We start from the raw sequence: 54,758 nt of genomic DNA on the forward strand, positions 1-54,758 counted from the left end.
TCGCCTGCGGGCGGTCGCACCCCGCCAGCACCAGCGGCACCAGCAGCATGGCGACGGCACGCGCCGTCGCAGGGATCATCGTATCTGTTCGACGATGACGGCGAGCGGCCCCTTCCGTCCGGGGGCAACCCGCGCGATAAGGGGCTGATCCGGCACGACCTCGGCAAAGCCGGCGCGGCGCAGGGTTTCCATATGCACGAAGATATCGGCGGAACCATCGTCGCGCATCAGAAAGCCATAGCCCTTCAGGCGATTGAACCATTTGACGCGCACCGCTTCCGGCGGCCCGGCCTGTTCGACCAGCGTCGACGGATCGATCCGGTCGCGCGGTGGCGCCAGATCCTGATCCGGCCCGGTGGCGGTACTAAGGTCGAACGACACGACTTCGCGCGCCTGCAGGCCGCGATCGCGGCGGACAGCCAGGCATTCCGCCCGCGCCCCTTCCGGCAGGCTGCGACGACCATGGTCGCGCAACACGGAAAAATGGATCAATATGTCGCCCGATCCATCGTCGGCGACCATGAAGCCGAAGCCCCGCGTGGCGTCGAACCATTTGACGACACCACTGTAATGGTCGAGCGGCTCTTCAGCCTCCGCTCCGACAACATCATCGCGGTCGACCGAAGCCCCCCCGTCGGGCTGGTCATTTTCCATAAACAATGACACGGCAGTCTGACTATCACCCACGCTGGTCCCCCCAACGCCTAGCGTTATGACCTTAGCACGGGTGGTTAGTAAATTCGAAATAATGATTTCGGAAGCGACTCAACCGTCCTCATCAGGGACAGTTCCGAACGGCCATTCAACAATTCGTATTACAAATTCAAACGGATGCCCCGCCCGCAGCATCGCGGCGATCGCACGCTGCCGCGCGGCACGATCGGGCGGCCTCGGCGCGAACGGGCCGAATCGCCGCCGCCGGGCAAACGCCAACGCCGCCGCCCAGCCCCCTGCTTTTGCCGAGTCTTCCACCGATACCCGGTCGGCATCCGCGATGCCGGCGACACGCAGCGCCACGCTGATCCGCCGCTCGCCATAACCCCGCCTTTGCAAGGCCATGGCCCGCGCATTGGCGTAAGCGAGGTCGTCGACATAGCCGAGATCGGCGAAACGCGCGACGAGCGCCGCAACCGGCGGATCCCCCTCTCCCGCCCAGCCGCGCTGCGTCAGCTTGCGCTCCAGATAGGCGGCAAGGCGCGCGCGCGTCGTCGCGTAACGTCCGACATATCCTAGCGCCAGGCGCGAGAGCGAGTCGTCGTCGAGCGGCGGCGCCGTGGAATGGCCGGGACGTGGACGCATGCGCCACGATTGTGCCACAGTCGCGTCCATATTTAAACGTCACCTTTGCGTTAGCGTATGGTCCGGAAACACATGTCGACGCGCGGTGCTCACTTGCTCAGGCGCCGCCCGACGATAAGGAGAAGGGACAGGCGGTGCTGGACGCGCTTGAGACCAGAACCATAGTGGGATCGCACCAGAACATCATGACCACCATGCTTCCAACGCCGTCGGACGATGGCCTGCCGCGGCGCTTCGCCGATTTCGCGACGCTGGGCGACGCCCTCGACTATGCGGCGCGTGGCGAGCGCGGCTTCAATTTCCACGACGCCCGCGGCGCCCTGATCCATCCCTATCCGTTCGCGATGCTGCGCCATGACGCGCGCGCGGCAGCGTTCCGCCTGATCGCCCACGGCATCGGGCCGGGCGACCGGATCGCGCTGATCGCCGAGACCGGGGCAGATTTCGCGGCACTGTTCTTCGGCGCCGTCTATGCCGGGGCATGGCCCGTGCCGTTGCCGCTGCCGACATCGTTCGGCGGGGCGGCTGCCTACGTCGACCAGCTCAGGACGCAGCTTGGCAGTTGTGATCCGGCGCTGCTGCTCTATCCGGCCGAGTTGGATCAGATGGCGAGCGACGCCGCGACGCAAGCCGGGGTGATGGGTATCACCTTCGAAGCCTTTGCCGCGCTTGAAAGCCCAGAGGCACTTTTGCCGCCGGCCCGCCCCGATGACATCGCCTATCTCCAGTATTCCAGCGGATCGACCCGGTTTCCGCACGGCGTTGCCGTTACCCATGCCGGTCTGCTCAGCAATTTGGCGGCGCACGCCCACGGCATGGCGGTCACCTCCGGCGACCGCTGCATATCCTGGCTGCCTTGGTATCACGACATGGGCCTGGTCGGCTGCATGCTGTCGCCGGTCGCCAACCAGGTGTCGACCGATTACCTGAAGACCGAGGATTTCGCGCGGCGTCCACTCGCCTGGCTTGACCTGATCAGCCGCAATCCGGGTACGACGCTCAGCTATTCGCCGACCTTCGGCTACGACATCTGCGCGCGGCGCATGTCGAGCCAGACCAAGGCGGCGGAACGGTTCGACCTGTCGCGCTGGCGGGTGGCGGGCAACGGCGCCGACATGATCCGCCCCGATGTGATGCAGGCCTTCGTCGACGCCTTTGCCGACGCCGGTTTCGATGCGAAGGCGTTCCTGCCCAGCTATGGCCTGGCGGAAGCGACGCTGGCGGTTTCGATCATGCCGCCGGGCGAAGGTATCGTCGTCGAGCTGGTCGAGGAAACCCAGCTGTCCGGCGCCAGCGGCGACGCAGGCCGGCCGCAGCGTTATCGTGCGATCGTCAATTGCGGCGTACCGGCACGCGACATGACAATCGAGATCCGCGAGGAGGACGGCACCCCCCTTCCGGACAAGGCGATTGGCAAGGTGTGGTGCAAGGGGCCGTCGGTGATGGCCGGCTATTTCCGCGATCCCGAAGCGACCGCCGCCTGCCTGGTCGACGGCTGGCTGGACACCGGCGACATGGGCTACATGTCGGGCGGTTACCTCTATATCGTCGGCCGCGCCAAGGACATGATCATCGTCAACGGGCGCAACCACTGGCCTCAGGATATCGAGTGGGCGGTGGAGCAATTGCCCGGTTTCAAGGCCGGCGACATCGCGGCTTTCTCTATTACCACGCCGGGCGGGGAAGAAACGCCGGCCGTGCTGGTCCAGTGCCGCACCTCCGATCAGAGCGAGCGTGCGCGGCTGCGCGACCAGATCCGCGAGAAGGTTCGCGCGATCACCGGCATGAACTGCGTCGTCGAGCTGGTGCCGCCGCGGACCCTGCCGAGGACCAGTTCCGGCAAGCTGAGCCGGGCCAAAGCGCGCAACCTGTATCTGTCCGGCGAAATCCAGCCCTACGACCTCGCCGCCTGAAAGATGCGTCCGAAACGGACCTCGCTTACCGATCGCTAACCTAACGCCGCTATACCGGCGGCGTGAAGATTCGACCCTCTGCCACCCAAACCGCCGCTGGTATCGGCTGGCGCCTGCTGTTCGGCTTTGCTGACAGCGGCACGGCCGATTTCAGTTCGGTGCGCGCGGCGCAAATCGCCGCCGTCAACCGGTTCACCCTGCTCCGCCTGACCGGAGAACTGACCGCAGCATTGCTGCTCGTCCTGCTTCTCGCCCACAGCGCGCCGATCGTCACGCTCGGCCTGTGGTTCGGCGTAGCGGCGCTGGTGTCGGTCGCAACCGTGTTCAATCGGCTCAAAATGCGGGATGCCGCGGCGGAAAACGCAACGCCTGGCGACCTGCACCGCGAAACGCTGCAGTCGATCGCGCTCGGGCTGGTCTGGGCGGTACCGCCCGTGCTGTTCAGCGGTATCGGCGGCATCGAACAGCAGATCAGCCTGTGGACGATCTACTTCGCGCTGATGGTCGGAACGACGCTGCTGCTTTCGCCGCTACCGCTCGGCGCGATCAGCTTCTTGCTGCTCGTCGGCGGTTCCAACGCGTTGGCGATGTGGAAGGCGGGCATGCCGATGGCCAGCTCCGTCGGCGCCAGTTTCACGCTGATGCTGGTCGGCGCCTGCCTGGCAAACGGCCGCGCGTTCATCTCCCACCGCACGACAACCCGGGCGCTGGTCGAGAAGGATGAGGTCGTCAGCCTGCTGCTGCGCGAGTTCGAGGACGGAGACGCCGACTGGCTGTGGCAGATCGATGCGTCGAAGAGCCTGACCCATGTCTCGCCCCGCCTCGCCTATGCGTTGGGCGAGGAAGCGATGGCACTGGAAGGACGACCATTCCTGCAGATGCTGGCCGGAGACAGCTGGGAAACCGGCAATTTTTCTGCCCCACTGCGGATTTTTGCCGAGAAGTTGAAAAAGCGGGAGGCGTTCAGCAACCTGCCGATGCCGGTCACGATCAAAGGCGAAACGCGCTGGTGGGAAATGTCCGCCAGCCCCCGCTACGACGATCGCGGCGCTTTTCTCGGCTTCCGCGGTGTCGGTTCCGACATCACCGCCGAACGGCAGTCAGCGGACAAGATCAACCGCATGGCCCGGTTCGACACGCTGACCGGCCTGCCGAATCGCCTGCAGATCACCGAGGCGCTGGGCAAGGCGATGGCCCATGCCGACCAGTGGCGGACGCGCTGCGCGTTCATGATGATCGACCTGGATCGGTTCAAAGCGGTCAATGACACGCTTGGCCACCCGGTCGGCGACCGGCTGCTCGGCCGCGTGTCGGAACGGCTGCGCGCGCTAATGAGCGAAAACGAGATGTGCGGGCGTCTTGGCGGCGACGAGTTTGCCGTTGTCGTCCGCGACGCGTCCGACAGTGCCCGGCTTGAACGGCTGGCACGCCGGATCATCGAGGAATTGTCCCGACCCTACGAAGTGGACAGTCACACATTGTATATCGGCGCCAGCGTCGGCACCGCGGTCGGCCCGCGCGACGGGCGCTCGGTGGAAATGCTGATCCGCTCCGCCGACCTCGCGCTCTATCGCTCCAAGGACGCCGGCGGCAGCACCTATCACGCCTACGAACCACAGTTGCACGTCCATGCCGAAGAGCGCCGCGTTCTGGAAATCGCGCTTCGCAAGGCGCTGGAACGCGGTGAGATGTTCCTCAATTACCAACCGGTCGTTTCGGCCGACAGCGGCACGATCGAGAGTTTCGAAGCGTTGCTGCGCTGGACCAACCCGGACCTCGGCAATGTCTCCCCCGCCCGCTTCGTGCCGGTCGCGGAAGAAGCGCGGCTGATCGCGCCGATCGGCGAGTGGGTGCTGCGCACGGCCTGCGCCGAGGCGATGAACTGGCCGGCAAGCGTCCGGATCGCGGTCAACGTCTCCGCCGACCAGCTTGGCGACCCCAGCTTCGTGTCAACGGTGGTCTCCGCCCTCGCCCAGAGCGGCCTGCCTGCCCACCGGCTGGAACTCGAAGTGACCGAAAGCGTGTTCATGCGCGAAGGCACCTGCGCCGTGCAGGTCCTCCAGCAATTGATCGAACTGGGCATCCGCCTGTCGCTCGACGATTTCGGCACCGGCTATTCGTCACTCGGCTATCTGAGCCGCACAAAATTCTCGACGATCAAGATCGACCGCAGCTTCGTTCAGGGCGCGTCGCGCAACGTGCAGGAGAATCTGGCGATCATCCGCGCCGTCGTCGCGCTGGCCGACAGCCTGGGCATGGCAACGACCGCCGAAGGCGTCGAAACCGAGGAAGAATACGCGATGATCCGCAAGCTCGGTTGCCGCAAGGTACAAGGCTATCTGTTCGGCCGGCCGATGTCGACGCAGGACGCGCGCGCGCTGTTCAACGACCCCGCGAAGGTGGTTGCCGCCTGATCCGGCACGCAGGGCCTTGCATGGCCCCGGCGTCGCGGCTAATCCGCCCCTCCGCACGGAGGAGTGTAGCTCAGTTGGTAGAGCATCGGTCTCCAAAACCGAGGGCCGGGGGTTCGAGTCCCTCCACTCCTGCCAGGCGATCCCGCAAAACCGCCACCCGTGCTTGCGTGGCCCTGCCGAAGGCCGTATAGGGCGCGGATTCGGAAATTCGGTCGCTGTCGACCCGATCCCAAGGGACGGGCTGGGGGGCTTTGACCCGGTTTCCTAAAGAATTTGGATCGACCAGGACGGGATTCAGGTGGCGAAAGCGACGGACTTCATCGCGAATATACCGCGCTTCGTGCAGCAGGTGCGCACGGAAACCTCGAAGGTCGTGTGGCCGACCGGCCGTGAAACGATGATGACCACCGTCATGGTGTTGATCATGACCAGCCTGCTTGGCCTGTTCTTCTTCGGCGTCGACCGGGTGTTCAGCATGATCGTCAGTTTCCTGCTGTCCCTCGCCGCCTGATCGCTCGAAAGGTAAACTCCGCTTCCATGTCTCGCTGGTACATCATTCACGCCTATTCGGGCTTCGAGAACAAGGTGCGCGATTCGATTCTCGCCGACGCGACCCGCATGGGCCTCGACGCGCTGGTCGAATCGGTCGAAGTGCCGACCGAAACCGTCACCGAGGTCCGGCGCGGCAAGAAAGTGCAGTCCGAACGCAAGTTCTTCCCCGGCTATGTTCTCGCCAAGCTGGAGATGAACGACGACGTCTATCACCTGGTGAAGAACACGCCGAAAGTGACCGGCTTCCTCGGCAGTTCCGGCAAGCCGCAGCCGATCAGCGAGGCGGAAGCCGCGCGCATTCTGAACACCAAGGAAGAGGCCGCCGCCGCCCCCAAGACCCGGGTCAAGGTGGACTACGAGATCGGCGATTCCGTCAAGGTGCTCGACGGCCCGTTCGCCAGCTTCAACGGCGTGGTCGAGGAATTGGATTTCGACCGCAGCCGGGTGAAGGTGTCGGTGTCGATTTTCGGGCGCGCCACTCCGGTCGAACTGGAGTTCGAGCAGGTCGAGCGCTCAAAGTAATTCCGGCCGCGGCCGGATACCCGGCGGGAGGCAGCAACGCTGCCGCATGGACCGCTAAACTTGAAAGAGAGTGAGTAGATGGCAAAAAAGATAACCGGCTATATCAAGCTGCAGGTGCCGGCCGGCGCCGCCAACCCGTCGCCGCCAATCGGCCCGGCGCTTGGTCAGCGCGGCGTCAACATCATGGAATTCTGCAAGGCGTTCAACGCGGCGACCGGCGACCTGGAAAAGGGCGCGCCGACCCCGACCGTCATCACCGTCTACGCCGACCGCAGCTTTTCGTTCGAGACCAAGACGCCGCCGGCAACCTATCTGCTAAAGAAAGCGGCCAATCTGAAGTCCGGGTCCAAGGAACCGGGCAAGGCGACGATCGGTAAGATCAAGCGTTCGCAGGTGGCTGAAATCGCCCAGGTCAAGATGAAGGACCTGAACGCCAACGATATCGAGGCGGCGACCCGCATCATCGAAGGCAGCGCCCGCGCAATGGGCCTCGACGTGGTGGAGGGCTGAACCGATGGCATTTCAGAGCAAGAAGGCAAAGCAGCTCGCCACGACCGTTGACCGGGAGAAGCTGCACGGTGTCGACGAGGCGATCGCCATCGTCCGCTCCAACGCCACCGCCAAGTTCGACGAGACGATCGAAGTCGCGCTGAACCTGGGCGTGGACCCGCGTCACGCCGACCAGATGGTTCGCGGCGTCGTCACCCTGCCCAAGGGCACCGGCAAGACGGTTCGCGTCGGCGTGTTCGCGCGCGGCGCGAAGGCCGACGAAGCGACGGCGGCGGGTGCCGACGTCGTCGGCGCCGAGGATCTGCTGGAGATCGTCCAGGGCGGCAAGATCGAGTTCGATCGCTGCATCGCGACGCCCGACATGATGGGTCTGGTCGGCCGCCTCGGCAAGGTGCTCGGCCCGAAGGGGCTGATGCCGAACCCGAAGCTGGGCACCGTGACAATGAACGTCGGCGAAGCGGTGAAGGCGGCCAAGGGCGGCCAGGTGGAATACCGGGTCGAAAAGGCCGGCATCATCCACAGCGGCATCGGCAAGGCGTCGTTCCCCGCCGATGACCTGCGCGCCAATTTCGACGCGCTGGTCGATGCGGTGATCAAGGCCAAGCCGACCGGTGCCAAGGGCAAGTATCTGCGCAAGATCGCGCTGAGCTCGTCGATGGGCCCGGGCGTCAAGATCGACACCGCCGAGGTCGCCGGCGCCTGACGCCAGCCACGGCTGAAATATGAAAGGGCCGGGAGCGATCCCGGCCCTTTTCGTTTGGTCCGGCCGGAAGCGGCTACAGCTTGACTTTACGGGCATCGACGCTAACAGCCCCTCTGCCGTGCGGGCTCGTCCGTACGGCGACCGTCCGAGACAGCGGGTGGAGGGAATATGCCCTCCTTAATCCCCCGCCTAGACGGGGAAAGTTTCCTGAGGCGGCGGCCACCACGTGCCCTGCGCCTCTGCCAGCCGGAAAGCCTTCGCGTTGCGCGGGGCCGCATCGGCCGACGCCTTCCCCACGGACAGTGAATGCCTCCGGCGGATGTCCCGCCGGGGAAATGTGGAGAATGGCATGGATCGAGCTCAAAAGTCCGAGCTGGTCGCCGAACTGAACCGCACCTTCTCCGAGGTCGGCGTGGTGGTCGTCACCCGCAACCTCGGCCTCACCGTCGCGCAATCGACGGTGCTGCGCGGGAAGATGCGCGAAGCCGGCGCCAGCTACAAAGTGGCCAAGAACCGACTCGCCAAGATCGCAGTCGAGGGAACGCCCTACGCCGGAATCAGCGACCTGCTGACCGGGCCGACCGGCATCGCCTCATCCTCCGACCCGGTGGCCGCCGCCAAGGTGGCCGTCGATTTCGCGAAGGCGAACGACAAGTTCGAAATCGTGGGCGGGGCGATGGGCGACACGCTCCTCGATGTCGATGGCGTGAAGGCGCTGGCGGCACTGCCGTCGCTCGACGAACTGCGCGCCAAGATCGTCGGTCTCGTCCAGGCGCCTGCGACCAAGGTGGTCCAGGTCGTCCAGGCACCGGCCGGCCAGCTTGCGCGTGTCTTCGGCGCTTATGCGGCCAAGGACGCGGCCTGATTTTTACGAAGCACTCAACCGAACATTCCGATTGGAGATATTGAAATGGCTGATCTGAACAAGCTGGTCGACGACCTGTCGGCGCTGACCGTCATCGAAGCTGCCGAGCTGTCGAAGCTCCTCGAAGAGAAGTGGGGCGTGTCCGCCGCTGCCGCCGTCGCCGTCGCCGGCCCGGCTGCTGCCGGTGGTGCCGCTCCGGCCGCCGAAGAGAAGACCGAGTTCGACGTGATCCTGACCGGCGACGGTGGCAAGAAGATCAACGTCATCAAGGAAGTCCGCGCGATCACCGGCCTGGGCCTGACCGAAGCCAAGACCCTGGTCGAGAGCGCCCCGAAGGCGGTCAAGGAAGGCGTCAACAAGGACGAGGCCGAGAAGATCAAGAAGCAGCTCGAGGAAGCCGGCGCGACCGTCGAACTCAAGTAACTTCGGGTCTTCCCGAAAACAGAAGGGGCGGCTCCACCCGGGGCCGCCCTTTTTGCGTTCCAGCCGGTCAGGCGACGACCCAGTTACCGTGGAAGCCGGGCGGCACGCGGTGCGGGATGTGGACGGTCGCGCGCGGCGGGCCGGTGAAGTCGGCAGCGTCCAAGATCTGAAGTTCGGTCGTCTGGGCGTTCATGTCGACGACCAGGCCGATCAGCCAGCCCTGCCCTTCGCCTTCGCCCGCCGGATCGGGAACGAACACGAATTCACCTGGGTGTCGGCCGGGGCCGAAATCGTGGGCCAGCGTACCGCCATCGATCAGGTCGTGCCGGAACAGCCGGGTATCGCCGATCGCCAGCTCCCCCGCTGCCGGCGGCAGGGCGACGGTATAGAGGTAGCGATAGGGCTGGCCGGTGCGACGTTCGTCGTAGCGGGGAAATTCCTGGCAATGGTCGTGGATCACCTGCCGCCGGACCGAGCAGCTGGCCGGATCGACCGTCCAGCGTTCCAGACGTGAGGCTGGGGAGTCCGGGCCGCGCCGGCTTTCAGCGAACATCGTGTCGTGGACGACGACGTCGACGATGACGCTGCCGTCGGGCGCGTCATAGGCATTGCCGGTGTGGAAGACGTAGCAAGGGTCGACCGCGCACCAGATGATGTCGGCCCCTGCCCCGTCCTTGGCGAGCAGGCCGACGCGGGCGGCGTGGGTCGGGTTCCAGCGATAGGGGAAACGCTGCCCCCGCAGCAGCGCCTTCATCGAGAAGGTGACCGGCAGGTCGAGGACAACGACGCGGCTGGCGGTGATCGCGCAGTCGTGGATGCTGGGGCCGTCGGTGACGGCGATCGGTTCGCGCCGGCTCACCCGCCCGGCGGCGTCGACGACGACATGCCAGACGGTGTCCTGGGTCATCGCGTCATAGGTGATCGCGTGGAGCGCGCCGGTTTCCGGGTCAAGGTGCGGATGGGCGGAGAAGGGACCGGCGAGCGTGCCGTCGAACGGGTTGTGGGCCAGCGTTTCAAGCCCTTCGTCGACCTCGACCGGATGGCCGCCGGCTTCGACGATCGCCCAGCTGCGGCCGGCATGGCCGATGATGTTGGTATTGGCGTTGTCGGAGAGGGCGGCGCGCTGGCCGGGGGCCGGCGGTTCGCCGAACGCGGCGCTGACCGCGTTCGAGCGCAGCCAGCGGTTGCGGTACCAGAGCGCGCGGCCGCCGGCGATGCGGACGCCGTGGGCCATGCCGTCGCCGGTGAACCAGTGATAGTCGGCCGGGTTGGGCGGGGTGACCGGGTTGGGGCCGATCCACAGGTAGCGGCCGTCGAGAGCCGGGGGGATGACGCCGGTGACGGCGAGGTCGAGGATCGTCTCCTCCGTCGTCATCGGCTGGTGGATGCCGGTGAGGTATGGATGGGGGCCGGGCGGCGGGGCGAGGCGGGCGCGGTTGAAGGCGGCGACGCGGTGGACGCCCTTGCCGACGACGGATCGGATCGCGGTTTCCACCAAGGTTGTCATGGCAACATCACCTTTCCTATTTTCGCCGGTATGTTTACAGCGACAACATGACTCGCAAAGGTAACAGCGTCAACATTGAATCGCGGCGCGGCTATCACCACGGCGACCTGCGCGGCGCGCTGATCGCGATCGGGCTGGACATGCTGGCGGCGATGCCGGCGGAGGCGATCAGCCTGCGCGAGATCGCCCGGCGCGCCGGGGTCAGCGCCACCGCCGTCTACCGCCATTTTCCCGACAAGCAGGCACTGTTCGCCGCGCTGGCCCGCGAAGGCATGGAACGGCTGGGCGGGTTGCAGCGCGCGGCGAGCGCGGCGGCCGGCGGCGGCGGTCCCGGCCTGGCGGCGAGCGGCTGCACCTATGTGCGTTTCGCGGTCGACAACCCGGCGCTGTTCCGGCTGGCCTTCGCCTCCGCCCCGGCGACGGCGCTGCTCGACCTGCCGCTGGACGAGGCGGGCAGCGCGATGCGCGGATTGCGCGAGGCGATCGCCGCGCTGATGCCGGGCGACCTGCCGCCGGCGGCGCGGCGCGACGCGGCGCTGCACGCCTGGTCGCTGGTCCACGGGCTGGCGATGCTGATCCTGGACGGACAGGTCGGTTACGACCCGGCCGAAGTCGAGCGGGTGATCCGCGCCACCCTGCCCGGCGGCGGCGCCGGCTGAGCGGGCGGCGGTTTGACAGCGCCCCGCCCCATCCCTATATCGCGCCACACACCACAGTTTGCCGGGAAATGACGCGCCCTCGCGCAGCGTGTCGGACGAATTGGCAGGCCGGGGTTCCGGACGCTGAAGCTGCGATCCCCGCCTTGGGGATATCGCGGCTTTTTGCGTCTTTCTGCGTGCCCGATACGTAAAGACGAGGCGAACCAGACTCATGGCGACCAAGGCAGTTTCCGCCCCCCAGGCCGGCGGCATCGCGAAGAAGCGCATCCGCAAGATGTTCGGCAACATCCACGAAGTCGTGCAGATGCCGAACCTGATCGAGGTGCAGCGCGAGAGCTACGAGCAGTTCCTGCGGTCCAACCCGTCGATCGGCTATGTGTCGGGCCTGGAAAAGACGCTGCGGTCGGTTTTCCCGATCCGCGATTTTGCCGGCACCGCCGAGCTCGACTTCGTGCATTACGAGCTTGAGCCGCCGAAATACGACACCGACGAATGCCGTCAGCGCGGCATCACCTATGCCGCGCCGATGCGCGTCACCCTGCGCCTGATCGTGTTCGAGGTGGACGCCGACACCGAAACCCGGTCCGTCCTCGATATCAAGGAGCAGGACGTGTACATGGGCGACATGCCGCTCATGACCGAGAACGGCACCTTCATCATCAACGGCACCGAGCGCGTGATCGTGTCGCAGATGCACCGGTCGCCGGGCGTGCTGTTCGACCATGACCGCGGCAAGACCCACGCCAGCGGCAAATATCTGTTTGCCGCCCGCGTCATCCCCTATCGCGGGTCGTGGCTGGACTTCGAATTCGACGCCAAGGACATCGTCAACGTCCGCATCGACCGCAAGCGCAAGCTGCCGGTCACCGCGCTGCTCTATGCGCTTGGCCTGACCAGCGAGGGCATCCTTGAGCAGTTCTACAACCGCGTCACCTTCGTCCGCGGCGAAGGCGGCTGGCAGGTGCCCTATATCGTCGAGAACTGGCGCGGCCAGAAGCCGACCTATGACGTGATCGACGCCAAGACCGGCGAAGTCGTGTTCGCCGCCGGCCAGAAGATTTCGCCCCGCGCCGCCAACAAGGCCGGCAAGGACGGGCTGGAGACGCTGCTGATCCCGACCGAGGAGATTTTCGGCCGTTATTCCGCGCTCGACCTGATCAACGAGAGCACCGGCGAGATCTACATCGAGGCCGGCGACGAAGTGTCGGCGGAGAATCTGGAGAAGCTGGACAAGGCCGGCATCGACCGGATCGAGCTGCTCGACATCGACCATGTCAACACCGGCCCGTGGATCCGCAACACGCTGAAGGTCGACAAGGCCGAGGACCGTGACCACGCCCTGTCCGACATCTACCGCGTCATGCGCCCCGGCGAGCCGCCGACGCGCGAAACCGCCGAGGCGCTGTTCGCCGGCCTGTTCTTCGACCCCGAGCGTTACGACCTGTCGGCCGTCGGCCGCGTCAAGCTGAACATGCGGCTTGAGCTGGACGCCGAGGACACCGTCACCACGCTGCGTACCGAGGATATTCTTGCCGTCATCAAGACGCTGGTCGACCTGAAGGACGGCAAGGGCGAGATCGACGACATCGACAACCTTGGCAACCGCCGTGTCCGTTCGGTCGGCGAGCTGCTGGAAAACCAGTACCGCGTCGGCCTGCTGCGCATGGAGCGCGCGGTGAAGGAGCGGATGTCGAGCGTCGACGTGTCGACGGTGATGCCGAACGACCTGATCAACGCCAAGCCGGCGGTCGCCGCCGTGCGCGAGTTCTTCGGTTCTTCGCAGCTGTCGCAGTTCATGGACCAGACCAACCCGCTGTCGGAAGTGACCCACAAGCGCCGCGTGTCGGCGCTTGGGCCGGGCGGCCTGACCCGCGAGCGCGCGGGCTTCGAGGTGCGCGACGTTCACCCGACGCATTACGGCCGCATCTGCCCGATCGAGACGCCGGAAGGCCCGAACATCGGCCTGATCAACTCGCTCGCCAGTTTCAGCCGCGTCAACAAATACGGGTTCATCGAAACGCCGTACCGCAAGGTCGCGGACGGCAAGGTGACCGACGAGGTCGTCTATCTGTCGGCGATGGAAGAAGCCCGGCATACCATTGCCCAGGCGAATGCCGAGCTGGACGGCGAAGGCCGGTTGACCGAGGAACTGATTTCCGCCCGTCAGGCCGGCGAGTTCCTGATGGCGCTGCGCGAGAACATCACCCTGATGGACGTCAGCCCCAAGCAGCTGGTGTCGGTGGCCGCGTCGCTGATCCCGTTTCTGGAAAATGACGACGCCAACCGCGCGCTGATGGGATCGAACATGCAGCGCCAGGCGGTGCCGCTGGTCCGCGCCGAGGCGCCGTTCGTCGGCACCGGCATGGAAGAGACGGTGGCCCGCGATTCCGGCGCGGCGATCGCCGCCAAGCGCGCCGGGATCGTCGACCAGGTCGACGCCAGCCGCATCGTCATCCGCGCGACCGGCGAAGTGGACGCCGGGCGTTCGGGCGTCGACATCTACACGCTGATGAAGTTCCAGCGGTCCAACCAGAACACCTGCATCAACCAGCGTCCGCTGGTGAAGGTGGGCGACGTGGTCGCCGACGGCGACATCATCGCCGACGGTCCGTCGACCGAGCTGGGCGAACTGGCGCTGGGCCGCAACAGCCTGGTCGCGTTCATGCCGTGGAACGGCTACAACTACGAGGATTCCATCCTGATCTCCGAGCGGATCGTGAAGGATGACGTCTTCACCTCGATCCACATCGAGGAATTCGAGGTGATGGCCCGCGACACCAAGCTGGGGCCGGAAGACATCACCCGCGATATCCCGAACGTCGGCGAGGAAGCCCTGCGCAACCTTGACGAGGCGGGCATCGTCTACATCGGCGCCGAGGTCGAGCCGGGCGACATTCTGGTCGGCAAGATCACGCCGAAGGGCGAATCGCCGATGACGCCGGAGGAAAAGCTGCTCCGCGCGATCTTTGGCGAAAAGGCGTCCGACGTGCGCGACACGTCGCTGCGCCTGCCGCCGGGCGTGGCCGGGACCATTGTCGAGGTCCGCGTGTTCAACCGCCACGGCATCGACAAGGACGAGCGCGCGATGGCGATCGAGCGCGAGGAGATCGACCGGCTCGCCAAGGACCGCGAGGACGAACGCACCATCCTGAACCGCGCCACCTGGGCCCGGCTGAAGGAAATGCTGATCGGCCAGGTGGCGACCGCCGCGCCGAAGGGTATCAAGAAGGGTCAGGAGATCACCGAGGAGCTGCTGGCCGAGGCCGAGCGCCACGAGTGGTGGAAGTTCGCCGTTGCCGACGACGCGCGCCAGACCGACCTGGAAGCGGTGAAGACGCAGTATGACGACGCGGTCAAGCTGATCAACGACAAGTTCGAGGATCGGCGCGAGAAGCTGGAGCGCGGCGACGAGCTGCCGCCGGGCGTGCTGAAGATGGTCAAGGTGTTCGTCGCGGTGAAGCGCAAGCTGCAGCCGGGCGACAAGATGGCCGGCCGCCACGGCAACAAGGGCGTGATCAGCCGCATCCTGCCGATCGAGGACATGCCGTTCCTGGAAGACGGCACCCCGGTCGACATCGTGCTCAACCCGCTCGGCGTGCCGAGCCGGATGAACGTCGGCCAGATCTTCGAGACGCATCTGGGCTGGGCCGCGCGCGGCCTGGGCCGCCAGATCGCCGGGGCGCTCGACCAGTGGCGCGAGGCCAACCCCGGCGCCACGCCGGGCGCGATGCCGGAAGCGGTGAAGGACAGGCTGAAGACAATCTACGGCGACGCCTATCAGGCCGAAATCGACGCGCGCAGCCCCGACCAGCTGGTCGAGCTGGCCGAAAACCTGCGCGGCGGCGTGCCGATGGCGACGCCGGTGTTCGACGGCGCCCGCGGCGACGACGTGGCGGCGATGCTGGAGCTGGCCGGGCTTGACCGGTCCGGGCAGGTCGAGCTGTTCGACGGGCGGACCGGCAACCAGTTCGACCGCAAGGTGACTGTCGGCTACATCTACATGCTGAAGCTGCACCACCTGGTCGACGACAAGATCCACGCGCGTTCGATCGGGCCGTACAGCCTCGTCACCCAGCAGCCGCTGGGCGGCAAGGCGCAGTTCGGCGGCCAGCGTTTCGGCGAGATGGAGGTCTGGGCGCTCCAGGCCTACGGCGCCGCCTACACGCTGCAGGAGATGCTGACGGTCAAGTCCGACGACGTTATCGGCCGGACCAAGGTCTACGAAGCGATCGTCAAGGGCGACGACACGTTCGAGGCCGGCATCCCCGAAAGCTTCAACGTGCTGATCAAGGAAATGCGGTCGCTTGGCCTGAACGTCGAGTTGAAGAACGACGACGAGGGCGAGGACGAGCCGCCGGCGCTGGCCGCGGAGTGACCCGCCAAGGCTCCTCCCCCCGCTGGGGAGGAGCCGGGGACGGCCCAGCCCGCCGCCGCCGAGATGACAGCCCCAGCCCCTCCCCCCGCACCGGAGGGGCCAAGGAGTGAAACGAATGAACGAACTGACCCACTTCGCCAATCCGGTCGCCAAGCCCGAGACGTTCGACCAGATCCAGATCGGCATCGCCAGCCCGGAGCGCATCCGCAGCTGGTCTTTCGGCGAAATCAAGAAGCCGGAGACGATCAACTACCGCACGTTCAAGCCGGAACGCGACGGCCTGTTCTGCGCGCGCATCTTCGGGCCGATCAAGGACTATGAGTGCCTGTGCGGCAAGTACAAGCGCATGAAGTACAAGGGCATCGTCTGCGAGAAGTGCGGCGTCGAGGTCACCGTGTCCAAGGTGCGCCGCGAGCGGATGGGCCATATCGAGCTGGCCGCGCCGGTCGCCCACATCTGGTTCCTGAAATCGCTGCCCAGCCGCATCGGCCTGCTGCTCGACATGCAGCTGAAGCAGCTGGAGCGGGTGCTGTATTTCGAAGCCTATATCGTCGTCGAGCCGGGCCTGACGCCGCTGGAGAAGTACCAGCTGCTGACCGAGGACGAGCTGCTTGAGGCGCAGGACGAATATGGCGAGGACGCTTTCTCCGCCGGGATCGGTGCCGAGGCCGTCCGCCGGATGCTGGAGGAGCTGGACCTTGAGGGCGAGCGCACCCAGCTTCTGGAAGAGCTGGCGACGACCAAGTCGGAACTGAAGCCCAAGAAGATCATCAAGCGGCTGAAAGTCGTCGAGAGCTTCATCGATTCCGGCAACCGCCCGGAATGGATGATCCTGGAAGTCATTCCGGTCATCCCGCCGGAACTGCGCCCGCTGGTGCCGCTCGACGGCGGCCGGTTCGCGACGTCGGACCTGAACGACCTGTACCGCCGCGTCATCAACCGCAACAACCGCCTGAAGCGGCTGATGGAGCTGCGCGCGCCGGACATCATCGTCCGCAACGAAAAGCGCATGCTGCAGGAAGCGGTTGACGCGCTGTTCGACAACGGCCGCCGCGGCCGCACGATTACCGGCGCCAACAAGCGGCCGCTGAAGTCGCTGTCCGACATGCTGAAGGGCAAGCAGGGCCGGTTCCGCCAGAACCTGCTCGGCAAGCGCGTCGACTATTCGGGCCGTTCGGTCATCGTCACCGGGCCGGAGCTGAAGCTGCACCAGTGCGGCCTGCCGAAGAAGATGGCGCTGGAGCTGTTCAAGCCGTTCATCTACGCCCGGCTTGACGCCAAGGGCCTGTCGATGACGCTGAAGCAGGCCAAGAAGTGGGTCGAGAAGGAGCGCAAGGAAGTCTGGGACATCCTGGACGAGGTGATCCGCGAGCACCCGGTGATGCTGAACCGCGCGCCGACGCTCCACCGCCTTGGCATCCAGGCGTTCGAGCCGGTGCTGATCGAGGGCAAGGCGATCCAGCTTCACCCGCTGGTCTGTTCCGCGTTCAACGCCGACTTCGACGGCGACCAGATGGCCGTGCACGTGCCGCTGAGCCTTGAGGCGCAGCTGGAAGCGCGCGTGCTGATGATGTCGACCAACAACATCCTGTCCCCCGCCAACGGCAAGCCGATCATCGTGCCGTCGCAGGACATGGTGCTGGGCATCTATTACCTGTCGATGGAGCGCACCGGCGAGCCGGGCGAAGGCATGCTGCTGTCCGACATGAGCGAGGTCCACCAGGCGCTGAACGCCGGGGCGGTGACCCTGCACAGCAAGATCACGTCGCGCGTGCCGCAGACCGACGAGGCCGGCAACACCTACATGAAGCGGGTGGAGACGACGCCGGGCCGCATGCTGATCGGCGAGACCCTGCCGAAAAGCGCCAAGGTGCCGTTCGAGACGATCAACCGGCTGCTGACCAAGAAGGATGTCGGTGACGTCATCGACGAGGTCTATCGCCACACCGGCCAGAAGGAGACGGTGCTGTTCGCCGACGCGATCATGTCGCTCGGCTTCCGCCACGCCTTCCAGGCCGGCATTTCGTTCGGCATGGACGACATGATCATCCCGGCGTCGAAGGAAGCGACCGTCGACGAGACCCGCGCGCTGGTGAAGGATTACGAGCAGCAGTATCAGGACGGCCTGATCACCCAGCAGGAAAAGTACAACAAGGTGATCGACGCCTGGAGCCGGTGCGGCGACCAGGTGGCCAACGCGATGATGGAGGAACTGAAGGCGCAGCCCCGGCTGGACAACGGCCGGCTGGCGCCGATCAACTCGATCTACATGATGGCCCATTCCGGCGCCCGCGGTTCGCAGGCGCAGATGAAGCAGTTGGCCGGCATGCGCGGCCTGATGGCCAAGCCGTCGGGCGAGATCATCGAAACGCCGATCATCTCCAACTTCAAGGAAGGCCTGACCGTCCTTGAGTATTTCAACTCGACCCACGGCGCCCGCAAGGGCCTGGCCGACACCGCGCTCAAGACGGCGAACTCAGGCTACCTGACCCGCCGTCTGGTCGACGTGTCGCAGGACTGCGTCGTGATCGAGGAAGATTGCGGCACCGAGCGCGCGCTGGAGATGAAGGCGATCGTTCAGGGCGGCGCGACGATCGCGTCGCTCGGCGAGCGCATTCTGGGCCGGACCACCGCCGAGGACATCGTCGACAGCAAGACCGGCGAGGTCGAAATCGCCAGCGGCACGCTGCTCGACGAGCCGATGGTGGCGCGGATCGAGGCGATCGGCATCCAGTCGGTCAAGATCCGTTCGCCGCTGATCTGCGAGTCGAAGCAGGGCGTGTGCGGCAAGTGCTATGGCCGCGATCTGGCCCGCGGCACCCCGGTCAACATCGGCGAGGCGGTCGGCGTGATCGCCGCCCAGTCGATCGGCGAGCCGGGCACCCAGCTGACGATGCGGACCTTCCACATCGGCGGCGCCGCGCAGCTGAACGAGCAGTCGAACCTGGACGCGCCGGCAGACGGCACCGCCCAGTTCCGCGACCTGCGCGTCATCATCGACCAGCGCGGCCGCCGCGTCGTGCTGTCGCGGTCCGGCGAACTGGTGATCGTCGATGCCGAGGGCCGCGAGCGGGCGGTCCACCGCATCCCCTACGGCGCGTATCTGATGGTCGATGACGGCCAGACGATCGCCAAGGGTGACCGGATGGCGGAATGGGACCCGTTCACCATGCCGGTGATCACCGAGAACCCCGGCATCGTGAAGTATCAGGACCTGATCGAGGGCAAGACGCTGGTCGAACAGACCGACGAGGCCACCGGCATCGCCCAGCGCGTCGTCATCGAGTATCGGGCGCCGACCAAGAGCAAGGAGGACCTGCGGCCGCGCCTGACCCTGCTCGACGCGGAATCGGGCGAGGCGGGGCGCTACATGCTCGCCGCCGGCGCGACGCTGTCGATTGAGGACGGACAGGAGGTCAAGGCCGGCGACGTGCTGGCCCGTGTCAGCCGCGAAGCCGCCAAGACCCGCGACATCACCGGCGGTCTGCCGCGCGTCGCCGAGCTGTTCGAGGCGCGCAAGCCCAAGGAGAACGCGATCATCGCCAAGGTGTCCGGCCGGGTCGAATTCGGCAAGGATTACAAGGCGAAACGCAAGATCGGCATCCGTCCCGAAGATGGTGGCGATCTGGTCGAATATCTGGTGCCGAAGTCCAAGGTCATCGACGTGCAGGAAGGCGACTACGTCAAGCGCGGCGACAACCTGATCGGCGGCAGCCCCGACCCGCACGACATCCTTGAAGTGCTGGGCATCGAGCCGCTGGCCGAATATCTCGTTTCGGAAATCCAGGAGGTCTATCGTCTGCAGGGCGTGAAGATCAACGACAAGCACATCGAGACGATCGTTCGCCAGATGCTGCAGAAGGTCGAGATCACCGTTGCCGGCGACACCACCCTGCTCCCCGGCGAGCAGGTCGACCGCGAGGAAATGGACGAGATCAACGCCAAGCTTACGCCCAACCAGCAGCCGGCCGAAGGCAAGCCGGTGCTGCTCGGCATCACCAAGGCGTCGCTGCAGACCCGCAGCTTCATCTCGGCCGCGTCCTTCCAGGAAACGACCCGGGTGCTGACCGAAGCTTCGGTGCAGGGCAAGAAGGACCAGCTGATCGGCCTGAAGGAGAATGTCATCGTCGGCCGGCTGATCCCGGCGGGAACCGGCGCGGGCATGAACCGGATGCGGATCGCCGCGAACAGCCGCGATGCCGCGCTGCGCGCTGCCCAGCGCAATTGGCAGGAATCGCTGATTGCGCCGCAAAGCGCCGCCGAAGAGCATGCCGCCGAACTGCGCCGCCCGGTCGAGGACGACACCGGCAACGACGCGCTGGCGGCGGTTGTCGCGACCACCGATGGCGAGGACGGCGCCGAGGAATAGGCGCCGCCCCGACAGCGGAAGAACAGCCGCAAACCCCGTCGGACCCGGTCCGGCGGGGTTTCGGTTGGAAGAGAGGTGCGGGACAGCGTGGGCACAGGGCATGCGCAGCCCGGCCCCGGCAACCGCGCCTCGATTGATTTTCCCGCGCGGTTACCGCAAGGCGGGCGACGAAGGAGTGTGACGATGGCGGCGAAGTGGACGCCCGATAGCTGGACGACGCACGAAGCGCGGCAGCTTCCGACCTACCCCGACGCGGCGGCGCTGCGTGCGGCGACGGCCGAGCTTGGTAGCTATCCGCCGCTGGTCTTTGCCGGCGAGGCGCGCGACCTGAAGGCGGAGCTGGCGACGGTGGCCGAGGGCAAGGCCTTTCTGCTGCAGGGCGGCGACTGCGCCGAATCCTTCGCCGAGTTCCACCCCAACAACATCCGCGACACGTTCCGCGTCATCCTTCAGATGGCGGTGGTGCTGACCTATGCGTCGAAACTGCCGACGGTGAAGGTCGGCCGCATGGCCGGGCAGTTCGCCAAGCCGCGTTCGGCCGACCTGGAGGAACAGGACGGTGTCGCCCTGCCGTCCTACCGTGGCGACATTATCAACGACATCGCCTTCGCGCCGGACGGGCGGGTGCCAGACCCGCAGCGGATGATCCGCGCCTACAGCCAGGCGGCGGCGACGCAGAACCTGCTGCGCGCCTTTGCCCAGGGCGGATATGCCAACCTGCACCAGGTCCACCGCTGGACCCATGATTTCATGGGCCGCAGCCCGTGGGCCAGGAAATACGCCGAGACCGCCGACCGGATCAGCGACGCGCTGGAGTTCATGGCGGCGTGCGGCATCAGCCCGGACACGGTGCCGCAGTTGAAGGCGACGCAGTTCTACACCAGCCACGAGGCGCTGCTGCTCCCCTACGAGCAGGCGCTGACCCGCGAGGACAGCCTGACCGGCGACTGGTACGACACCAGCGCCCATTTCCTGTGGATCGGCGACCGCACCCGTTTCGACGGATCGGCGCATGTCGAATATCTGCGCGGCATCGGCAACCCGATCGGCATGAAATGCGGCCCCAGCCTGGAGCCGGACGCGCTGCTGCGCCTGCTCGACACGCTGAACCCGGCGCGCGAGCCGGGGCGGATGACGCTGATCACCCGCTATGGTTATGACAAGATCGAGAGCGGGCTGCCGCGCCTTGTCCGCGCCGTGCAGCGCGAGGGGCACCCGGTGGTGTGGTCGTGCGACCCGATGCACGGCAACGTCGTCAAGGCGAATAACGGCTACAAGACCCGGCCGTTCGACCGGATTCTGGCCGAGGTGCGCGGCTTCTTCGCCGTCCACCGCGCCGAGGGCAGCTTTGCCGGCGGCATCCATGCCGAAATGACCGGCCAGAACGTCACCGAATGCACCGGCGGCGCGGTGGCGGTGACCGAGCAGAGCCTGGCCGACCGCTACCACACCCACTGCGACCCGCGGCTGAACGCCAGCCAGTCGCTTGAACTGGCTTTCCTGCTGGCAGAAATGCTCAATCAGGAAGTGAAGGAGCGGCGCAAGGCCGCGGCCTGAGCCGGATGCATGGCGGCCGCGGCTATTGCGCGGTCGCCGGTTCGGCGGTTTCGGGCGGGTCTTCGCCGGTCCAGCCCGGTTCTCTGTCCAGCCGCGCCAGCATTTTCCGCGCCTGTTCGGCCAGTTCGCCACCATGCGGGTCGTAGGCGACAGGACCGAGCACGATCCGCGCATCCGCTTGCCGCTTGCCGGCAAGCAGCGCCGACGCCAGCGTCATCCGCAGCCCGTCGTCGAACGGCGCCAGTTCCAGCGCCCGGACCAGCCCGGCCAGCGCGAGCGGCGGCGGCGGCAGCCCCTGATCGACATAGCTGCGGTAGAAATAGATCAGCGGCAGGGGATGGTCGTTCTCAAGCCGATTGAGCGCGATGAACGGCGCGCGGGCCAGCGCATAGGCGGCAGCGCGGTCATCGGCGCTTTCGGCCCGGCGGAACAGTGCATAACCCTTCTGCACATAGGCGTTGACCTGCGCCGGATCGACGGCCAGCGCCGCATCGGCGGCGGCGATCGCCTCCTTGTCGTTGCCCGCGTCATATTCCGCCTCCGCCAGCGCGGAGAGCACCGCCGGGTCGGCGGGGAAGCGGGCGGCGATGGCCCGTGCTTCCGCCACCAGCGCCTTCGCCCCGGCGGCGTCGACACCATAGGCGGAGCGCACGCGCACCGGCATCATCGCCGCTTCGCCGGGACCGAGCGGCCGCACGTCGATCGCGCCGGGGCTGAGCAGGTCCGGCGGCAGCCTGACCGCGTCTATCCGCGTGCGCTTCTGATAGCTGTCGAGATCGCGGTTGAGCGAAGCGAGGTCGCCGAACGCCTGTTCCGCCGCCGGGCGGGCCGCCGTGCCGCCAGCGAGCAGAGCGAGATATTTGGCGAGCTGGCCTTTCCGCGCCTGATCGAACGACAGATAGTGGAAGAGTAGCCAGCTGCGGCCGTAAAACACGTTGCCCTTCGCCAGCGTCTTTTCCTGATCCCGCCGGTCATCGAGCAGTTCCTCCACCCGCAGGCCCGGCCCGTAAAGCAGGCCGCCGACGCGGTACCAGGCGGTGCCGCCCAAGGTGACGCTGCCGTCGCCGCCGAAGCTGCTGGCGGCGTAGAATTCCGCCCCGCCTTCCGACATCCAGCGTGGCATCGGCTGGCCGGACAACGAATGCATCAGGTGGTGCGCATATTCGTGGAGCAGGACCGCCATCGAGAAGTCGACCTTACCCTTGCCGGGGGAGACAGCGGACAGGAAGGCGACCGAGCCGGCGGCGCGCGCCATATAGCGACCGGCATAATTCTTATTTTCGGGCCCGAACAGATTGCGCAGCGCGGTGCTGGTCGGGAGGACGTAGACGGCGACGCGGTTCGACGGGCTGGGCGGCGCTTCCTTGCGCCCGGACATCAGCAGCACGGCGGCATGGTAGCGTTCGAGCTGGTCGGAAAAGCGGCGCACGTTGCGTTCGGCATCGTCGGCGTAGATGACGAAATGCGCGCTCGACGCGCGCAGCCATTTCGCCTGGCCGGCGCCCGGCCAGAACAGCAGCATCAGCGAGCCGGCCAGACAAGCCCAGCGCACGTCCTATCCCCCCGGACACCAGATGACGAGAGAGTAACCTACGGAATAAACAGGTTTATGCAAGGCGCCGTCGCCGGCGTTAGCGCACGACCTCATCCGGACCGACGCCCCATAGATGCGCGGTTTGGACATAGCCCTTGCGGCCTTTTCCGGCGTCGAACGCGCACCAGCCATTGGCGCAGGCCTTGATCCGGCCGATCACGCCGGCTTCCGCCCGCCAGACAATTTTCGCGCCTGGTGTCGGGGTGGCCCGCAGTGGGCGGGTGCCGCCGACGACGATCGCGGTACGGGTGTCGCTGAGCAGCACGCTCAGCATCCAGCCGGTCGCGCCGTCGACATCCTGCACCTTGCGCCAGTTGGTGTGGTTTTCGGTGTAGGTTTCCACCACCTTCAGCGGCATGGCGCGGCGGTGGTAGAGCCACAGCGTCGGGAAGTTGCGGCCCGGCCCGCTGCGCATCCGCGCTTCCCCGGCGGCGATCGACACCCAGTAGGGCGTCGCCTTTTGCTGGGCGGCGGCCGGTTCCGGGGCCAGCGCCAACCCGATCATAAGCGCCACACCTGCCGCTACGCGCACCACCCGCCCCTTTCCTGTCACCAGACCCCCTGTTGCCAAAGCCGCCGCCGATCAGCAAGGGGGCCGCCGCAGGGCATTGACGTGGCCCGGCGCCCGCCCGATAGCCGCGCAATGGCCGATACCGCCCGCCCCAGCCGCCCCGCCGTCACCGTTACCCGCGCGCTGCCCGCCGGGGTGGAGCAGCGGATGGCCGACCTGTTCGCCGTCACCCTGAACCCGACCGACACGCCGATGGACCGCGCCGCGCTGGCCGCCGCGATGGCGGAGGCGGACGTGCTGGTGCCGACCGTGACCGACGAGATCGACGCGGACCTGATCGCCGGGGCCGGCGAGCGGCTGCGGCTGATCGCCAGCTTTGGCGCCGGCACCGATCATATCGACCTGAAAGCGGCGCGGGCGAAGGGCATCATCGTCACCAACACGCCGGGCGTGTTCACCGACGACACCGCCGACATGGTGATGGCGCTGATCCTGGCGGCGCCGCGCCGGCTGGCCGAGGGCGAGGCGCTGGTCCGGTCGAAACAGTGGCGCGGATGGAGCCCGACGTCGATGCTCGGCCGCCGCGTATCCGGCAAGAAGCTGGGCATTTTGGGCATGGGCCGGATCGGCCAGGCGATCGCGATGCGCGCCCGCGGTTTCGGCATGGAGGTGCATTACCATAACCGCCGCCGCCTGCCCGAAGTGGTCGAGCGTGCCGTGTCCGCCCATTGGCACCCGGAACTGGACGCGATGCTGACCGAGATCGATTTCCTGTCGATCAACTGCCCGCACAACGCCGAAACCCACCACATGATCGACGCCGAGCGGCTGGCGCTGCTTGGCCCGCATTCCTACCTGGTCAACGTCGCGCGCGGCGAGATCGTCGATGAGGCGGCGCTGGTCGACGCGCTGCGCGACGGCCGGATCGGCGGCGCCGGGCTGGATGTCTATGCCGAGGAACCGCAGGTGTCGGACGCGCTGATCGCGCTGACCAACGTCGTTCTGCTGCCGCACATGGCATCGGCGACGGTCGAGGGCCGCGATGCGTCGGGCGCCAAGGTGATCGCCAACATCAAGGCCTGGGCCGACGGCCATCGCCCGCCCGATCAGGTCCTGGAAGGCTGGGCATAGGCGTCTGGCGGAGCAGCGGCGCCCCCATCCCATGCCCGTCGATCAGCCGCGCCCGGCGAACAGAGCGGCAAAGCCGACAGCGACGACCGCCGCGCCCAGCCACAACCGCATGGCGCCAGTATAGGCGGCGAGCGGCAGGCCGGTGATACGGGCGAACAGGTAAAGTGTGTGGCTCATGACCGATAGATGGGGTCGCCCCACCCCACTGTCCAACCGGTAATTCCGTTCCCCATATTCGGTTTTGGCAATCAACCACGCGCCGACGCTTGCCAAATGCGGCACGGACGGCTAGCCAGCGCCCCGTCATCTGGGGAGTAGCCACCCGCGCAATTGCGGGCGCCCGCTGTCAACATGCTCGGTCGAGAGGCCGTGGCGGCGGGGAACGGACCACCGTTCCGGCAAGACCAATGGCACCGTGCTTTCGCCTCGCCGGGCGGGAGAGACGGTGCTTTTGGATCCGCCGCCCGGCCCCGGAGTCGTCCGTCATGGAACCCCTGCTCACCTCCACCGCCGTCGTCGCGCTGGCCGAGATCGGCGACAAGACGCAGTTGCTTGCCATCGTCCTCGCCACGCGTTTCAAGCGGCCCTGGCCGATCGTCGCCGGCATATTGGTCGCGACGCTGGCCAACCATTTCCTGGCCGCGCTGGCCGGGGCGCAGGCGGCGGCGCTGTTCGACGGGCCGCTGTTCCGCACGCTGGTCGCGCTGTCGTTCATCGCGATGGCGGCGTGGACGCTGGTGCCCGACCGGCTGGACGATGCCGAGGCGAAGCCGGCGCGGTTCGGTGCGTTCGTCACCACCGTCATCGCCTTCTTCCTGGTCGAGATGGGCGACAAGACGCAGATCGCCACCGTCGCGCTCGGCGCACGCTACCAAGCCGCGCTGATGGTCACGGCGGGAACGACGCTGGGCATGATGCTGGCCAATGTGCCGGCGGTTTTCCTCGGCAACGCGCTGATCCGCCGGGTGCCGCTCCACATCGTGCGGATGGTGGCGGCGGCGCTGTTCCTGGCGATTGGCCTGTGGCTGCTCGCGGCGACGGCGGGATGGGTGTGATGGCGTCTGTCCCCGCTTTCGCAGGGAGGCATTGAGACACTCAATCCAGGGCGGCGAGCCATTCGGCCATCATCGCCCGGCCGGCGGCGACGGCGCCGGGGCCGAGGCGGTCATGGTCGTCGTGCAGGGTGCCGGCGTCAGTGCCGACGCGGGCGATGCTGTCAGCGCTGCTGTCCACCCACGCGCCGAAGCGCGGGTCCTGACCCATTTCGGCATGGCATTGCAGCGCGAGGACCGCCCCGCCGCGGCGGAACGCCTGATGCGGGTAGGCGGCGGTCGAGGCGAGCAGTTCGACCCCCACCGGCAGGTCGAACGTGTCGCCGTGCCAGTGCAGAACCGGCACGTCGGCGATATGGGCGACCGGCGAGCGACGACCGGCGTCCGACAGGGTGACCGGCGCGAAGCCGACCTCGCTGGTCGCGCCGGGATAGACGCGGGCGCCGAGCGCGGCGGCGATCATCTGGCTGCCGAGGCAGACGCCGAGCGTCGGCCGATCGGCATCGAGCCGGGCGCGCAGCTTCTCAAGCTGGTGCGGTATCCACGGATGCGCGTCGGTTTCATAGACGCCCATCGGCCCGCCCATCATCACCAGCAGGTCCGGCGCGCGGAAATCGACATGGGCGAAGATCGGGTCGGACACGTCGACCCGGTCGATCGCATAGCCGGCGGCCTCGATCGGCTGGCGGAAACCGGCCACGCCCTCATAGGGGACGTGGCGGACGACCAGCGCCCGTTTCATCCGCTCAATCCCCGGTCAAAATCCGGTCGACCAGCTGTTTCACGGTCGGCACGAAACCGTTGGAATAGAACGGATCGGTCTTGAAATTGAACGCGCCGTGGCCGGCGAACATCAGATTGTCGTCGACCGGGCCGCCATGGGCGATGTCCTGCAGCGTCTTCTGGATGCAGAAGCTGCGCGGATCGGCCAGCCGGCCGGTCGAGTTGGTCTCGGTATCCGCCCAGGAGGAGAAGCCGCACTGGCTGAGGCAGCCCATGCAGTCGGCCTGATCCTTGCGGATCATGTCGCGTTCGTCCGGCGTGGTGAAGACCAGCGTGTTGTCCGGTGTCTTCAGCGCGACGGTGAAGCCCTGCGCGTCCCATTCGCGGGCGCGCAGCAGATCGTTGCGGGTCACCCAGAAATTGCGGCCCTTGACGCCGACGTCGAGCTGGAACTGGTGGTCACCCGCCGCCTCGCCGGAAAAAGCGATCTGCCGGTCCGAACGCGCTTCCAGCCCGCGCAGGAAGGTGTTGCGCACCGCCGACGAATAAAAGCCGGTCGGCGAGAAGCGGTGGAGCAGAATGTCGCCGTCCTCCAGCGTCATCAGCCGGTTCTTCCACCCTTCCGGGATCGGGCTTTCGCGGGTGAGCAGCGGCCGGGTGCCGAACTGGAACGCGATCTGGCCCAGTTCCGGGTTGTCGATCCAGTTTTCCCAGTCGCGCAGATACCAGACGCCGCCGGCCATGACGATCGGCACGCTGTCGGCGATGCCGCCTTCGCGCATCGTCTCGCGCAGCGCCTTGACCCGCGGATAGGGGTCTTCCGGCTTCAGCGGGTCTTCGGCGTTGGACAGGCCGTTATGGCCGCCGGCCAGCCAGGGGTCTTCGTAGACCACCGCCGCCAGCCATTCCGACGCCTTGGAATAGGCGCGTTTCCACAGCGCGCGGAAGGCGCGGGCCGAGCTGATGATCGGCAGGTAGTTGACGTTGTAGGAGGCCGCGATCTCGCTCAGCTTGTAGGGCATGCCGGCGCCGCAGGTGACACCGGCGACCATGCCGCGCGTCCGTTCCAGCACGCCGTGGAGCACGCGCTGGGCACCGCCCATTTCCCACAGCACGTTGATGTTGATCGCGCCCTTGCCGTTCGCCATTTCGAACGCGCGGCGGACCTGATCGACAGCGCCGTCAATCGCATACTGAACCAGTTCGTCGTGCCGTTCGCGGCGGGTGCGGGATTTGTAGACCTGCGGGATGATCTTGCCGGTCGGATCATAGCTGTCGGCGTTGACCGCCGACACGGTGCCGATGCCGCCGGCCGCCGCCCAGGCGCCCGAACTCATGTGGTTCGACACCGCGACACCCTTGCCCCCCTCGATCAGCGGCCAGACTTCGCGGCCGGCATAGAGGATGGGCTTTACCCCCTTGAACATCGATTCTCCCGTTTCATGCATGCGCCCGGCAATCCGGGCGGTTCGACCGCCCTATAGCAGCCCGATGCCGGATTGGGACGCAAAAATGCGGTGGCGCCATGGCGCGCGCCTGCCGCTACAGCAGCCTCTCGATCGCCGAAGCGAGCGCCGCCGGCTTCTTCATCGGCGCATAGCGGGCGACGACGGTGCCGTCGCGGCCGACCAGGAATTTGGTGAAGTTCCACTTGATCGACCGGATGCCGGCGAAACCGGGGCGTTCCGCCTGCAACCACGCCCAGAGCGGATCGGCATCGGGACCGTTGACCGCGACCTTGGCGAACAGCGGGAAGGTGACGTCATAGGTCGACGCGCAGAACGTGGCGATCTGCGCGTCGCTGCCCGGTTCCTGTTCGCCGAACTGGTTGCACGGAAAGCCGAGGACGACGAAGCCGCGATCGGCGTAGCGGCGGTAGAGCGCCTCCAGCCCGGCATATTGCGGGGTGAAGCCGCAGCGGCTGGCGACGTTGACGATCAGCAGCACCTTGCCGGCATAGGCGGCCAGCGCCCCCGCCCCGCCGCCGGGCAGCGCCGGGCGGAAGGCGAAAATCGGCGCCGCCGCCGGCGTGCTCACGAGCTTGTCGTCGGCTTCTGTTCGACGACGAAGATCTCGCCGTCATAGTCGACGATGTAGAGGTTACGGTTCTCGTCCTGGCCGAAGCTGACCACGGCGTCGATCGTGCCCGCGTCCGGCACGAAGGCGCCGGTGCGGATGCGGAAGCTGTCGCCGCCAAGGGTGCTGCCGCGCTGGAGCAGCGCGCTCGGCAGGCTCCACAGATGGCCGGTGACGAAATCGCCGAAGAAATAGTTGAGCTGCAGGCTGCTGACCGCGCCACCATAGACATAGCCGCCAACGATGGTGCCGCCCTGCGTCGCGCCGCTGCCATGCGCGTATTCGGCGACCGGCGCGATCAGGCCGGTGGTGTCGCCGCCCTTGAACACATGGGTGCCCTCCAGGATCGGCCAGCCGAAATTGGCGCCCTTGTCGCTGGCGAGCAGGATGTTCAGTTCTTCCCACCCGTCCTGGCCGACATCACCGAACACGACATTGCCGGTCGCGAAGTCGATCGACGCGCGATAGGGGTTGCGCAGACCGTAGGCGAGGACTTCCGGCGCGCCGCCGCTGGTCGCGAACGGATTGGCGGTCGGGATCGCGTAATCCTTGTTCGGGTCGCTCGCATAAGCATCGCTTGCCGGGTCGATCCGCAGGATCTTGCCGAGCAGGCTGTTCTTGTTCTGGGCGTTGCCGTCCGGGTCACCCGCGCCGCCGCCGTCGCCGGTGGTGATGTAGAGGAAATTGTCCGGCCCGAAGCCGATCCAGCCGCCGTTGTGGTTGTTGCGCGGGTGCGGGATCTGCAGGATCACGTCGGCGCTGGCCGGATCGGCGGCATTCTTGTTGTCGGCCAGCGTCTTGTAACGCCGCACTTCGATCGCGCCGGTTGCGTTGGTCAGGAATACGTAGAAGGCGCCGCTGGTCGCGAAATCGGGCGCGGTGGTGAAGCCGAGCAGCCCGCGCTCGCCATCCGTGCTGATTTCCGCGCTGACATCGAGGAATGTGGTGGTCGCCGCCGGGCTGGCGGCCTTCGGATCGAGGATGCGGACGCGGCCGGTGCGTTCGACAACGAACACGCGCCCGGTGCCGTCGGCAATCGGATAGACGTAGACCGGCTGGCTGAAGCCGACGCCGACGCGGCGGACGCGGAAGTCCGAATTGACCGCGATGACGTTGACCACCAGGTCCATCACCACCGGGTTGGTGCCGTCGGTGACCGTGATCTTCACCGTGTAGCTGTGGTCCGCGCCGGTCGCCGGATCATAGACCGGCGGGGTCTTGAACGACAGGGCGCCATTGCTGGTGATCGAGAACAGCGCCTCGTCGGCGCCGCCGGTGATCGAGAAGGTCAGCGCTTCGCCGGTCGGGTCGACGGCGGTCGCGGCGTAGAAGGTCCCGGTCGTCCCCGATTCGACCGCCACCGTCGACGCCGAGGTAAACACCGGCGGTCCGGGAGTCGGCGTTGGGGTCGGCGTCGGTGTCGGCGTCCCGCCGTCTCCCCCGCCGCAGGCCGACAATGCGAGTGCTGCGGCCGACGCGAAAGCGAAGCGGAACGCGAAACTACCGGAACGGGCCATCTCTATCTCCCTTGCCGCCCGCGCGACGCGACCGGACCGTGTGGATGCTGCCATAAAAAGTCGTGGCATGTCTTAGCTTTCAAGCACGCCATCGTGCAAACGGACTGTGCGGTCCATCTTCGCGGCCAGACGTTCGTTATGGGTAGCGACCAGCGCCGCCGACCCTTCGCCGCGCACCAGATCGAGGAACTGGGCGAGAACGATGTTGGCGGTCGCTTCGTCCAGATTGCCGGTCGGTTCGTCCGCCAGCACCAGCGCAGGACGGTTGGCGAGCGCGCGCGCCACCGCCACCCGCTGCTGTTCCCCGCCCGACAATTGCGACGGACGATGGGTCAACCGGCGGCGCAGGCCGAGCGCGGCGAGCAGCGCCGCCGCCCGTTCCTGCGCCACGTCGGTGCGGGCGCCGCGAATCAACTGCGGCAGCACGACATTTTCCTGCGCGTCGAAATCGGGCAACAGGTGGTGAAACTGATAGACGAAGCCGAGTGAATCCCGCCGCACCCGCGTCCGCCCGTCGGCGTCGAGCCGGGCGGTTTCCTCTCCGGCGATGCGGATCGACCCTTCGAAACCGCCTTCGAGCAGGCCGACCGCCTGCAGCAGCGTCGACTTGCCGGACCCGCTGGGGCCGAGCAGCGCGACGATCTCCCCCTCCGCCACGGTCAGTTCGACACCGCGCAGCACGTGGATGGTTTCTTCGCCCTGGGTGAAGCTGCGCTTCAGCCCGCTGACCGCCAGCACGTCATTCATAGCGCAGCACCTGCACCGGATCGGTGCTCGCCGCCTTGTAGGCGGGATAGAGCGTCGCCAGCACCGACAGCACCAGCGCCATGACCACGATCGCCGTCACTTCCACCGGGTCGGTGCGCGCCGGCAGTTCGGTCAGGAAGCGGATCGACGGGTCCCACAGATTCTGGCCGGTGACGAGCTGGACGAAATTGACCACCGCCTGCCGGTAGAACAGGAACACCGCGCCGAGCACCAGCCCGGCGAGAATGCCGAGCACGCCGATCGACACGCCGACGGTCATGAAGATCCGCATCATCGCGCCGCGCGACGCGCCCATCGTCCGCAATATCGCGATGTCGCGGGTCTTGGCGCGGACCAGCATGATCAGCGACGACAGAATGTTGAACACCGCGACCAGCACGATGATCGACAGCACGACGAACATCGCCACCCGTTCGACCGCCAGCGCTTCGAACAGGGTCGCGTTCATGCTGCGCCAGTCGGTGATCACCGCCTTGCCCTGCACCGCGCGCGCCAGCGGGGCGAGGATGGCGCCGACATTGTCGGGGTCGACGGTCTTGACCTCGATCATCCCGACCGCGTCGCCCAGCATCAGCAGCGTCTGCGCGTCCTCTATCGGCATGACGACGAACGCCTTGTCGTAATCATAGACGCCGACTTCGAAGATCGCGGCGACGCGGTAACTGACGATGCGCGGCACCGTGCCGAACGGCGTCGTCTGCCCCTGCGGGCTGATCAGGCTGATTTCGCCGCCGACCTGGGCGCCCAGCGATTCGGCCAGGCGCGCGCCGATCGCGACATTGTCGCTGCCCGGTTTCAGCGCGGTCAGGCTGCCGGCGAGTACCTTGTTGCGGATCGTCTGGTTGGCGCGGATGTCCTCCACCCGCATCCCGCGCGCCAGCACCGCTTCCACCCGCCCGTCATAGCTGGCCATCAGCGGCTGTTCGATCAGCGGCGTCGCTTCCGTCACCCCCGGCGTCTTGCGCGCCTGCGCGACGACGGCCTGCCAGTCGGGCAGCCGGCCGTCATAACCCTGAACGACGGCATGGCCGTTCAGCCCGACGACCTTTTCGAAAAGTTCCGCGCGAAAACCGTTCATCACGCTCATCACGATGACCAGCGCGGCAACGCCCAGCATGACCGCCGCCAGGCTGATCCCCGCGACAAGGAAGATGAACGCTTCCCCCCGGCCGGGCAGCAGATAGCGTTTGGCGATCATCCGCTCGTATCGGGAGAGGATCATGAAGAAGCGGGTCCGGGAAGGGCGTAGCGCAAGCGCCACGCTCTAGGGCCAGCCGGAGCGGGTTGCAACCGGCTGAACCGCTGTTGCCGAATGAACACATCCTGCCTTCAATCGTGGCGGGGCGGCGCGAATCGGGATGACAGCCTTCGGGAGCTTTCGTAGCGTTTGGCTTCCGAAGCGCAGGCAAAGCCGTGGTTCTGGGAGGCTGTCGCTCCGTTTGACTGCTTGAGGGGGCAGTTGATCGTCGCAGCGATGGCAAAGGGGGCTGGCGAGCATTCGTCACGCAGGGTGCCCGGATCGGAAACGGTCCGGGCATTCGCTTTTCCGGCCTCCACGGCCGTTTCACCCCCCTGCCCGTCTGCCGCCGCCGCCCTCTTGAAAGCGGAAAATCCGATACCCAGATCGCTGTCGCGCATCGCCGCAACGGGATGCGCGCGGCGCCGCCATACCGGGGCGCCGCATAACCAAGTCATTTTGCTCATTGGAGGATTTGACCATGCGTAGCTTTGATTTCACCCCCTATCGCCGTTCCACCGTCGGTTTCGACCGGCTGTTCGACCTGCTTGAGAACAACCGCTCGCAGGCCGACAATTACCCACCGTTCGACCTGGAGCGGTTGAGCGAGGACCGGTATCGGATCACCATCGCCCTCGCCGGTTTCAAGCGCGACGAGATCGACATCACCGCCCAGCAGAACCTGCTGCTGGTCAAGGGCAGCAAGGAACAGGCGGGGCAGGACCGGTCCCAGTACCTGCATGTCGGCATTGCCAACCGCAGCTTCGAACGGCGGTTCGAGCTGGCCGATTTCGTCCGCGTGTCCGGCGCCGACCTGGCCGACGGCCTGCTGACCATCGACCTGGTGCGCGAAGTGCCGGATGCGATGAAGCCGCAGAAGATCACGATCGGCGGCAGCGCCACGGTCGAGCAGATCGACGACCACCGCGACGCCGCCTGATCGGCGGAACCGTTTATGCCGGGGGCCGGACCGCATGGCCCGGCCCCTTTTTACCGTTTGCCAACCGGTCCGCGCGCGAGTCAGGCGATCATCGCGCGCAGAGTTTCGATGCGGTCGGCTTCGGCGGCGGGCTTGTCGGTGCGGATGCGGGCGATGCGGGGGAAGCGCATGGCGATGCCCGATTTGTGGCGGGTGCTGGCGTGGACGGAATCGAACGCCACTTCGAGCACCAGCGTCTTTTCCACCTCCCGCACCGGGCCGAAGCGGTTGACGGTGTGGGTGCGAACGAACCGGTCGAGCCATTTCAGCTCTTCGTCGGTGAAGCCGGAATAGGCCTTGCCGACCGGCAGAAGCCGGCCGTCCTCGCTCCAGCAGCCGAAAGTGTAGTCGGAATAGAAGCTGGACCGCTTGCCGTTGCCGCGCTGGGCATAGAGCATGACGCAGTCGGCGCGCAGCGGATCGCGTTTCCATTTGTACCAGAGGCCGGTGCGGCGGCCGGCGACATAGGCGCTGTCGCGGCGTTTCAGCATCACCCCCTCGATCGCCGCGTCGCGGGCGCCGGCTCGCAATGCCTCCAGCGCGGCAAAGCTGTCCGCATCGACCAGCACCGACAGGTCGAAATGCGCCGGGTCGAGCCGGGCGACGAAGCGTTCGAGCCGGGCGCGGCGTGCGGTCCAGGCGAGCGGGCGGACATCCTCCGCCCCGTCGAACAATATGTCGTAGAGACGGACGAAGGCGGGATAGTCGGCGAGCATCCGGGCGGAGACCGCCTTGCGGCCGAGCCGCTGCTGGAGGGCATTGAAGCTGGCGGTGGCGCCGCCGTGCGCGGCGCTGCCCTGCGCATCGCCCTTGACCAGCAATTCGCCGTCGACGACGCCGTCGCGGTCGAACGCGCCCGCCACTTCCGGAAAGGCGGCGGTGATGTCGTCGCCGCCGCGGCTGTAGAGCCTGACCTGCCCGCCGACGCGGACGAGCTGGACGCGGATGCCGTCCCATTTCCATTCGGCGGCGTAGGTGTCCATCGCCACCTGATCCTCACCCAGCGGGTGGGCGAGCATGAACGGGCGGAACACCGGCATGTCGGCGGCGAGCGGCTGTTCGCCCCGCCCCTCCGCCCAGGCGAACAGCGCGGCATAGGGCGGCGCCAGCGCGTGCCACACCTCCTCCACCGCGTCGACGTCAAGCGCGAAGGCCTGGGCGAAGGCGGTCTTTGCCAGCCGGGCGGAAACGCCGGCGCGCAGGCCGCCGGTCGCCAGTTTCAGCAGCGCGTAGCGTTCCTCCGGCGTCATCCGGTCGAGCAGCCAGGCGAGCGCCGCCGGTGCCTCGCTGCGCCCCAGCGTCGACAGGCGGGCGACGACGGCGGCGAGGCCGAGCGCGGCGGGATCGTCGGCAGCGGCGTGGCCGGGCCAGAGCAACGCGACGGTTTCCGCCGTGTCGCCGACATAGTCGCGGCTCATGCGGAACAGCACCGGATCGACGCGCGCCTCGATCAGGGCGCGGACGACGGCGGGCTTTATAGCGGGAATGTCGACGGCGCCGGTCAGCGCGGCGAGCGCCCAGCCGCGATCCGGATCGGGCGTGGCGCGCAGATAGGCGCCGATCAGCCGCAGCTTGGCGTTGCGCGAACGGGTGTAAACCAGCCCGTCGAGCAGGCGCGCGAAACCCCTCATGGCCGGCCCCGCACAGGCAGGGCCGGCCGGGGTGTCAGTCTACGATCTTCTTGCCCGCGATCAGCCCAAGAATGAGCAGGATCACGAAAATCGCGATGGCCAGGAAGAACAGGAACTTGGCGACGCCGATGAAGGCTCCGCCGATCCCGCCGAAACCCAGCACCGCGAAAACCAGTCCAATAACCAGGAAGATAATCGCCCAGCGTATCATCGAACGGACCTCCGTCTGTTGTAAGGGACAAACAGCCGGAGGGCCGTTCCGGTTCCGCAATCAGGTGCGGCTGGCTTCGAACAGGAACCAGGCACGCTGTTCGGCCTGGTCGGTCCAGTCGTCGAGAACGCCGGACGTCGCGTTGTCCTTCGCGTCGTCGACGATGTCCTTCGCCTCGCGAAGCTGTTCGACCAGATGCAGGTTATCCTCGCGCAGTTCGGCCAGCATGTCGGCGGCGGAGACGAAATCGGCGTCGTTGTCCTTGATCGTCTGATGCCGGGCGATGTCGCCGATCGAGCGCAGGGTGGTGTTGCCGGTCTTGCGCACCCGCTCGGCGATCTCGTCCGTCGTCGCGAGGATCTGCGCCGCCTGCTCGTCGAGCAGCAGGTGATAGTCGCGGAAGTGCGGGCCGGAGACATGCCAGTGGAAATTCTTGGTCTTCAGGTACAGCGCATAGCTGTTGGCGAGGATGCCGTTCAGCGCCTCCGCTACCGTTTTGGTCGCGTTGCTGGTCAGGTCCGTCGGGGTCTTGAGCTTCGCCGTCGGGGTTTTCACGTTGCCTGCCTTGGCCATGTTTGCCTCCTTGGGGGGTTGAGCCTTGAGATACGCCCCTCTCAATGCGCGAGCCACGCAAAAGTTACGCGCCCGGCACGGATAATTCCGATCAGGCTGATCGCGTGGCTAGATCAGCCGCAGGGCGACAAGCGTCACCCCCAACCCGACAAGCGGCAGGATGGTTCCCCGCCGCCCCGCGCTGCGCCCGGCGGGGCAGCGTGGCGCGGCTCAGCCGGAATAGCGGACCGAGATGACGGCGGCGAACGCCTCGCCGGTCAGCGCGTCGCCGGGGGCGTGGCCCGCCGCCTCGCGCATTAATTCCAGGCAGTCGGCGATCCGCGCGCCGCGTTCGCCGGCGGCCAGCGCCGTCACCAGCGTGCCGGCAAGCTGGGCGAGCGGCAGCAGCCCGTGGGCCTGCGCCATGCCGCGCACCAGATCGACATTCTCGCAAAGCTGCGCCGGGCGGCGGCGGCGCATGTCGGCGGCAATGCCGTCTATCCGCGCACAGAGCAGCGCCCGCACATGGCGCATCGCTTCGGACTCCATCGCCTTTGTCACCGGCATCGCCCCCCGCTGGATCAGCGACGCCGACTATCGCCCGACAATGCCTAACGCCGCGTTAACCGGCGGCAGCCCTTGACAACCGCGCCCGCGCCGCGCAATGGACCCGCCCTGAACGGGAGCGGCGGCGGCGCCGCTTTTATTTTTTGCAGATAGTCATTCGAGGGTACGGGTCATGGCAAAGCCGACCACGGTCAAGATCAAGCTGGTAAGCACGGCCGACACCGGCTTTTACTACGTCACCAAGAAGAATCCGCGCAGCCCGAACACCACGGAAAAGCTGAGCTTTCGCAAGTATGACCCGGTCGTGCGCAAGCATGTCGAGTTCAAGGAAGCGAAGATCAAGTAAGCGATTCTTCGCCGAAAGATGCGCGGGCGGGCGGCGATGAGCGGCCCGCCTTTTCTTTTGCGCGGCTTCTTTGCGCGGCGGCGCGGTCAGACCAGCGCGGCGACGGAGTCGACAAAGCGGGTGACCGAGATCGGTTTCGAGACATAGGCCTCGGCCCCGGCGCCACGGATGCGGTCTTCATCGCTGCGGGCGGCGTAGGCGGTGACCGCCATGATCGGGATCGCCTTCAGCACGGCGTCGGCCTTCAGCGTTTCGATCAGCTCCAGCCCGCTGACATGGGGAAGCTGGATATCCATGATCACCAGGTCCGGCGCAAAGGCGCGGGCACGTTCCACCGCCTCGCGCCCATCGCGCACCGGCTCGCATTCATAAGCGTGGGCGCGTAACAGGTCGCAGAACAGCTTGAGATTGAGTTCATTGTCCTCGACAATGAGCACACGTTTGGTCACGCACCCCCCACAGCAACGGCCCTACGGCAACGGTTCGAGGACAGATTAGGCGATGCGAGCGCGCGGCACAAACCCCCAGGACCCGACGGCGACCGGACTGGCCGCGCTGGCCTGGACGCTGGCCGAGCCGGACCGTGCCGCCCGGCTGCTGGCGCTGACCGGCCTGACCCCGGACGCCTTGCGGCAGCAGGCCGATGCGCCGGCGGTGCTCGCCGCCGTCCTTGCCTTTCTGGAAGCGCATGAGCCGGATCTGATCGACTGCGCCGGGGCGCTGGCGGTTCCGCCCGAAACGCTGGTCGCGGCGCGGGAAGCGCTGGAACGATGAGCCGGCCGCTGCTGATTTCCGATTGCGACGAGGTGCTGTTGCACATGATGTCGCATTTCACCGCCTGGCTGGGCGAGGCGCATGCGATCGATTTCATGCCGGACGGCGCCGACCTGTCCCGCGCGATGCGGCGGCGGGCGGACGGCGCGCTCCTCACCCGCGACGAGATATGGCCGCTGCTCGACGGCTTCTTCGTCACCGAAATGCAGCGGCAGACCGTCGTTCCCGGCGCGGTGGACGCGCTGGCCCGGCTGGCCGCCAGCGCCGACATCGTCATTCTGACCAACCTCGGCGACCACCATAACGCCCGGCGACGCGAGCAACTGGACGGGTTCGGCATCCGCCACCGGGTTGTCACCAACCAGGGCGGCAAGGGCGAGCCGGTCGCGACGCTGCTCGCCGAATACCAGCCGAGCGTTGCGGTGTTCGTCGACGATCTGGCCCACCACCACCGATCCGTCGCGCGCCACGCCCCCGCCGTCCACCGGCTGCACATGATTTCCGAACCGACGCTGGCGGCGATGGTGCCGCCGGCGCCCGACGCCCATGCGCGGATCGACGGCTGGCCGGAGGCGGAAAGCTGGATCGCCGCGCGTTTCGCCGCCGGTGCGCCGGCCGGGGCTTGACCGGCGGCCGCGCCGGGTGTTTGAGCTAGCGCCATGACCATCGACGAACGCCTTGCCGAACTGGGCCTGAAGCTGCCGAAGCCAGCCGCGCCCGTTGCCGCCTATGTCCCCGCCGTCGAGGCGAGCGGACTGCTCCATATTTCAGGCCAGTTGCCGTTTCGCGACGGCAACCTGATGACCGGCCGGCTGGGCGAGGATGTCGACATCGATTTCGGGCGTGACGCCGCGCGCGCCTGCGGGCTGATGCTGGTCGCGCAGATGAAGGCCGCGCTTGGCGACCTCGACCGGGTGGCGCGGGTGGTGAAGCTGGGCGTGTTCGTCAACAGCGCCGGCCGGTTCACCGACCAGCCGAAGGTCGCGGACGGTGCATCGGCGCTGATGGTCGACATCTTCGGCGAGGTCGGCAAGCACGCGCGCAGCGCGGTCGGCGTGCCGGTCCTGCCGCTGAACGCGGCGGTCGAGATCGATGCGGTTGTCGCCGTTCGCCCAGCCTGACCCGAGGCGGACCGCCTTCCTGAGAGCGCAGCCCTTCGCCCATCGCGGGCTGCATGGCGGCGCCGTCGTCGAGAACAGCCGCGCCGCCTGGGCCGGAGCGATCGCGCTGGGCCACGGCATAGAATGCGACGTGCAGGCGGCGGCGGACGGCACCCCGTTCGTGTTCCACGACGACGATCTGGCGCGGCTGGCCGGGCGGCCGGAACGGGTGGCGGCGCTGGCCCCGGCGGCGCTGGACGCGATCCGCCTGACCGGCAGCGACGAGACGATCCCGCGCCTGACCGAAATGCTGGCGATCGTCGCCGGGCGGGTGCCGTTGCTGATCGAAATCAAGGCGGACGGCGGGCGGGTCGCGCAACTGTGCCTGGCGGTCCGCCACGCGCTGGAGGGCTATCGCGGGCCGGTGGCGGTGATGTCGTTCAACCCGCTGGTCGGCCGCTGGTTCGCCCGCCACGCCGCCCGACTGACCCGCGGGCTGGTGGTCAGCGAGGAAGGCAAGCGCGGGTCGCGCGGCGCCGTCGAACGATGGCTGTCGCTATGGCAGGCGCGGGCCGATTTCCTGGCCTATGACGTGCGCGACCTGCCGTCGCGTTTTGCCGGGCGGTTCCGCGCGCGCGGATTACCGCTGCTGACCTGGACGGTACGCTCCGCCGCGGCGGAGGAGACGGCTGCCCGCTACGCCGACCGACCGATCTACGAACGCCATCCATGACCGCCTACACCGCGCGGATCGGCGATGGCGTCGCCGGGTTCGACGCCGCCGAGTGGGATGTCTGCGCCGGCACCGCCAACCCGTTCGTCAGCCACGCCTTCCTGTCGATTCTGGAAGAATCGGGTAGCGTCGGTTCGCGCACTGGCTGGCAACCGTTGCCGATCGCGGTGAACGACGATGCCGGGCGGCTGGCCGGGGTGCTGCCCGCCTACGGCAAGAGCCACAGCCAGGGCGAATATGTGTTCGATCAGGGCTGGGCCGATGCCTATGCCCGCGCCGGTGGCGCCTATTACCCGAAACTGCAGATCGCGGTGCCGTTCTCGCCGGTGCCCGGCCCGCGGCTGCTGCTGCGCGACCCGGCGGCGGCACCGGCGCTGATCGCGGCGGCGGAAGCGGTGGTCGCCCGCCACGCCCTGTCGTCCGCCCACGCCACCTTCATCACGCCGGAGCAGGTGCCGCTGTTCGAGGCGGCGGGCTGGCTGATCCGCACCGACAGCCAGTTCCACTGGCAGAATGGCGGCTACCGCGATTTCGACGATTTCCTGACCGCCCTTGCCAGCCGCAAGCGCAAGGCGATCCGCAAGGAACGCGCCGCCGCCGTCGCCGGACTGGAGATCGTCCAGCTGAGCGGCGCGGAGATCGGCGAAGCGGACTGGGACGCGTTCTGGCAATTCTACCAGGACACCGGCGCGCGCAAATGGGGGCACCCCTATTTGACCCGCGCCTTCTTCTCTCTGCTCGGCGAGCGGATGGCGGACAAGGTGCTGCTGGTGTTCGCGCGGCGAGACGGGCGGCCGATCGCCGGGGCGCTGAACCTGATCGGCGCCGACACGCTCTACGGCCGTTACTGGGGCGCGGTGGAGGAGGTGCCGTTCCTCCATTTCGAGCTCTGCTATTATCAGGCGATCGACGCGGCGATCGCGCGCGGGCTGGCGCGGGTTGAGGCCGGGGCGCAGGGCGGACACAAGCTGGCGCGCGGCTATGCGCCGACGCCGACCTTTTCCGCCCATTTCATCGCCGACCCGAATTTCCGCGCGGCGGTGGCCGATTTCCTCGCGCGGGAACGGCAGGCGGTCGCCCGCGATATCGCCATGCTCGACACGATGACGCCGTTCCGCAAGGCGGATTAGCGGCAGGGCCGGCACGGTTCGGTAGCCGCCGCCGCCCGGCGGTGACGATCAGGCGGCGCGGCGTTCGGGGCTGGTCGACAGCCAGGCCCGCGCCATTCGCTGAGCGGCGGCGATTTCGCGCGCGCTCATCTCACCGGCGATTTCAGCCCGGCATTGCTGGCCGCGATGGCTGCCCGCGAGCGCCGACAGGTTGAACCATTTATGCGCTTCGACCAGATCGACATCGACGCCGTCGGCGCCGGACGAATAGGCGATACCCAGATCGAAACAGGCATCGGCATTGCCGCGCGCCGCATCGACCAACCGGCTTTCAATCAGGAAAGCCGCACTTCGTGAACTGTTCCCCACTGGCCTTTTCCCCTCCAGAATGGACAGAGCCAGACTATCGGCAGGGCATGGCTAAAAATCTGTTAACGCTGCCCGCTAGGGATAATTCCCGGTTTTATAGCGCAAAATCAGCGCATTGATTGATTGCGCCAGACACAACGAGGCCGGCGGCCGGGTAACCGCCTGGTCCATTTTCGGGGCATCCGAATCGGCGGGGGCATGGGCGGCAGCCGGCACGCCGGGTCCCGGCGCCTCCGGGAACCGGCCTAGAACGCGTTTTCGAGGCGACGGATCAGGGTGCGGGCCGGGCTGGGCGGCGGGCGGTCGTCACGTTCGAGGCGGTGAACGCGGTCATAGAGCGCCATGCTGGCAGCGATCAGCGCGGCGGCGGTAGCCGGCATCATCGCCAGCACGCCGGTTTCCGTCGTCGCGGCATGGCCGAGGCGGCCGCTGTCCGGGCGCAGGGCAGCCGGATCAATCTCCCCCGCCGCTTCCGCCTTGCGGTGGAGCAGCCAGGCGATGACGTGCATCAGCCGCGTCGTCACCTTCAGCGATTCGCAGGCGAAGGTCACCCGGTCGAGCGGGGCGAGCCGGTCACGGTCGGCGCGGCCGGGTTCGTCGAAATAGCCGCGCGCCTCATCGGCCAGCAGCATCGCCTCGACATAGAGCGACTCGACCAGACGCGCCGTCATCCGCCCCCTGCCCCGCGCCATGTCGTACAATCCGTCCATACCGTCGGCGTTGCCACAGCCGGCCGGGGCCAGCCAGAGCAAAACAGCGTAAATTCGGCGATTTACGATTAACGCCATCGGGCGGTCAGGCGATGATATCCGGGATCATCTGGTCTTCCAGCACGGCGATTTCGTCGCGCAGGCGCAGCTTGCGCTTCTTCAGCCGGGCGATGCGAAGCTGGTCGGGCAGCGGCTGTTCCGCCAGCGCGGCGATCGCCGAATCGAGATCGCGATGCTCGATTCGCAGGATATTCAACCGCTGTGCCGCTTCCTCCGCCGTCATCTCCATCCCCCGCATTGGCGGATGCCACGGTAGTTTGCCGCGGCCCACCGCTCAAGCCGCCGGGGGTTCGTCGCGCCGCGTGCCCCATGCCGCCGCATTCACCCAAAGCAGTACGAGACAGTTTACGAATTTCATGGTCTACTGGCCTGCCAAGACCGTCAGACCAAGGAGTGCTTTCGGATGGAACAGGCGCATCTTTCCGCCCTCAACGTCAAGCATGCCGGGCTCGATGCCAAAATCTCCAAGGAAATGAAACGCCCCTCGCCGGATCAGTCGCTGATCGCCCGGCTGAAGAAGCAGAAACTGAGAATCAAGGAAGCCATCGCCGGCCACTGAGCCGGACGGACGGCGGCGCCGGTCAGTCCCGGCGCAGCGGTTTTTGCCGCAGGTCGCGCCTGCCCGACACGGGCAGGCGGGCCGCCAGCGGATCGATCAGCCGATCCAGTTCCAACCCGACACGATCGTTCCGCGCCCAGGCGACGCGGGCGCCGACGGTGCCGATGCCCCGGACATCGACGACCAGCCGCTGGTCGACCGCGACGGGGCGGTCGAGTTCGATCATCATGCCCCTTGTCGACAGGTTGCGGACGCGGGCCAGTTCCTCACCGCCTGTCGGCAGACCACGCACCCGCGCCAGCAGGTAGAGGCTGTCGCGCGCGTCGCCGCGCTGCTCGCACTCGGCCTGCTCCGGGAGGGCGCCCGGCTCTTCCGGTGAGTTGGTGCCGTCCGGCGATGGCGCGTCGGTTTCCGTCATGTCCCCAGCCAGAACACTGTCCCCCCGCCGGGCCAAAGGCGGCGGGCGCCGCGGTGGCCGCTATTCGTCCCGCGACACCTTTTCCTGGCGCTCGTGGTTCTCTTGCGCCTCGACGGTCATGGTTGCAATCGGTCGCGCTTCCAGTCTGGCGAGCGAGATCGGCTCGCCCGTTACCTCGCAATAGCCATATTCGCCGTCTTCGATGCGGCGCAGCGCGGCGTCGATCTTGGCGATCAGCTTGCGCTGGCGGTCGCGGGTGCGCAGTTCGATCGACCAGTCGGTCTCGCTCGACGCGCGATCGGTCACGTCGGGTTCGCGCAGCGAATCGGATTGCAGCTGGACCAGCGTGCCCTGCGCTTCCCGCAATATGTCGTTCTTCCAGCCGTTCAGCTTCGCGCGGAAATAGGCGAGCTGGCGCGGATTCATGAACGGTTCGTCGGGCGAGGGGCGATAGCTGTCGTCAAGGCCGTCCGCCGCGAAATCCGCAGGCGCATTCATGTCACTCGGCGCAGTCGCCATACACGTGTCTCCAAACACCCAATCCACGCCCGCCATCGCTGCGGGATCGCGAAGCCCACTTCCCAGCGCGCCTATACCGGCGCGCCGGTGACCATACAAGCCACTGACATCCCTTCGCCTCCCGGAACGGGCCGCTGGTCATGCAAACCGCCGCAACATGCCGGAATCGTGCCTGAATGGGACGTTTACTACGCCGTTTTCCCACGGCGCGGCGCTTTTCCGCGTCGACCGGGTGAAACAAAGGTTAACCCTGTCGTGGACGACCGCGCGCCGGCCGCATGGAAGGGCGAAGGCCACCGCAATTCCCGCGACGCCCGCCAGCTGGTCGACCAGCGGCCGGAGCAGCACGTCGACTGGGGGGCGTCGTCCGGCGAGCCGCCGACCGAGGTGCCGGCGCCGCCGATGCTGCTGCTGTTCGCCGCCGCCGCCGCCGCGCTGGTCGCCCGCCAACGCTACGCCGCGCGCCGGGGCTGAGCCGCCGGCCACAGGGTTGCGCGCGGCTTTGCGCCCGGCCATAGCCGGGGGCCATGCACGATATCCGCACGATACGAGACGATCCCGAAGCTTTCGACGCCGCCCTCGCCCGGCGGGGGGCGCCGCCGGCCGCCGCCGCGCTGGTTGCCGACGACCAGCGCCGCCGCGCGCTGGCGACCGAATTGCAGACCGCGCTCGCCCGCCGCAACGAGGCGTCGAAGGCGATCGGCGCCGCCAAGGCGCGCAAGGCGGAGGACGAGGCCGCGGCGCTGATGGCGGAGGTCGCGGCGCTGAAGGAGCGCCTGCCCGCGCTGGAGGCGGAGGAGAAGGCGGCCGGAGAAGCGCTGACCGCCGCGCTTGCCGCGCTGCCCAACCTGCCCGCCGCCGACGTGCCCGACGGCGCCGACGAGGACGGCAATGTCGAGCAGGCGCGCTGGGGCACGCCGCCCGACTTCGCCTTTCCGGCCGACGAGCATGACCGCTTCGGCACCGCGCTGGGGCTGGATTTCGAGACGGCGGCGGCGCTGTCCGGCGCCCGGTTCGCGCTGCTGCGCGGGCCGGTGGCGCGGCTGTCGCGCGCGCTGGGCCAGTATATGCTGGACCGCAACACGCTGGACGCCGGGTATGAGGAAGTGGCGCCGCCGGTGCTGGTCCGTGACGAAGCGCTGTTCGGCACCAGCCAGCTGCCCAAATTCGCCGAGGATCTGTTCCGCACCACCGACGGGCGCTGGCTGATCCCGACAGCCGAGGTCAGCCTGACCAACATCGTCCGTGAGACGATCCTCGACGCGGAGGCATTGCCGCTGCGCTTCACCGCGCTGACCCCCTGTTTCCGTTCCGAAGCCGGGGCGGCCGGGCGCGACACGCGCGGGCTGATCCGCCAGCATCAATTCGACAAGGTCGAGCTGGTGTCGATCACCACGCCGGACCAGTCGGCCGCCGAGCATGAGCAGATGACCCGCGCCGCCGAGGCGATACTGGAGGGGCTTGGCCTGCCCTACCGCCGGATGCTGCTGTGCACCGGCGACATGGGCTTTGCCGCGACAAAGACCTACGACCTTGAAGTGTGGCTGCCCGGCCAGAAGCGTTACCGCGAGATATCGTCCTGCTCCAACTGCGGCGATTTCCAGGCGCGGCGGATGAACGCGCGCTACCGCCCCGCCGGCGAGAAGAACACGCGCTTCGTCCATACGCTGAACGGATCGGCGCTGGCGGTCGGCCGCGCGCTGGTTGCCGTGCTGGAAAATTACCAGCAGGCGGACGGATCGGTGCGGGTGCCCGACGCGCTGGTCCCCTATATGGGTGGCACGGCGGTGCTGGAGCCACGGCGATGAGAATCCTGCTGACCAACGACGACGGCATCAACGCGTCCGGCCTGAAGGTGCTGGAGGCAATCGCCGCCACCCTGTCCGACGACATATGGGTGGTGGCGCCGAGCGAGGAACAGTCCGGCGCCGGCCATTCGCTGACCCTGACCCGGCCGGTCCGGGTTCGCACCTATAGCGACCGGCGGTTCGCGGTAACCGGCACGCCGACCGACTCCGTGATGATGGCGCTGGCCAAGATCATGGCGGACAGCCCGCCGGACCTGATCCTGTCCGGGGTCAACCGGGGCGCCAATCTGGGTGAGGACGTCACCTATTCCGGCACGGTGTCGGCGGCGATGGAAGGGGCGCTGGCCGGTGTCCGCTCGATCGCGCTGAGCCAGGTGTCAGCGCGCGAGGGGATGGCGGACAGCGTGCCGTTCGGCGCGGCGCAGGCATGGGGCGAACGGGTGTTGCGGCCGCTGCTCGCCGCGCCGCTGGCGCCGCGCACGCTGGTCAACGTCAACTTTCCGGCGGTCGCGGCCGACGCGGTAAAGGGCATCCGTGTCGTCGCGCAGGGCCTGCGCGATTATGGCCGGACCCATATCGTCAGCGGCGTCGACCCGCGCGGTTTTCCCTATCACTGGTTCGCGCTTGGCCCGGCGATCGAGACGCCCGCCCATTCCACCGACCTGGAAGCGGTGGCGGAAGGCTATGTCGCGGTAACGCCCCTCCACCTCGACCTGACCCATTACCGGTCGATGGAGATGCTGGGGGCCGCCTACGCGTGAGCGGGCCGGCGCCCCGCCTTCCCGCCTTCCGCTGGGTCGCGGCCAGCGCCCTTGCCCTGCCGCTTGCCGGCTGCGTCGCCCCGCGCGGCGCCACACCGCCGGCGCCGCCCGCCGCCTCCGCCCCGCTGCCGCCCAGGATCGAGGCGCAGCTCGCCGGCCTGCCCGACAGCCCGCCGGTGTGGGATACACGACCGGCGCGGCCCGACGGCATCCGCGTCACCGCGTCGACCTATGTCGTGCGGCCGGGTGATTCGCTCGGCCGGATCGCCCAGACGACCGGCGCCGGGATCGACGCGATCGCCGCCGCCAACGGCATTACCGAGCCGAACCGCATTCAGCCCGGCCAGCGGCTGCGCATTCCCGGCGGCCGCTATCACCCGATCGCCGCCGGCGACAGCGGCATCGCCATCGCCCGCGCCTATGGCATCGCCTGGGACCGGATCGTCGCCGCCAACGGGCTGAGCGACCCCTATATCCTGCGCGCCGGGCGGCGGCTGCTGATCCCGGAACCGGCCGGGACACCGGGGCAGAACCTGGAGGAACGCGCCGCCGCGTTCCGCATCGACATCGATTCGATCCTGACCGGCGGCCAGCCGGCGATCGCCGAAAATCAGGTGCCGGCCCGCCCGGTCGACAATGCCCGGCAACCGCTGCCGCCAACCGCGGCGGTGGCGGAACCGCGCGAATTTTCCGGCCGGTTCGCCTGGCCGATCGACGGCCGCGTCGTCCGCCGTTTCGGCCCCGGCCAGGGGCTGGGCGAGAAGAATAACGGCATCGACCTGGCGGTTGCCGGGGGCAGCGCGATCCGCGCCGCCGCCGACGGGGTTGTCGCCTATGTCGGCACCGGCATCCCGTCCTATGGCGGGCTGATCCTGATCCGCCATGGCGACGGGTGGATCACCGCCTACGCCCAGGCGGCGGAGCTGAGCGTGACCCGTGGCCAGGCGGTGAAGCGCGGCCAGACGATCGGCCGCGCCGGCACCGGCGACGCCCGCGTCCATTTCGAAATCCGCAACAAGCGCGCGCCGGTCGATCCGCTGAAACTGCTGCCGGCGCGGTCATGAACAGCCGGCTGCGCCGTTATGTCACCCTGCGGCGGCGGTCCGACACCCCGGTCTGGCTGTCGATCGGCTGGCGGGTGCTGTTCGTGCTGGCGCTGGTCAGCATTGCGATCGGCGTCCACTGGATCGACAGCGACGGCCTGTCCGATGCCGCCGATGGGCATGTCAGTTTCCTCGACGTCGTCTATTTCACGATGATATCGATCACCACCACCGGCTATGGCGATATCGTGCCGGTCAGCGACCGCGCTCGGCTGTTCGACGCGCTGATCGTCACGCCGATCCGCGTATTCGTGGTGCTGCTGTTCATCGGCACCGCCTATAGCTTCATCTTCAAACGCACCTGGGACAGATGGCGTATGGCGCTTATCCAGAAAAGCCTGAGCGGGCACATCATCATCGCCGGTTTCGGGACCAGCGGCTCGGAAGCGGTCGAGGAACTGCTGGCGCGCGGCATTCCGGCATCCGACATCGTCGTGCTCGACCCCAGCCCCGGCGCCGTCGCGCGCGCCGAGGGCATGGGTTGCAACGTACTGGAAGGCGACGCGACCCGCGATCGCACGCTGGAAGCGGTGCGGTTGCAGAGCGCCCGCGCGCTGATCATTTCCGCCGGGCGTGACGACACGTCGATCCTGATCGCGCTGACCGCGCGCCATGTCGCGCCGGACGTGCAGATCAGCCTTGTCGTCCGCGCCGAGGACAATGAACTGCCCGCCCGCGCCGCCGGCGCCAATGTCGTCATCAACCCCGTCAGCTTTGCCGGGCTGCTGCTCGCCGGATCGGCGGAAGGCCCGCATATCGCCGACTATCTTGCCGACCTCGCGTCGAGCGACGGCAAGGTCCAGCTGGCCGAGCGGCTGGTCGACGCTGCGGAATGCGGCCAGCCGCTGAGCGCGATCGGCAGCGGGCTGGGCGTCCGGGTCTATCGCGGCGATACCGCCTACGGCCCAAGCGACCCGGAGGTACAGGCACTGCTGCCCGGCGACGTCATCGTCGAGATCGTCGACGGCAACGGGCGGCCGCGCACCGTCGGCAAGCGGCGGGACTGAACACCTGGCGTCCTGCCGGGTCCCCGCCACCAGAGAAAATTGACAGGCAAGCGCGCATGAAAAACGCCGCCGGCCTTGCGACCGGCGGCGTCTTTTTTCGGGTCAGGCCCTGCCGATCAGGCGAGGCTGACGCTGATCCGCTTGCGCGAGCGCATCGCGCCGCCGATCATGCCGAAGCCAGCGATCAGCATCGCCCAGGTCGCCGGTTCCGGCACGCCGGGAACCTCGTTGCCGCCCTGGCTCTTCCACCAGCCGACGGTGTGGTTGTCCGACTCATAGCCGGCGCTGGCCACCGTCTGCTTGAAGACGATGCGGTCGAAACCGGTCGTTTCGTTGAAGAAGTTCACGAACGCATACGGCTCGTCCTTGTTCTGGCCAACGAAGGTCCCGTCCGGGTTGCCGTAATACGGGTTGGTGCCGCTGGCATTGTTGCCGACCTTGGCGATCACGTCGGTCGGGTTGAAGGTGCCAAGCAGATTGAAACCGCCGCTGCCGTCCTTCTTGTAGAATTCAAGCACGTTGCCCGGATCGAGCGCCGACAGCCAGTAACCGAAATAGGTCAGGCTCTCACCGTTCTCAGTGGTGAAATCGATCGCGTAGCTGCCGGTCTGGCTGATGCCGGCAACCGCATAGTTGTTGTTGCCGCCGGCGCCGCCATACTGATCCGCCTTGTGGACGTTCAGGTTGCTATAGGTGCCGCTGATCGGGCTGCCGCCGAACGTGCTGGCATAGGTCGAGTGGACACCGGTCGACAGCGAGTCGAAGGTCTCGACGCCGTAATTGTTGATATCGCCACCGAAATACGCGCCGCTGGCGCTCTTGACGCCGGCGTCTTCGATCGTGACGGTGAACCCCGCCGGCAGTGCCGCGTGCGCGATACCGCTACCGGCCATCATCGCCGCACCCAGGAAAGCTACCCCAAAACGCATAACGTAACTCCTTACAGTCACCCCTACACAAAAGCGTGTGCCGCAAGGAAAGCAATCCGCGTGCCAAGTGAAACGGTCACCGCAAACCACGAGATTCCCGTCAATTATTTATTAACTATAGGTTTTTACTTAACAAAGTGTAAAAGGAACCGACGCCGTGACGGCGGTCGGTGGCGCGGCAATCGATGATGGCAAATCCGCCGAACAAGGCTTATCTGGCGCCGGTAATGGCCACCACCACCCTCCCCACCCCGCCCAAGGTCGGCATGGTATCGCTCGGCTGCCCGAAGGCGCTGGTCGACAGCGAACGCATCCTGACCAAGCTGCGCGCCGACGGCTACCAGATGTCGCCCGATTATGCCGGGGCCGACGTGGTGCTGGTTAACACCTGCGGCTTCCTTGACAGCGCCAAGGAGGAAAGCCTGGAGGCGATCGGCGAGGCGATCGCCGAGAACGGCCGCGTCATCGTCACCGGCTGCATGGGCAAGGAAGCAGAGGCGATCCGCGCCCGCTTCCCCGCCGTGCTCGCCGTCACCGGGCCGCAGCAATATGAGGCGGTGGTCGGCGCCGTCCACGATGCCGCGCCGCCGGTCCCCTCCCCCTTCCTCGACCTGGTGCCGGAAGGCGGGATCAAGCTGACCCCGCGCCACTACAGCTATGTGAAGATATCGGAGGGGTGCAACCACCGCTGCGCCTTCTGCATCATCCCCTCGCTGCGCGGCGACCTGGCCAGCCGCCGGCCCGACGCGATCCTGCGCGAGGCGGAAAAGCTGGTCGCCGCCGGCACGAAGGAACTGCTGGTCATCAGCCAGGACACGTCGGCCTACGGCGTCGACCTGCGCCACGGCGAATGGGCGTGGAAGGGCGCGCCGGTCCGCGCCCACATGACCGACCTCGCCCGCGAAATGGGCAAGCTGGGCGCGTGGGTGCGGCTACACTATGTCTACCCCTATCCGCATGTCGAGCAGGTGGTGCCGCTGATGGCGGAGGGGCTGGTCCTTCCCTATCTCGACATTCCGTTCCAGCACGCCAGCCCGAAGGTGCTGCGCGCGATGAAGCGCCCGGCCAATGACGCCAAGGTGCTGGAGCGGCTGCGCGGCTGGCGGGCGATCGCGCCGGATATCGCCATCCGTTCCAGCTTCGTCGTCGGCTTCCCCGGCGAGACCGAGGAAGATTTCCAGTATCTGCTCGACTGGCTGGACGAGGCGCAGCTCGACCGGGTCGGCGCCTTCCGTTTCGAGCCGGTGGAAGGCGCGGCGGCCAATGCCCTGCCCGACCCGGTGCCGGAGGAGGTGAAGGAGGAGCGCTACCAGCGGCTGATGGCGCGCTGTGCGGCAATATCCACCGCCAAGCTGGCCGCCAAGGTCGGCCGGACGATCGACGTGATCGTCGACGAGGCGGATGGCGATGGCGGCGCGTCCGGCCGGTCGAAGGCCGACGCGCCGGAGATCGACGGCGCCGTCCACCTGCGCGACGCGCCGGATGCGAGACCAGGCGATATCCTGTCCGTGCTGGTCGAGGATGCCGACGAGCACGACCTGTTCGGCGTGCCGGTCGCCGGATGACCGAATTCGCCGCCCTGCTCCAGCCCGACAAGGGCGAGGCGGCCCGCGCCGTCCACATCGTCGACGCCGCCGGCCATGACGCCTGGCTGAAGGCGCAGCCGCCGCGCGCCCGCGCCGCCGCCGCCGCGCAGGGCTTTGCCGCCAAGCCCGGCGACCGCGCGATCCTGCCCGCCGACGAGGCGGACGGCTGGTCTGTCGCGGTCGGCGTAGCGAAGGCGGATACGCTCACCCCATGGTGCCTGGCCGATGCCGCCGGCGGCCTGCCCGAAGGGCGCTATCGGCTGGTCGACACGGCGCCGGGGGCGGGGGCACTCGGCTGGCTGCTCGCCCAGCACCGCTTCACCCGTTATCGCGCCGCCGATGCGACGGAAGGCCCGCGGGTGCTGCTGACCCCGGACGCCGCGCACATCGCCGAGACGGTGCGGATCGCCGAATCCGTCGCGCTGGTCCGCGACATGGTCAACACCGCGCCGGAGGACATGGGCCCGGCGGCGATCGAGGCGGCGGTGCGGGCGCTGGCGGAAATGGTGGGCGGGCATGTCGGCGTGGTCAGCGGCGCCGATCTGGAACGCGACTACCCGATGGTCCACGCCGTCGGCCGCGCCGCCGGCAAGGGCCGCGAGCCGCGCCTCGTCTCGCTGGAATGGGGCAACCCCGCCCACCCGCGCGTCGCCATCGTCGGCAAGGGCGTGTGCTTCGATTCCGGCGGGCTGGACATCAAGTCGGCGGCGGGCATGCGGCTGATGAAGAAGGACATGGGCGGCGCGGCGCATGCGCTGGCGCTGGCCCGGCTGGTCACGACCGGCCATCTGCCCGTCCGCCTCCACCTGCTGATCCCGGCGGTCGAGAATGCGGTGGCGGGCAACGCCTTCCGCCCCGGCGACGTGCTGAAAAGCCGCAAGGGCCCGTCGGTCGAGGTCAGCAACACCGACGCGGAGGGTCGGCTGATCCTGGGCGACGCGCTGGCCCGCGCGTTCGAGGAGCAGCCGGCGCTGACCATCGATTTCGCGACGCTGACCGGCGCGGCGCGGGTCGCGCTTGGTCCCGACCTGCCGGCGCTGTTCGCCAATGACGACGCACTGGCCGCCGACCTGCTCGCGGCGGGTGCGGCGGTGGGCGATCCCGTTTGGCGGCTGCCGCTGTGGGACGGTTATGACGAGATGTTGAAATCCGACATCGCCGACATCGACAATGCGCCGGAAGGCGGCATGGCCGGCGCGGTCACCGCCGCGCTGTTCCTGCGCAAATTCGTGCCGGAAGGCGCCGCCTGGGCGCATTTCGACACCTTTGCCTGGCGCCCGTCCGCGCGGCCGGGGCGACCGAAGGGCGGCGAGGCGCTTGGCCTGCGCGCCGCCTGGGCGATGCTGCGCGCCCGTTACGGAGCCGCCGCCTGATCCGCCGTTCCGGCGCGGCAGACGCCCCGCCCTGTGCGACGAAATCGGAACCGAGGCGAAACCAAGTCCTTTGCGGCGCGTTCCGGCGCGTAACGATCCAATCGGATCGGGTCGATCGCGGCAGCAGAGAGGACAGACAGTGCAGGGAACCGTTCAGGACAAGGCGCTGACCGCCTGGATGCGGACGCTGCTGACCTATGTCCGTTCGGGCGAGCCGGACCTGACCAACCGCCAGATGACGCTGCTGATGGTTGTCTACCTGCAACCGGGGCCGCATACCGTACGCGGGCTGGCCCATACGCTGAACGTATCGAAACCGGTCATCACACGCGCCTTGAACAGACTTGGCGCGCTCGGCTATCTGCGACGCCAGCGCGACGATGCGGACAGACGCAATATCTTCGTGGCGCCGACGCGCGAAGGGGCGGACTTTCTTGACGGTTTCAGATCCATCATCGGGGCAAGCGGGCGCACCGGCGGCCGCACCGGCGAACGCCCTTCCGGCTGAGACATTCGCGCTCAGAGGCCGTTCGGTCGCGCTCGACCGGCGGATCAACGCGGTGCGCGGCGACGTCGCCGACCTGGCGCTGGCCGGCACATTATTCGCCCCGCGTTACGCCCGCGCGCTGATCCGCCGCTGCCTGCGCCCGGCCGTAGCGGTGCGCGATGCCGCCGGGGACTCGGCGCAGGCGGTCAGCGAACTGCTCGCCGGAGAGGCGTTCGCGGTCATCGACATCAGCGGCGGCTGGGCCTGGGGTTATTGCGTTCACGATCACTATGTCGGCCACGTCCCGCTCGCCGCGCTGGATGAAGGCGCGGCGCCCAGCCACCGCGTCATCCGGCCGGCGGCGCTGGTCCACGCCGCGCCCGATTTCCACGCGCCCGCGGTTGCCCGGCTGAGCATGGGCGCGGCGGTGGCGGCAGAGGGCGACGGGCCGTGGCTGGCGGTGGACGGCGGCGGCTACATGGTCGCGGCGCATCTGGCGGCGACGGATGTCGCCGACCCGGTGGCGCTGGCCGAAAGCCTGATCGGCACGCCCTATCTGTGGGGCGGGCGCGGCGGCGACGGCATCGACTGTTCCGGCCTGGTCCAGCTGGTCCACGGCCTGGCCGGCCAACCGCTGCCGCGCGACAGCGACATGCAGCAGCAGGCGGCCGGCACGCTGCTCGCCCCCGGAACGGCGCCGGTGCGCGGCGACCTGATCTTCTTTCCCGGCCATGTCGGGATCATGACGGACACGGCGCGGATCATCCACGCCAGCCGGGCGGCGATGGCGGTGGTCGCCGAGCCGCTGGCCGATCTTGTCGCCGCCGTCGCCGCCGACCATGCGACGCCGATCGTCGCCCACAGGAGAATAGCGTGACCGTCAGGATTTTCGTCGATGGCAGCGCCGGCACCACCGGGCTGGAGATTATCGACCGGCTCGCCGGGCGGCCGGAACTGGCCGTGGCGACCCTGTCCGACGAACGGCGCAAGGACCCGGCGGCGCGCGCCGACGCACTGGCCGCCGCCGACATCGCCATCCTCTGCCTGCCCGACGCCGCCGCGCGCGAGGCGGTGGCGCTGATCGGCGACGGCGCGACGCGGGTGATCGACGCATCGACCGCCCACCGCACCGCGCCGGGCTGGGACTATGGCTTCCCCGAATTGCGGCCGGGCCAGCGCGAACGGATCGCCGGATCGGCGCGGGTCGCCAACCCCGGCTGCTACCCCACCGCCTTCCTGGCGCTGATGGCGCCGCTGGTCGACGGTGGTTTGCTCGCCGCCGACTGGCCGTGGACGGTCAACGCCGCGTCCGGCTATTCCGGCGGCGGCAAGGCGATGATCGCCGCGTTCGAGGATGCCGACGCGCCGGATGCGAGCGCCACCGCCTTCCGCCTCTACAGCCTCGGCGCGACCCACAAGCATGTGCCGGAAATGCAAACCCATGCCCGGCTGGCCTACCCGCCGCTGTTCGCGCCGGCGGTGGCGCGTACCTATCGCGGCATGCTGGTCGACGTGCCGGTGCCTGCACAGGCGATGCGCGCCGCCCCGGCCGAACTGCGCGCCGCATTGGCCGACGCCCATGCCGGGTCGCCGCTGATCAGCGTCGCGCCGGAAAATAACGGCCCGGCGCTGGGCATTGAGGAAGTGGCCGGCACCGACCGCATCGCCCTCCACGTCTTCACCGACGCGACGAGCGGGCAGGCGCGGCTGATCGCAGCGATCGACAATCTCGGCAAGGGGGCGGCCGGCGCCGCCGTCCAAAACCTGAACCTGATGGCCGGCCTGCCGGAAACCAGCGGCTTGCGGTTGTAGGCGGCACGGCACGCCGCCACCAAACCCCCGCTTGGCGGTGGCAAAGATTTTGGCGGTAGCCAATACTCTACTTGATGAGTAGATAAATGACGTCGGTTGGTTCGGCCGGCTGCTTCCGAACCCGCGGCCTTTTGATCGTCCAGCTTGCCCCGCGTCACCAACGGCTAAAGCGCGCGTCCCGTCGTGGCAGCGGCGGGCGCGTTCCCGGAAAAAGGAACGCCCGATGACCACAGCTTTGCCCTACCCCGTCCCCGTCCGCCGTGCCCGGCGATGTCGGTGCGGCCGCTAACCGGCCGCACCCGCATTCAACGGCGCTCGCGCGCCGATTCACGGAGACAGAACATGACCGATCTTTCGACGACGGCGGGCGACCGCCGGCTCGACAGCTATTCGCTGTCGCTGCAAAGCGCCGCCCGCGCCCTGTGGGGCGACGACGGGTTCTGGGGGCGGCACCGGCCGCGCGGCCCGGCCCCGGCGGCCACCGCCGCCACACCGGGCCACCCGCGCCGCTAAGCCGGGCGGCGGCGGGGGGTGTGGCGGGCCGGTTGGCGCTGTCATCGAAATGCAATAAGGAAGCCGGATGGCCTCCGCCCACCCCCCTGCCGAAACGGCGCCGCCGTCCTTCGGCCTGCTGTTGCGCGAAATCGGCCGTATCGTCGACTGGCGGCGGACGGTAGCGCCACGCTGGCATCCCGATGCGGTCGGCGGCGGACGCCCCGTGCTGGTTCTCCCCGGCTTCCTCGCCAGCGACACGTCGACACGGTCGTTGCGCCAGGCGCTGCGCGAAGCGGGCTTCATCGCCTATGGTTGGGGTCAGGGCCGCAATTTCGGCCTGCGCCCCGATACGCTGCCGCGCGTCGACGCACTGGTCACCCGGCTGGCGGAACGGCATGGCGGGCCGGTGGCCCTGGTCGGCTGGAGCCTGGGCGGGCTGATCGCGCGCGAATACGCGAAGCAGGCGCCCGACCGGGTGGCGCA

Annotated in this window: 59 protein-coding genes and 1 tRNA gene (2 of these 60 running past the window's edge); 35 read left to right on the top strand and 25 right to left on the bottom strand. The window is 67.7% G+C overall.

The annotated features are described in order from the left end of the window. The 3 genes from ACMT1E_RS10235 to ACMT1E_RS10245 form a co-directional block, all read right to left on the bottom strand. On the bottom strand, positions 1–79 hold the start of the coding sequence (locus ACMT1E_RS10235; RefSeq protein WP_414900065.1) for a DUF192 domain-containing protein. The gene continues 407 nt to the left of window position 1, outside the view; only the first 79 of its 486 coding nucleotides appear in the window; it begins with the start codon at positions 77–79; its stop codon lies off the left edge, out of view. Further along, positions 76–666: a cold-shock protein gene (locus ACMT1E_RS10240; protein WP_414900066.1), complete on the bottom strand. Its 591-nt coding sequence runs from the start codon at positions 664–666 to the stop codon at positions 76–78. Before ACMT1E_RS10240 ends, ACMT1E_RS10235 begins: the two co-directional genes overlap by 4 nt. Positions 667–765: 99 nt before the next feature. Next, on the bottom strand, positions 766–1,329 hold the full coding sequence (locus tag ACMT1E_RS10245; protein ID WP_414900067.1) for a RecX family transcriptional regulator: 564 nt from the start codon (positions 1,327–1,329) through the stop codon (positions 766–768). A gap of 155 nt (positions 1,330–1,484) precedes the next feature. Between ACMT1E_RS10245 and ACMT1E_RS10250 the strand changes: the two genes are divergently transcribed. The 9 genes from ACMT1E_RS10250 (at position 1,485) to rplL (ending at position 9,201) form a co-directional block, all read left to right on the top strand. Beyond that, on the top strand, positions 1,485–3,212 hold the full coding sequence (locus ACMT1E_RS10250) for a fatty acyl-AMP ligase (RefSeq protein WP_414900068.1): 1,728 nt from the start codon (positions 1,485–1,487) through the stop codon (positions 3,210–3,212). Between the two features lie 62 nt (positions 3,213–3,274). Then, a complete protein-coding gene (locus ACMT1E_RS10255; protein ID WP_414900069.1) occupies positions 3,275–5,626 on the top strand; it encodes a putative bifunctional diguanylate cyclase/phosphodiesterase in 2,352 nt (783 codons plus the stop codon). 59 nt (positions 5,627–5,685) lie between these two features. Further along, positions 5,686–5,761: transfer RNA gene (locus ACMT1E_RS10260), tRNA-Trp, on the top strand. Between the two features lie 163 nt (positions 5,762–5,924). Next, complete coding sequence (secE, locus tag ACMT1E_RS10265; RefSeq protein WP_414900070.1) at positions 5,925–6,137, top strand: preprotein translocase subunit SecE; 213 nt, start codon at positions 5,925–5,927, stop codon at positions 6,135–6,137. A 26-nt stretch (positions 6,138–6,163) separates the two neighbouring features. Further along, positions 6,164–6,700: a transcription termination/antitermination protein NusG gene (gene nusG, locus ACMT1E_RS10270; protein WP_414900071.1), complete on the top strand. Its 537-nt coding sequence runs from the start codon at positions 6,164–6,166 to the stop codon at positions 6,698–6,700. 78 nt (positions 6,701–6,778) lie between these two features. Then, positions 6,779–7,210 carry a 50S ribosomal protein L11 gene (gene rplK, locus ACMT1E_RS10275; RefSeq protein WP_414900072.1) on the top strand — a complete coding sequence of 144 codons (432 nt, stop codon included), beginning with the start codon at positions 6,779–6,781 and terminating at the stop codon, positions 7,208–7,210. Between the two features lie 4 nt (positions 7,211–7,214). After that, on the top strand, positions 7,215–7,913 hold the full coding sequence (gene rplA / locus ACMT1E_RS10280; protein WP_414900073.1) for a 50S ribosomal protein L1: 699 nt from the start codon (positions 7,215–7,217) through the stop codon (positions 7,911–7,913). Between the two features lie 349 nt (positions 7,914–8,262). Continuing rightward, the gene (gene rplJ / locus ACMT1E_RS10285) at positions 8,263–8,778 is read left to right on the top strand and encodes a 50S ribosomal protein L10 (RefSeq protein ID WP_414900074.1); all 516 of its coding nucleotides are present in this window, start codon (positions 8,263–8,265) and stop codon (positions 8,776–8,778) included. Between the two features lie 45 nt (positions 8,779–8,823). Then, entirely contained in the window at positions 8,824–9,201 is a 378-nt protein-coding gene (rplL, locus tag ACMT1E_RS10290; RefSeq protein WP_136163104.1) for a 50S ribosomal protein L7/L12, read from the top strand. Positions 9,202–9,268: 67 nt separating this feature from the next. On the opposite strand, the gene ACMT1E_RS10295 is transcribed toward rplL, so the two are convergent. Beyond that, positions 9,269–10,708, bottom strand: coding sequence for a carotenoid oxygenase family protein (locus ACMT1E_RS10295; RefSeq protein WP_414900075.1), 1,440 nt, complete (start codon positions 10,706–10,708; stop codon positions 9,269–9,271). Between the two features lie 47 nt (positions 10,709–10,755). Between ACMT1E_RS10295 and ACMT1E_RS10300 the strand changes: the two genes are divergently transcribed. From ACMT1E_RS10300 to ACMT1E_RS10315, 4 genes are all read left to right on the top strand, one after another. After that, positions 10,756–11,367 carry a TetR/AcrR family transcriptional regulator gene (locus ACMT1E_RS10300; RefSeq protein WP_414900076.1) on the top strand — a complete coding sequence of 204 codons (612 nt, stop codon included), beginning with the start codon at positions 10,756–10,758 and terminating at the stop codon, positions 11,365–11,367. Between the two features lie 211 nt (positions 11,368–11,578). Continuing rightward, entirely contained in the window at positions 11,579–15,742 is a 4,164-nt protein-coding gene (rpoB, locus tag ACMT1E_RS10305) for a DNA-directed RNA polymerase subunit beta (RefSeq protein WP_414900077.1), read from the top strand. 115 nt (positions 15,743–15,857) lie between these two features. Next, complete coding sequence (gene rpoC / locus ACMT1E_RS10310; protein ID WP_414900078.1) at positions 15,858–20,111, top strand: DNA-directed RNA polymerase subunit beta'; 4,254 nt, start codon at positions 15,858–15,860, stop codon at positions 20,109–20,111. Positions 20,112–20,294: 183 nt separating this feature from the next. Then, a complete protein-coding gene (locus tag ACMT1E_RS10315) occupies positions 20,295–21,668 on the top strand; it encodes a class II 3-deoxy-7-phosphoheptulonate synthase (protein ID WP_414900080.1) in 1,374 nt (457 codons plus the stop codon). 22 nt (positions 21,669–21,690) lie between these two features. Here the strand turns inward: ACMT1E_RS10315 and ACMT1E_RS10320 are convergent, their stop codons facing one another. After that, positions 21,691–23,220, bottom strand: a complete 1,530-nt coding sequence (locus tag ACMT1E_RS10320; protein WP_414900082.1) for a hypothetical protein — start codon at positions 23,218–23,220, stop codon at positions 21,691–21,693. Between the two features lie 79 nt (positions 23,221–23,299). Further along, on the bottom strand, positions 23,300–23,794 hold the full coding sequence (locus tag ACMT1E_RS10325) for an SH3 domain-containing protein (RefSeq protein WP_414900084.1): 495 nt from the start codon (positions 23,792–23,794) through the stop codon (positions 23,300–23,302). Positions 23,795–23,905: 111 nt separating this feature from the next. On the opposite strand from ACMT1E_RS10325, the gene ACMT1E_RS10330 reads away from it, so the two are divergent. Next, positions 23,906–24,904 (top strand): 2-hydroxyacid dehydrogenase, encoded by a 999-nt coding sequence (locus tag ACMT1E_RS10330; protein ID WP_414900086.1) that lies wholly within the window; start codon positions 23,906–23,908, stop codon positions 24,902–24,904. A gap of 42 nt (positions 24,905–24,946) precedes the next feature. Here the strand turns inward: ACMT1E_RS10330 and ACMT1E_RS10335 are convergent, their stop codons facing one another. Continuing rightward, the gene (locus ACMT1E_RS10335; RefSeq protein ID WP_414900087.1) at positions 24,947–25,081 is read right to left on the bottom strand and encodes a hypothetical protein; all 135 of its coding nucleotides are present in this window, start codon (positions 25,079–25,081) and stop codon (positions 24,947–24,949) included. A gap of 308 nt (positions 25,082–25,389) precedes the next feature. Here ACMT1E_RS10335 and ACMT1E_RS10340 point away from each other — a divergent pair, with 308 nt between their 5' ends. Continuing rightward, positions 25,390–25,959, top strand: a complete 570-nt coding sequence (locus ACMT1E_RS10340; protein WP_414900088.1) for a TMEM165/GDT1 family protein — start codon at positions 25,390–25,392, stop codon at positions 25,957–25,959. Positions 25,960–25,999: 40 nt separating this feature from the next. Here the strand turns inward: ACMT1E_RS10340 and ACMT1E_RS10345 are convergent, their stop codons facing one another. The 7 genes from ACMT1E_RS10345 to ACMT1E_RS10375 form a co-directional block, all read right to left on the bottom strand. After that, on the bottom strand, positions 26,000–26,698 hold the full coding sequence (locus ACMT1E_RS10345) for a glutamine amidotransferase (protein ID WP_414900090.1): 699 nt from the start codon (positions 26,696–26,698) through the stop codon (positions 26,000–26,002). Positions 26,699–26,702: 4 nt separating this feature from the next. Beyond that, positions 26,703–28,106 carry an NAD(P)H-dependent flavin oxidoreductase gene (locus ACMT1E_RS10350; RefSeq protein WP_414900091.1) on the bottom strand — a complete coding sequence of 468 codons (1,404 nt, stop codon included), beginning with the start codon at positions 28,104–28,106 and terminating at the stop codon, positions 26,703–26,705. Between the two features lie 115 nt (positions 28,107–28,221). Next, positions 28,222–28,716: a glutathione peroxidase gene (locus ACMT1E_RS10355; RefSeq protein ID WP_414900092.1), complete on the bottom strand. Its 495-nt coding sequence runs from the start codon at positions 28,714–28,716 to the stop codon at positions 28,222–28,224. Further along, complete coding sequence (locus ACMT1E_RS10360) at positions 28,713–30,272, bottom strand: PQQ-dependent sugar dehydrogenase (RefSeq protein WP_414900093.1); 1,560 nt, start codon at positions 30,270–30,272, stop codon at positions 28,713–28,715. The genes ACMT1E_RS10355 and ACMT1E_RS10360 overlap by 4 nt, the downstream gene beginning before the upstream one ends. A 72-nt stretch (positions 30,273–30,344) precedes the next feature. Continuing rightward, positions 30,345–31,019 (bottom strand): ABC transporter ATP-binding protein, encoded by a 675-nt coding sequence (locus ACMT1E_RS10365; protein WP_414900094.1) that lies wholly within the window; start codon positions 31,017–31,019, stop codon positions 30,345–30,347. Beyond that, on the bottom strand, positions 31,012–32,262 hold the full coding sequence (locus tag ACMT1E_RS10370) for a lipoprotein-releasing ABC transporter permease subunit (protein ID WP_414900096.1): 1,251 nt from the start codon (positions 32,260–32,262) through the stop codon (positions 31,012–31,014). Before ACMT1E_RS10370 ends, ACMT1E_RS10365 begins: the two co-directional genes overlap by 8 nt. Before the next feature lie 107 nt (positions 32,263–32,369). Beyond that, a complete protein-coding gene (locus ACMT1E_RS10375) occupies positions 32,370–32,744 on the bottom strand; it encodes a hypothetical protein (protein ID WP_414900097.1) in 375 nt (124 codons plus the stop codon). A gap of 14 nt (positions 32,745–32,758) precedes the next feature. Here ACMT1E_RS10375 and ACMT1E_RS10380 point away from each other — a divergent pair, with 14 nt between their 5' ends. Further along, a complete protein-coding gene (locus tag ACMT1E_RS10380) occupies positions 32,759–33,217 on the top strand; it encodes an Hsp20 family protein (protein ID WP_414900098.1) in 459 nt (152 codons plus the stop codon). 80 nt (positions 33,218–33,297) lie between these two features. Here the strand turns inward: ACMT1E_RS10380 and ACMT1E_RS10385 are convergent, their stop codons facing one another. The 4 genes from ACMT1E_RS10385 to ACMT1E_RS10400 form a co-directional block, all read right to left on the bottom strand. Continuing rightward, positions 33,298–34,887: a cisplatin damage response ATP-dependent DNA ligase gene (locus ACMT1E_RS10385; RefSeq protein ID WP_414900099.1), complete on the bottom strand. Its 1,590-nt coding sequence runs from the start codon at positions 34,885–34,887 to the stop codon at positions 33,298–33,300. Between the two features lie 34 nt (positions 34,888–34,921). Beyond that, on the bottom strand, positions 34,922–35,098 hold the full coding sequence (locus tag ACMT1E_RS10390; protein WP_414900100.1) for a DUF1328 domain-containing protein: 177 nt from the start codon (positions 35,096–35,098) through the stop codon (positions 34,922–34,924). 60 nt (positions 35,099–35,158) lie between these two features. Further along, entirely contained in the window at positions 35,159–35,671 is a 513-nt protein-coding gene (locus ACMT1E_RS10395) for a Dps family protein (protein WP_414900101.1), read from the bottom strand. A 210-nt stretch (positions 35,672–35,881) separates the two neighbouring features. Next, positions 35,882–36,217: a hypothetical protein gene (locus ACMT1E_RS10400; protein ID WP_414900102.1), complete on the bottom strand. Its 336-nt coding sequence runs from the start codon at positions 36,215–36,217 to the stop codon at positions 35,882–35,884. A 172-nt stretch (positions 36,218–36,389) separates the two neighbouring features. Between ACMT1E_RS10400 and rpmG the strand changes: the two genes are divergently transcribed. Then, complete coding sequence (gene rpmG / locus ACMT1E_RS10405; RefSeq protein WP_136163122.1) at positions 36,390–36,563, top strand: 50S ribosomal protein L33; 174 nt, start codon at positions 36,390–36,392, stop codon at positions 36,561–36,563. Between the two features lie 86 nt (positions 36,564–36,649). Here rpmG and ACMT1E_RS10410 read toward each other — a convergent pair whose 3' ends face one another. After that, complete coding sequence (locus ACMT1E_RS10410; protein ID WP_414900104.1) at positions 36,650–37,012, bottom strand: response regulator; 363 nt, start codon at positions 37,010–37,012, stop codon at positions 36,650–36,652. A 52-nt stretch (positions 37,013–37,064) separates the two neighbouring features. Between ACMT1E_RS10410 and ACMT1E_RS10415 the strand changes: the two genes are divergently transcribed. Genes ACMT1E_RS10415 through ACMT1E_RS10435 form a run of 5 tightly spaced genes read left to right on the top strand, consistent with a single transcriptional unit; the run spans position 37,065 to position 40,300 of the window. Then, positions 37,065–37,337 carry a DUF3572 family protein gene (locus ACMT1E_RS10415; protein ID WP_414900105.1) on the top strand — a complete coding sequence of 91 codons (273 nt, stop codon included), beginning with the start codon at positions 37,065–37,067 and terminating at the stop codon, positions 37,335–37,337. After that, positions 37,334–37,963, top strand: coding sequence for an HAD family hydrolase (locus tag ACMT1E_RS10420; protein WP_414900107.1), 630 nt, complete (start codon positions 37,334–37,336; stop codon positions 37,961–37,963). Before ACMT1E_RS10415 ends, ACMT1E_RS10420 begins: the two co-directional genes overlap by 4 nt. 33 nt (positions 37,964–37,996) lie before the next feature. After that, positions 37,997–38,458: a RidA family protein gene (locus ACMT1E_RS10425; RefSeq protein WP_414900109.1), complete on the top strand. Its 462-nt coding sequence runs from the start codon at positions 37,997–37,999 to the stop codon at positions 38,456–38,458. Further along, positions 38,430–39,170 carry a glycerophosphodiester phosphodiesterase family protein gene (locus ACMT1E_RS10430; RefSeq protein ID WP_414900111.1) on the top strand — a complete coding sequence of 247 codons (741 nt, stop codon included), beginning with the start codon at positions 38,430–38,432 and terminating at the stop codon, positions 39,168–39,170. Before ACMT1E_RS10425 ends, ACMT1E_RS10430 begins: the two co-directional genes overlap by 29 nt. Beyond that, on the top strand, positions 39,167–40,300 hold the full coding sequence (locus tag ACMT1E_RS10435) for a GNAT family N-acetyltransferase (RefSeq protein WP_414900112.1): 1,134 nt from the start codon (positions 39,167–39,169) through the stop codon (positions 40,298–40,300). Before ACMT1E_RS10430 ends, ACMT1E_RS10435 begins: the two co-directional genes overlap by 4 nt. Before the next feature lie 48 nt (positions 40,301–40,348). Here the strand turns inward: ACMT1E_RS10435 and ACMT1E_RS10440 are convergent, their stop codons facing one another. From ACMT1E_RS10440 to ACMT1E_RS10450, 3 genes are all read right to left on the bottom strand, one after another. Further along, the gene (locus tag ACMT1E_RS10440; RefSeq protein ID WP_414900114.1) at positions 40,349–40,648 is read right to left on the bottom strand and encodes a hypothetical protein; all 300 of its coding nucleotides are present in this window, start codon (positions 40,646–40,648) and stop codon (positions 40,349–40,351) included. 245 nt (positions 40,649–40,893) lie between these two features. Beyond that, positions 40,894–41,340, bottom strand: coding sequence for a DUF1465 family protein (locus tag ACMT1E_RS10445; RefSeq protein WP_414900116.1), 447 nt, complete (start codon positions 41,338–41,340; stop codon positions 40,894–40,896). A 103-nt stretch (positions 41,341–41,443) separates the two neighbouring features. Continuing rightward, the gene (locus ACMT1E_RS10450) at positions 41,444–41,641 is read right to left on the bottom strand and encodes a YdcH family protein (protein WP_414903389.1); all 198 of its coding nucleotides are present in this window, start codon (positions 41,639–41,641) and stop codon (positions 41,444–41,446) included. Positions 41,642–41,821: 180 nt separating this feature from the next. Here ACMT1E_RS10450 and ACMT1E_RS10455 point away from each other — a divergent pair, with 180 nt between their 5' ends. Beyond that, entirely contained in the window at positions 41,822–41,977 is a 156-nt protein-coding gene (locus ACMT1E_RS10455; RefSeq protein ID WP_414900118.1) for a YdcH family protein, read from the top strand. 22 nt (positions 41,978–41,999) lie between these two features. On the opposite strand, the gene ACMT1E_RS10460 is transcribed toward ACMT1E_RS10455, so the two are convergent. Together ACMT1E_RS10460 and dksA are read right to left on the bottom strand one after the other, a co-directional pair. Then, positions 42,000–42,395: a PilZ domain-containing protein gene (locus tag ACMT1E_RS10460; RefSeq protein ID WP_414900120.1), complete on the bottom strand. Its 396-nt coding sequence runs from the start codon at positions 42,393–42,395 to the stop codon at positions 42,000–42,002. Between the two features lie 60 nt (positions 42,396–42,455). Further along, positions 42,456–42,914: an RNA polymerase-binding protein DksA gene (dksA, locus tag ACMT1E_RS10465; protein WP_414900121.1), complete on the bottom strand. Its 459-nt coding sequence runs from the start codon at positions 42,912–42,914 to the stop codon at positions 42,456–42,458. 255 nt (positions 42,915–43,169) lie between these two features. Here dksA and ACMT1E_RS10470 point away from each other — a divergent pair, with 255 nt between their 5' ends. From ACMT1E_RS10470 to ACMT1E_RS10490, 5 genes are read left to right on the top strand one after another with little or no spacing between them, the layout of a single operon-like run. After that, a complete protein-coding gene (locus tag ACMT1E_RS10470) occupies positions 43,170–43,388 on the top strand; it encodes a hypothetical protein (RefSeq protein ID WP_414900123.1) in 219 nt (72 codons plus the stop codon). A 53-nt stretch (positions 43,389–43,441) separates the two neighbouring features. Further along, entirely contained in the window at positions 43,442–44,722 is a 1,281-nt protein-coding gene (gene serS, locus ACMT1E_RS10475; RefSeq protein ID WP_414900125.1) for a serine--tRNA ligase, read from the top strand. Beyond that, positions 44,719–45,483: a 5'/3'-nucleotidase SurE gene (gene surE, locus ACMT1E_RS10480; RefSeq protein ID WP_414900126.1), complete on the top strand. Its 765-nt coding sequence runs from the start codon at positions 44,719–44,721 to the stop codon at positions 45,481–45,483. Before serS ends, surE begins: the two co-directional genes overlap by 4 nt. Then, positions 45,480–46,547, top strand: coding sequence for a LysM peptidoglycan-binding domain-containing protein (locus ACMT1E_RS10485; protein ID WP_414900127.1), 1,068 nt, complete (start codon positions 45,480–45,482; stop codon positions 46,545–46,547). Before surE ends, ACMT1E_RS10485 begins: the two co-directional genes overlap by 4 nt. Next, the gene (locus ACMT1E_RS10490) at positions 46,544–47,593 is read left to right on the top strand and encodes a potassium channel family protein (RefSeq protein ID WP_414900128.1); all 1,050 of its coding nucleotides are present in this window, start codon (positions 46,544–46,546) and stop codon (positions 47,591–47,593) included. The genes ACMT1E_RS10485 and ACMT1E_RS10490 overlap by 4 nt, the downstream gene beginning before the upstream one ends. 116 nt (positions 47,594–47,709) lie before the next feature. On the opposite strand, the gene ACMT1E_RS10495 is transcribed toward ACMT1E_RS10490, so the two are convergent. After that, positions 47,710–48,522, bottom strand: a complete 813-nt coding sequence (locus tag ACMT1E_RS10495) for a PEPxxWA-CTERM sorting domain-containing protein (protein ID WP_414900129.1) — start codon at positions 48,520–48,522, stop codon at positions 47,710–47,712. A 227-nt stretch (positions 48,523–48,749) separates the two neighbouring features. On the opposite strand from ACMT1E_RS10495, the gene rimO reads away from it, so the two are divergent. The 7 genes from rimO to ACMT1E_RS10530 all read left to right on the top strand — a co-directional run. Next, positions 48,750–50,087, top strand: coding sequence for a 30S ribosomal protein S12 methylthiotransferase RimO (rimO, locus tag ACMT1E_RS10500; protein WP_414903391.1), 1,338 nt, complete (start codon positions 48,750–48,752; stop codon positions 50,085–50,087). After that, positions 50,084–51,481: a leucyl aminopeptidase family protein gene (locus tag ACMT1E_RS10505; RefSeq protein WP_414900130.1), complete on the top strand. Its 1,398-nt coding sequence runs from the start codon at positions 50,084–50,086 to the stop codon at positions 51,479–51,481. Before rimO ends, ACMT1E_RS10505 begins: the two co-directional genes overlap by 4 nt. 178 nt (positions 51,482–51,659) lie before the next feature. Next, positions 51,660–51,989, top strand: a complete 330-nt coding sequence (locus ACMT1E_RS10510; RefSeq protein WP_414903393.1) for a MarR family transcriptional regulator — start codon at positions 51,660–51,662, stop codon at positions 51,987–51,989. Positions 51,990–52,041: 52 nt separating this feature from the next. Continuing rightward, the gene (locus ACMT1E_RS10515) at positions 52,042–52,845 is read left to right on the top strand and encodes an NlpC/P60 family protein (protein ID WP_414900132.1); all 804 of its coding nucleotides are present in this window, start codon (positions 52,042–52,044) and stop codon (positions 52,843–52,845) included. Continuing rightward, complete coding sequence (gene argC / locus ACMT1E_RS10520; protein ID WP_414900133.1) at positions 52,842–53,780, top strand: N-acetyl-gamma-glutamyl-phosphate reductase; 939 nt, start codon at positions 52,842–52,844, stop codon at positions 53,778–53,780. The genes ACMT1E_RS10515 and argC overlap by 4 nt, the downstream gene beginning before the upstream one ends. 342 nt (positions 53,781–54,122) lie before the next feature. Then, complete coding sequence (locus ACMT1E_RS10525; RefSeq protein ID WP_414900134.1) at positions 54,123–54,293, top strand: hypothetical protein; 171 nt, start codon at positions 54,123–54,125, stop codon at positions 54,291–54,293. Between the two features lie 67 nt (positions 54,294–54,360). Further along, positions 54,361–54,758: the 5' portion of an esterase/lipase family protein gene (locus ACMT1E_RS10530; RefSeq protein WP_414900136.1), read on the top strand. The gene runs 295 nt beyond the window's last position; 398 of the gene's 693 nt are visible here — the first part of the coding sequence; its start codon is at positions 54,361–54,363; its stop codon lies beyond the right edge, outside the window.

The sequence above is a fragment of the Sphingomonas flavalba genome, assembly GCF_047553045.1.
GTDB classification, from domain to species: Bacteria; Pseudomonadota; Alphaproteobacteria; order Sphingomonadales; family Sphingomonadaceae; genus Sphingomonas_L; species Sphingomonas_L flavalba_A.

Coding starts and splice junctions, on each gene's coding strand:
- ACMT1E_RS10245 (WP_414900067.1), bottom strand. CDS start 1,329: ATGGACGCGACTGTGGCACAATCGTGGCGCATGCGTCCACGTCCCGGC.
- ACMT1E_RS10250 (WP_414900068.1), top strand. CDS start 1,485: ATGACCACCATGCTTCCAACGCCGTCGGACGATGGCCTGCCGCGGCGC.
- nusG (WP_414900071.1), top strand. CDS start 6,164: ATGTCTCGCTGGTACATCATTCACGCCTATTCGGGCTTCGAGAACAAG.
- rplK (WP_414900072.1), top strand. CDS start 6,779: ATGGCAAAAAAGATAACCGGCTATATCAAGCTGCAGGTGCCGGCCGGC.
- rplA (WP_414900073.1), top strand. CDS start 7,215: ATGGCATTTCAGAGCAAGAAGGCAAAGCAGCTCGCCACGACCGTTGAC.
- rplJ (WP_414900074.1), top strand. CDS start 8,263: ATGGATCGAGCTCAAAAGTCCGAGCTGGTCGCCGAACTGAACCGCACC.
- rplL (WP_136163104.1), top strand. CDS start 8,824: ATGGCTGATCTGAACAAGCTGGTCGACGACCTGTCGGCGCTGACCGTC.
- ACMT1E_RS10295 (WP_414900075.1), bottom strand. CDS start 10,708: ATGACAACCTTGGTGGAAACCGCGATCCGATCCGTCGTCGGCAAGGGC.
- ACMT1E_RS10300 (WP_414900076.1), top strand. CDS start 10,756: ATGACTCGCAAAGGTAACAGCGTCAACATTGAATCGCGGCGCGGCTAT.
- rpoB (WP_414900077.1), top strand. CDS start 11,579: ATGGCGACCAAGGCAGTTTCCGCCCCCCAGGCCGGCGGCATCGCGAAG.
- rpoC (WP_414900078.1), top strand. CDS start 15,858: ATGAACGAACTGACCCACTTCGCCAATCCGGTCGCCAAGCCCGAGACG.
- ACMT1E_RS10315 (WP_414900080.1), top strand. CDS start 20,295: ATGGCGGCGAAGTGGACGCCCGATAGCTGGACGACGCACGAAGCGCGG.
- ACMT1E_RS10330 (WP_414900086.1), top strand. CDS start 23,906: ATGGCCGATACCGCCCGCCCCAGCCGCCCCGCCGTCACCGTTACCCGC.
- ACMT1E_RS10335 (WP_414900087.1), bottom strand. CDS start 25,081: ATGAGCCACACACTTTACCTGTTCGCCCGTATCACCGGCCTGCCGCTC.
- ACMT1E_RS10340 (WP_414900088.1), top strand. CDS start 25,390: ATGGAACCCCTGCTCACCTCCACCGCCGTCGTCGCGCTGGCCGAGATC.
- ACMT1E_RS10345 (WP_414900090.1), bottom strand. CDS start 26,698: ATGAAACGGGCGCTGGTCGTCCGCCACGTCCCCTATGAGGGCGTGGCC.
- ACMT1E_RS10350 (WP_414900091.1), bottom strand. CDS start 28,106: ATGTTCAAGGGGGTAAAGCCCATCCTCTATGCCGGCCGCGAAGTCTGG.
- ACMT1E_RS10360 (WP_414900093.1), bottom strand. CDS start 30,272: ATGGCCCGTTCCGGTAGTTTCGCGTTCCGCTTCGCTTTCGCGTCGGCC.
- ACMT1E_RS10365 (WP_414900094.1), bottom strand. CDS start 31,019: ATGAATGACGTGCTGGCGGTCAGCGGGCTGAAGCGCAGCTTCACCCAG.
- ACMT1E_RS10370 (WP_414900096.1), bottom strand. CDS start 32,262: ATGATCCTCTCCCGATACGAGCGGATGATCGCCAAACGCTATCTGCTG.
- ACMT1E_RS10375 (WP_414900097.1), bottom strand. CDS start 32,744: ATGAGCAAAATGACTTGGTTATGCGGCGCCCCGGTATGGCGGCGCCGC.
- ACMT1E_RS10380 (WP_414900098.1), top strand. CDS start 32,759: ATGCGTAGCTTTGATTTCACCCCCTATCGCCGTTCCACCGTCGGTTTC.
- ACMT1E_RS10385 (WP_414900099.1), bottom strand. CDS start 34,887: ATGAGGGGTTTCGCGCGCCTGCTCGACGGGCTGGTTTACACCCGTTCG.
- ACMT1E_RS10390 (WP_414900100.1), bottom strand. CDS start 35,098: ATGATACGCTGGGCGATTATCTTCCTGGTTATTGGACTGGTTTTCGCG.
- ACMT1E_RS10395 (WP_414900101.1), bottom strand. CDS start 35,671: ATGGCCAAGGCAGGCAACGTGAAAACCCCGACGGCGAAGCTCAAGACC.
- ACMT1E_RS10400 (WP_414900102.1), bottom strand. CDS start 36,217: ATGCCGGTGACAAAGGCGATGGAGTCCGAAGCGATGCGCCATGTGCGG.
- rpmG (WP_136163122.1), top strand. CDS start 36,390: ATGGCAAAGCCGACCACGGTCAAGATCAAGCTGGTAAGCACGGCCGAC.
- ACMT1E_RS10415 (WP_414900105.1), top strand. CDS start 37,065: ATGCGAGCGCGCGGCACAAACCCCCAGGACCCGACGGCGACCGGACTG.
- ACMT1E_RS10420 (WP_414900107.1), top strand. CDS start 37,334: ATGAGCCGGCCGCTGCTGATTTCCGATTGCGACGAGGTGCTGTTGCAC.
- ACMT1E_RS10425 (WP_414900109.1), top strand. CDS start 37,997: ATGACCATCGACGAACGCCTTGCCGAACTGGGCCTGAAGCTGCCGAAG.
- ACMT1E_RS10430 (WP_414900111.1), top strand. CDS start 38,430: ATGCGGTTGTCGCCGTTCGCCCAGCCTGACCCGAGGCGGACCGCCTTC.
- ACMT1E_RS10435 (WP_414900112.1), top strand. CDS start 39,167: ATGACCGCCTACACCGCGCGGATCGGCGATGGCGTCGCCGGGTTCGAC.
- ACMT1E_RS10445 (WP_414900116.1), bottom strand. CDS start 41,340: ATGGCGCGGGGCAGGGGGCGGATGACGGCGCGTCTGGTCGAGTCGCTC.
- ACMT1E_RS10450 (WP_414903389.1), bottom strand. CDS start 41,641: ATGACGGCGGAGGAAGCGGCACAGCGGTTGAATATCCTGCGAATCGAG.
- ACMT1E_RS10455 (WP_414900118.1), top strand. CDS start 41,822: ATGGAACAGGCGCATCTTTCCGCCCTCAACGTCAAGCATGCCGGGCTC.
- ACMT1E_RS10460 (WP_414900120.1), bottom strand. CDS start 42,395: ATGACGGAAACCGACGCGCCATCGCCGGACGGCACCAACTCACCGGAA.
- dksA (WP_414900121.1), bottom strand. CDS start 42,914: ATGGCGACTGCGCCGAGTGACATGAATGCGCCTGCGGATTTCGCGGCG.
- serS (WP_414900125.1), top strand. CDS start 43,442: ATGCACGATATCCGCACGATACGAGACGATCCCGAAGCTTTCGACGCC.
- surE (WP_414900126.1), top strand. CDS start 44,719: ATGAGAATCCTGCTGACCAACGACGACGGCATCAACGCGTCCGGCCTG.
- ACMT1E_RS10490 (WP_414900128.1), top strand. CDS start 46,544: ATGAACAGCCGGCTGCGCCGTTATGTCACCCTGCGGCGGCGGTCCGAC.
- ACMT1E_RS10495 (WP_414900129.1), bottom strand. CDS start 48,522: ATGCGTTTTGGGGTAGCTTTCCTGGGTGCGGCGATGATGGCCGGTAGC.
- rimO (WP_414903391.1), top strand. CDS start 48,750: ATGGCCACCACCACCCTCCCCACCCCGCCCAAGGTCGGCATGGTATCG.
- ACMT1E_RS10505 (WP_414900130.1), top strand. CDS start 50,084: ATGACCGAATTCGCCGCCCTGCTCCAGCCCGACAAGGGCGAGGCGGCC.
- ACMT1E_RS10510 (WP_414903393.1), top strand. CDS start 51,660: ATGCGGACGCTGCTGACCTATGTCCGTTCGGGCGAGCCGGACCTGACC.
- ACMT1E_RS10525 (WP_414900134.1), top strand. CDS start 54,123: ATGACCGATCTTTCGACGACGGCGGGCGACCGCCGGCTCGACAGCTAT.